Origin of the sequence: Allobosea sp. Leaf344, from assembly GCF_001426225.1 — a bacterium.
Taxonomy (GTDB): domain Bacteria; phylum Pseudomonadota; class Alphaproteobacteria; order Rhizobiales; family Beijerinckiaceae; genus Allobosea.
The window spans coordinates 714,433-770,302 of sequence record NZ_LMRT01000001.1 but is presented as its reverse complement, the minus strand read 5'-3'; the positions used below and the strand labels follow the sequence as shown (position 1 = coordinate 770,302).

Annotated in this window: 55 protein-coding genes and 1 tRNA gene (1 of these 56 cut by a window edge); 22 read left to right on the top strand and 34 right to left on the bottom strand. The window is 68.6% G+C overall.

Features of this window, described 5'->3' with window-relative positions:
* Window positions 1–140: 140 nt before the first annotated feature.
* Window positions 141–650 (bottom strand): DUF2244 domain-containing protein, encoded by a 510-nt coding sequence (locus ASG72_RS03505; protein ID WP_244488676.1) that lies wholly within the window; start codon window positions 648–650, stop codon window positions 141–143.
* A 44-nt stretch (window positions 651–694) separates the two neighbouring features.
* On the opposite strand from ASG72_RS03505, the gene nth reads away from it, so the two are divergent.
* Window positions 695–1,396, top strand: coding sequence for an endonuclease III (gene nth, locus ASG72_RS03500; protein WP_082540044.1), 702 nt, complete (start codon window positions 695–697; stop codon window positions 1,394–1,396).
* Window positions 1,397–1,405: 9 nt separating this feature from the next.
* Here the strand turns inward: nth and ASG72_RS03495 are convergent, their stop codons facing one another.
* The 11 genes from ASG72_RS03495 to ASG72_RS03445 form a co-directional block, all read right to left on the bottom strand.
* Window positions 1,406–2,350, bottom strand: a complete 945-nt coding sequence (locus tag ASG72_RS03495) for a glyoxylate/hydroxypyruvate reductase A (protein WP_056709027.1) — start codon at window positions 2,348–2,350, stop codon at window positions 1,406–1,408.
* On the bottom strand, window positions 2,347–3,675 hold the full coding sequence (gene deoA, locus ASG72_RS03490; protein WP_056709024.1) for a thymidine phosphorylase: 1,329 nt from the start codon (window positions 3,673–3,675) through the stop codon (window positions 2,347–2,349). The genes ASG72_RS03495 and deoA overlap by 4 nt, the downstream gene beginning before the upstream one ends.
* A gap of 1 nt (window position 3,676) precedes the next feature.
* Window positions 3,677–4,438, bottom strand: a complete 762-nt coding sequence (gene deoC, locus ASG72_RS03485) for a deoxyribose-phosphate aldolase (RefSeq protein WP_056709022.1) — start codon at window positions 4,436–4,438, stop codon at window positions 3,677–3,679.
* Complete coding sequence (locus tag ASG72_RS03480; protein WP_056709020.1) at window positions 4,431–5,249, bottom strand: purine-nucleoside phosphorylase; 819 nt, start codon at window positions 5,247–5,249, stop codon at window positions 4,431–4,433. Before ASG72_RS03480 ends, deoC begins: the two co-directional genes overlap by 8 nt.
* Before the next feature lie 59 nt (window positions 5,250–5,308).
* Entirely contained in the window at window positions 5,309–5,710 is a 402-nt protein-coding gene (locus ASG72_RS03475) for a cytidine deaminase (RefSeq protein ID WP_056709017.1), read from the bottom strand.
* Between the two features lie 11 nt (window positions 5,711–5,721).
* Window positions 5,722–6,696 (bottom strand): ABC transporter permease, encoded by a 975-nt coding sequence (locus ASG72_RS03470; protein WP_056709012.1) that lies wholly within the window; start codon window positions 6,694–6,696, stop codon window positions 5,722–5,724.
* Window positions 6,696–7,796: an ABC transporter permease gene (locus tag ASG72_RS03465; RefSeq protein ID WP_056709009.1), complete on the bottom strand. Its 1,101-nt coding sequence runs from the start codon at window positions 7,794–7,796 to the stop codon at window positions 6,696–6,698. Before ASG72_RS03465 ends, ASG72_RS03470 begins: the two co-directional genes overlap by 1 nt.
* Window positions 7,793–9,331: an ABC transporter ATP-binding protein gene (locus ASG72_RS03460; protein WP_056709006.1), complete on the bottom strand. Its 1,539-nt coding sequence runs from the start codon at window positions 9,329–9,331 to the stop codon at window positions 7,793–7,795. The genes ASG72_RS03465 and ASG72_RS03460 overlap by 4 nt, the downstream gene beginning before the upstream one ends.
* Window positions 9,328–10,065, bottom strand: coding sequence for an MBL fold metallo-hydrolase (locus ASG72_RS03455; protein WP_056709004.1), 738 nt, complete (start codon window positions 10,063–10,065; stop codon window positions 9,328–9,330). Before ASG72_RS03455 ends, ASG72_RS03460 begins: the two co-directional genes overlap by 4 nt.
* Window positions 10,066–10,087: 22 nt before the next feature.
* Window positions 10,088–11,089 (bottom strand): BMP family ABC transporter substrate-binding protein, encoded by a 1,002-nt coding sequence (locus ASG72_RS03450; protein WP_056709001.1) that lies wholly within the window; start codon window positions 11,087–11,089, stop codon window positions 10,088–10,090.
* A gap of 112 nt (window positions 11,090–11,201) precedes the next feature.
* A complete protein-coding gene (locus tag ASG72_RS03445) occupies window positions 11,202–11,972 on the bottom strand; it encodes an SDR family oxidoreductase (protein ID WP_056709933.1) in 771 nt (256 codons plus the stop codon).
* A gap of 131 nt (window positions 11,973–12,103) precedes the next feature.
* Here ASG72_RS03445 and ASG72_RS03440 point away from each other — a divergent pair, with 131 nt between their 5' ends.
* Window positions 12,104–12,883, top strand: coding sequence for a HesA/MoeB/ThiF family protein (locus tag ASG72_RS03440; protein WP_056708996.1), 780 nt, complete (start codon window positions 12,104–12,106; stop codon window positions 12,881–12,883).
* A gap of 83 nt (window positions 12,884–12,966) precedes the next feature.
* Here the strand turns inward: ASG72_RS03440 and gshB are convergent, their stop codons facing one another.
* The 3 genes from gshB to rsmI all read right to left on the bottom strand — a co-directional run bounded on the left by gshB (window position 12,967) and on the right by rsmI (window position 15,307).
* A complete protein-coding gene (gene gshB, locus ASG72_RS03435) occupies window positions 12,967–13,905 on the bottom strand; it encodes a glutathione synthase (RefSeq protein WP_056708994.1) in 939 nt (312 codons plus the stop codon).
* A gap of 116 nt (window positions 13,906–14,021) precedes the next feature.
* Window positions 14,022–14,402, bottom strand: coding sequence for a YraN family protein (locus tag ASG72_RS03430; protein ID WP_056708989.1), 381 nt, complete (start codon window positions 14,400–14,402; stop codon window positions 14,022–14,024).
* Window positions 14,399–15,307, bottom strand: a complete 909-nt coding sequence (rsmI, locus tag ASG72_RS03425) for a 16S rRNA (cytidine(1402)-2'-O)-methyltransferase (protein ID WP_056708986.1) — start codon at window positions 15,305–15,307, stop codon at window positions 14,399–14,401. The genes ASG72_RS03430 and rsmI overlap by 4 nt, the downstream gene beginning before the upstream one ends.
* A 263-nt stretch (window positions 15,308–15,570) precedes the next feature.
* Between rsmI and ASG72_RS03420 the strand changes: the two genes are divergently transcribed.
* Complete coding sequence (locus ASG72_RS03420; protein WP_200939881.1) at window positions 15,571–16,773, top strand: penicillin-binding protein activator; 1,203 nt, start codon at window positions 15,571–15,573, stop codon at window positions 16,771–16,773.
* A gap of 12 nt (window positions 16,774–16,785) precedes the next feature.
* On the opposite strand, the gene hemW is transcribed toward ASG72_RS03420, so the two are convergent.
* From hemW to rph, 3 genes are read right to left on the bottom strand one after another with little or no spacing between them, the layout of a single operon-like run.
* The gene (gene hemW / locus ASG72_RS03415; protein WP_056709931.1) at window positions 16,786–17,967 is read right to left on the bottom strand and encodes a radical SAM family heme chaperone HemW; all 1,182 of its coding nucleotides are present in this window, start codon (window positions 17,965–17,967) and stop codon (window positions 16,786–16,788) included.
* A 14-nt stretch (window positions 17,968–17,981) separates the two neighbouring features.
* On the bottom strand, window positions 17,982–18,626 hold the full coding sequence (gene rdgB / locus ASG72_RS03410; protein ID WP_056708979.1) for an RdgB/HAM1 family non-canonical purine NTP pyrophosphatase: 645 nt from the start codon (window positions 18,624–18,626) through the stop codon (window positions 17,982–17,984).
* A 49-nt stretch (window positions 18,627–18,675) separates the two neighbouring features.
* Window positions 18,676–19,392 carry a ribonuclease PH gene (gene rph / locus ASG72_RS03405; RefSeq protein WP_056708974.1) on the bottom strand — a complete coding sequence of 239 codons (717 nt, stop codon included), beginning with the start codon at window positions 19,390–19,392 and terminating at the stop codon, window positions 18,676–18,678.
* Window positions 19,393–19,546: 154 nt separating this feature from the next.
* Between rph and ASG72_RS03400 the strand changes: the two genes are divergently transcribed.
* Window positions 19,547–20,881 carry an 8-oxoguanine deaminase gene (locus tag ASG72_RS03400; RefSeq protein ID WP_056708968.1) on the top strand — a complete coding sequence of 445 codons (1,335 nt, stop codon included), beginning with the start codon at window positions 19,547–19,549 and terminating at the stop codon, window positions 20,879–20,881.
* A 30-nt stretch (window positions 20,882–20,911) separates the two neighbouring features.
* Here the strand turns inward: ASG72_RS03400 and ASG72_RS03395 are convergent, their stop codons facing one another.
* Window positions 20,912–21,406 (bottom strand): MarR family winged helix-turn-helix transcriptional regulator, encoded by a 495-nt coding sequence (locus ASG72_RS03395; RefSeq protein WP_056709929.1) that lies wholly within the window; start codon window positions 21,404–21,406, stop codon window positions 20,912–20,914.
* 161 nt (window positions 21,407–21,567) lie between these two features.
* Between ASG72_RS03395 and hydA the strand changes: the two genes are divergently transcribed.
* Entirely contained in the window at window positions 21,568–23,031 is a 1,464-nt protein-coding gene (hydA, locus tag ASG72_RS03390) for a dihydropyrimidinase (RefSeq protein WP_056708965.1), read from the top strand.
* Window positions 23,032–23,041: 10 nt separating this feature from the next.
* On the opposite strand, the gene ASG72_RS03385 is transcribed toward hydA, so the two are convergent.
* Both ASG72_RS03385 and ASG72_RS03380 read right to left on the bottom strand, forming a co-directional pair.
* A complete protein-coding gene (locus ASG72_RS03385; RefSeq protein ID WP_056708962.1) occupies window positions 23,042–23,326 on the bottom strand; it encodes a hypothetical protein in 285 nt (94 codons plus the stop codon).
* A 120-nt stretch (window positions 23,327–23,446) separates the two neighbouring features.
* Window positions 23,447–24,526, bottom strand: a complete 1,080-nt coding sequence (locus ASG72_RS03380) for a YihY/virulence factor BrkB family protein (RefSeq protein ID WP_244488675.1) — start codon at window positions 24,524–24,526, stop codon at window positions 23,447–23,449.
* A gap of 127 nt (window positions 24,527–24,653) precedes the next feature.
* On the opposite strand from ASG72_RS03380, the gene ASG72_RS03375 reads away from it, so the two are divergent.
* From ASG72_RS03375 to ASG72_RS03355, 5 genes are all read left to right on the top strand, one after another.
* Entirely contained in the window at window positions 24,654–25,760 is a 1,107-nt protein-coding gene (locus ASG72_RS03375; RefSeq protein ID WP_056708959.1) for a PAS domain-containing protein, read from the top strand.
* Between the two features lie 21 nt (window positions 25,761–25,781).
* The gene (locus ASG72_RS03370; protein ID WP_244488673.1) at window positions 25,782–26,216 is read left to right on the top strand and encodes a response regulator; all 435 of its coding nucleotides are present in this window, start codon (window positions 25,782–25,784) and stop codon (window positions 26,214–26,216) included.
* Window positions 26,217–26,341: 125 nt separating this feature from the next.
* Window positions 26,342–27,514 carry a PAS domain-containing sensor histidine kinase gene (locus tag ASG72_RS03365; protein WP_156395767.1) on the top strand — a complete coding sequence of 391 codons (1,173 nt, stop codon included), beginning with the start codon at window positions 26,342–26,344 and terminating at the stop codon, window positions 27,512–27,514.
* Window positions 27,515–27,763: 249 nt separating this feature from the next.
* Window positions 27,764–28,069 carry a hypothetical protein gene (locus ASG72_RS03360; RefSeq protein ID WP_056708952.1) on the top strand — a complete coding sequence of 102 codons (306 nt, stop codon included), beginning with the start codon at window positions 27,764–27,766 and terminating at the stop codon, window positions 28,067–28,069.
* 2 nt (window positions 28,070–28,071) lie between these two features.
* Entirely contained in the window at window positions 28,072–29,706 is a 1,635-nt protein-coding gene (locus ASG72_RS03355) for a methyl-accepting chemotaxis protein (RefSeq protein WP_056708949.1), read from the top strand.
* Between the two features lie 43 nt (window positions 29,707–29,749).
* Here ASG72_RS03355 and ASG72_RS03350 read toward each other — a convergent pair whose 3' ends face one another.
* Genes ASG72_RS03350 through ASG72_RS03340 form a run of 3 tightly spaced genes read right to left on the bottom strand, consistent with a single transcriptional unit; the run spans window position 29,750 to window position 30,660 of the window.
* Window positions 29,750–30,025: a DUF5985 family protein gene (locus ASG72_RS03350; protein WP_056708948.1), complete on the bottom strand. Its 276-nt coding sequence runs from the start codon at window positions 30,023–30,025 to the stop codon at window positions 29,750–29,752.
* A 4-nt stretch (window positions 30,026–30,029) separates the two neighbouring features.
* Window positions 30,030–30,299, bottom strand: coding sequence for a DUF5985 family protein (locus ASG72_RS03345; protein ID WP_056708944.1), 270 nt, complete (start codon window positions 30,297–30,299; stop codon window positions 30,030–30,032).
* A gap of 1 nt (window position 30,300) precedes the next feature.
* The gene (locus tag ASG72_RS03340; RefSeq protein WP_156395766.1) at window positions 30,301–30,660 is read right to left on the bottom strand and encodes a hypothetical protein; all 360 of its coding nucleotides are present in this window, start codon (window positions 30,658–30,660) and stop codon (window positions 30,301–30,303) included.
* Between the two features lie 253 nt (window positions 30,661–30,913).
* On the opposite strand from ASG72_RS03340, the gene ASG72_RS03335 reads away from it, so the two are divergent.
* Together ASG72_RS03335 and ASG72_RS03330 are read left to right on the top strand one after the other, a co-directional pair.
* Entirely contained in the window at window positions 30,914–37,153 is a 6,240-nt protein-coding gene (locus ASG72_RS03335; RefSeq protein ID WP_244488672.1) for a HAMP domain-containing protein, read from the top strand.
* Between the two features lie 14 nt (window positions 37,154–37,167).
* Entirely contained in the window at window positions 37,168–38,841 is a 1,674-nt protein-coding gene (locus ASG72_RS03330; protein ID WP_056708937.1) for a response regulator, read from the top strand.
* 71 nt (window positions 38,842–38,912) lie between these two features.
* On the opposite strand, the gene ASG72_RS03325 is transcribed toward ASG72_RS03330, so the two are convergent.
* The 9 genes from ASG72_RS03325 to ASG72_RS03285 all read right to left on the bottom strand — a co-directional run bounded on the left by ASG72_RS03325 (window position 38,913) and on the right by ASG72_RS03285 (window position 46,704).
* A complete protein-coding gene (locus tag ASG72_RS03325) occupies window positions 38,913–39,335 on the bottom strand; it encodes a hypothetical protein (protein WP_056708933.1) in 423 nt (140 codons plus the stop codon).
* Window positions 39,336–39,384: 49 nt separating this feature from the next.
* Window positions 39,385–39,732, bottom strand: a complete 348-nt coding sequence (locus ASG72_RS03320) for a hypothetical protein (RefSeq protein ID WP_056708930.1) — start codon at window positions 39,730–39,732, stop codon at window positions 39,385–39,387.
* A gap of 54 nt (window positions 39,733–39,786) precedes the next feature.
* Complete coding sequence (locus tag ASG72_RS03315; RefSeq protein WP_056708927.1) at window positions 39,787–40,215, bottom strand: hypothetical protein; 429 nt, start codon at window positions 40,213–40,215, stop codon at window positions 39,787–39,789.
* A gap of 90 nt (window positions 40,216–40,305) precedes the next feature.
* A complete protein-coding gene (locus ASG72_RS03310; RefSeq protein WP_056708925.1) occupies window positions 40,306–41,187 on the bottom strand; it encodes a hypothetical protein in 882 nt (293 codons plus the stop codon).
* Window positions 41,184–42,191, bottom strand: coding sequence for an ABC transporter ATP-binding protein (locus ASG72_RS03305; RefSeq protein WP_056708920.1), 1,008 nt, complete (start codon window positions 42,189–42,191; stop codon window positions 41,184–41,186). The genes ASG72_RS03310 and ASG72_RS03305 overlap by 4 nt, the downstream gene beginning before the upstream one ends.
* The gene (locus tag ASG72_RS03300; protein ID WP_056708915.1) at window positions 42,188–43,174 is read right to left on the bottom strand and encodes an ABC transporter ATP-binding protein; all 987 of its coding nucleotides are present in this window, start codon (window positions 43,172–43,174) and stop codon (window positions 42,188–42,190) included. The genes ASG72_RS03305 and ASG72_RS03300 overlap by 4 nt, the downstream gene beginning before the upstream one ends.
* The gene (locus ASG72_RS20540) at window positions 43,171–44,058 is read right to left on the bottom strand and encodes an ABC transporter permease (RefSeq protein WP_056708911.1); all 888 of its coding nucleotides are present in this window, start codon (window positions 44,056–44,058) and stop codon (window positions 43,171–43,173) included. The genes ASG72_RS03300 and ASG72_RS20540 overlap by 4 nt, the downstream gene beginning before the upstream one ends.
* Window positions 44,055–45,032: an ABC transporter permease gene (locus tag ASG72_RS03290; RefSeq protein ID WP_056708908.1), complete on the bottom strand. Its 978-nt coding sequence runs from the start codon at window positions 45,030–45,032 to the stop codon at window positions 44,055–44,057. The genes ASG72_RS20540 and ASG72_RS03290 overlap by 4 nt, the downstream gene beginning before the upstream one ends.
* Before the next feature lie 61 nt (window positions 45,033–45,093).
* Window positions 45,094–46,704, bottom strand: coding sequence for an ABC transporter substrate-binding protein (locus ASG72_RS03285; protein WP_056708906.1), 1,611 nt, complete (start codon window positions 46,702–46,704; stop codon window positions 45,094–45,096).
* Between the two features lie 101 nt (window positions 46,705–46,805).
* Here ASG72_RS03285 and ASG72_RS03280 point away from each other — a divergent pair, with 101 nt between their 5' ends.
* The 3 genes from ASG72_RS03280 (at window position 46,806) to ASG72_RS21220 (ending at window position 48,499) form a co-directional block, all read left to right on the top strand.
* Window positions 46,806–47,678 carry a MurR/RpiR family transcriptional regulator gene (locus tag ASG72_RS03280; RefSeq protein ID WP_162246186.1) on the top strand — a complete coding sequence of 291 codons (873 nt, stop codon included), beginning with the start codon at window positions 46,806–46,808 and terminating at the stop codon, window positions 47,676–47,678.
* Between the two features lie 237 nt (window positions 47,679–47,915).
* Entirely contained in the window at window positions 47,916–48,170 is a 255-nt protein-coding gene (locus tag ASG72_RS03275; RefSeq protein ID WP_056708901.1) for a type II toxin-antitoxin system HicA family toxin, read from the top strand.
* Window positions 48,167–48,499 (top strand): type II toxin-antitoxin system HicB family antitoxin, encoded by a 333-nt coding sequence (locus tag ASG72_RS21220; protein WP_056708899.1) that lies wholly within the window; start codon window positions 48,167–48,169, stop codon window positions 48,497–48,499. The genes ASG72_RS03275 and ASG72_RS21220 overlap by 4 nt, the downstream gene beginning before the upstream one ends.
* Before the next feature lie 251 nt (window positions 48,500–48,750).
* Here the strand turns inward: ASG72_RS21220 and ASG72_RS03265 are convergent.
* Window positions 48,751–48,840: transfer RNA gene (locus ASG72_RS03265), tRNA-Ser, on the bottom strand.
* 194 nt (window positions 48,841–49,034) lie between these two features.
* Here ASG72_RS03265 and ASG72_RS03260 point away from each other — a divergent pair.
* The 7 genes from ASG72_RS03260 to ASG72_RS03230 all read left to right on the top strand — a co-directional run.
* The gene (locus ASG72_RS03260) at window positions 49,035–49,355 is read left to right on the top strand and encodes a hypothetical protein (protein WP_056709919.1); all 321 of its coding nucleotides are present in this window, start codon (window positions 49,035–49,037) and stop codon (window positions 49,353–49,355) included.
* A gap of 84 nt (window positions 49,356–49,439) precedes the next feature.
* Window positions 49,440–50,096: a peptide-methionine (S)-S-oxide reductase MsrA gene (gene msrA, locus ASG72_RS03255; RefSeq protein ID WP_056708897.1), complete on the top strand. Its 657-nt coding sequence runs from the start codon at window positions 49,440–49,442 to the stop codon at window positions 50,094–50,096.
* 128 nt (window positions 50,097–50,224) lie between these two features.
* Window positions 50,225–50,761, top strand: coding sequence for a TIGR00645 family protein (locus tag ASG72_RS03250; RefSeq protein WP_056708894.1), 537 nt, complete (start codon window positions 50,225–50,227; stop codon window positions 50,759–50,761).
* A gap of 146 nt (window positions 50,762–50,907) precedes the next feature.
* Window positions 50,908–51,885, top strand: coding sequence for a TAXI family TRAP transporter solute-binding subunit (locus ASG72_RS03245; RefSeq protein ID WP_056708890.1), 978 nt, complete (start codon window positions 50,908–50,910; stop codon window positions 51,883–51,885).
* Window positions 51,886–52,045: 160 nt separating this feature from the next.
* The gene (locus ASG72_RS03240) at window positions 52,046–54,211 is read left to right on the top strand and encodes a TRAP transporter permease (RefSeq protein WP_056708887.1); all 2,166 of its coding nucleotides are present in this window, start codon (window positions 52,046–52,048) and stop codon (window positions 54,209–54,211) included.
* A 481-nt stretch (window positions 54,212–54,692) separates the two neighbouring features.
* A complete protein-coding gene (locus tag ASG72_RS03235) occupies window positions 54,693–55,205 on the top strand; it encodes a DMT family transporter (protein WP_162246185.1) in 513 nt (170 codons plus the stop codon).
* 154 nt (window positions 55,206–55,359) lie between these two features.
* A protein-coding gene (locus ASG72_RS03230; protein WP_056708879.1) for a YifB family Mg chelatase-like AAA ATPase crosses the window boundary here: on the top strand, window positions 55,360–55,870 show its start. 1,028 nt of this gene lie beyond the right edge of the window; only the first 511 of its 1,539 coding nucleotides appear in the window; its start codon is at window positions 55,360–55,362; the stop codon falls past the right edge of the window.

The window sequence follows — 55,870 nt, the reverse complement described above, 5'->3', positions numbered from 1 at the left end:
GCCTCGCTGAAAGGGTCATGCGGCGAGACTAGGCCCGCAGCGCCGCCGCCTCCACCCGAAAGCTGGCTCGGCGCAGTGATCGGGCCGAGAAGGAACGTCGCGCGCGTCAGACCAGGGCTGCGGCGAGACTCTCAAACCGCTCAACTGCGGTAATCCACCCCGCGGCGCGCCTGCGCCAGCGCCGCCCCCAGCGCATCGGCGAAGCCGGCGCGTTCCTCCGGGGAGAGCGCATCGGCAACCGGCACGCTGCGCCCACGGGAGACCAGCGACAGCTTCAACAGCCCGTAATCCTCGTCCTGCTCGCGTTCGAGCTTGGTCCAGGCCGGATTGAAGCGCCAGTTCGCCTCCTCGCCGCGATGCGTCACCTTGCGCAGCAGCACCGCGATCGGCGTGACGATGATCTGCTCGAAGGCCCGCGCCGCCCGGAAATTGACGCGGAAGGCGATGAACAGGGCCAGGATATCGAGCCCGAAGAAGCCGGCGACCGGCCAGGCGCCGAGCACCATGAAGGGGATGGAGGAGACGATGCCGGCAAGGCAGACCAGCGTCATCACCAGCCGGAAGCCGTTCTGCGTCAGCGAGCGATGCGGCGTGATGGTCGCGTCGAAGACCGGCCGCTCGGCCTGCGCCGAGACGTCCTCATCCCGCACCCAAACACGCTTGCCGGAGTCCATGGCGGCTATATAAGGCGCCGATGACGCCCGAGAACAGGCCCAAGCGCCGCGCCGCAACGCCGCGCCGGATCACGAAGCTGCGAAGCCGCAGCGCGGCCGAGATCCGTGAGATCTTCGTCCGGTTCCGCCAGGCCAATCCCGAGCCCAAGGGCGAGCTCGAGCACAGCAACCCGTTCACGCTGCTCGTCGCCGTCGTGCTGTCGGCCCAGGCGACCGATGCCGGGGTCAACAAGGCCACGCGGCCGCTCTTCGCCATCGCCGACACGCCCGAGGCGATGCTGGCGCTGGGGGAGGAGCGGCTGCGCGACTTCATCAAGACCATCGGCCTGTTCCGCACCAAGGCCAGGAACGTCATCGCGCTCTGTGAAAAGCTGATCGCGGAGTTCGGCGGCGTGGTGCCGGGCGACCGGGCGGCGCTGGAAACCCTGCCCGGCGTCGGCCGCAAGACCGCCAATGTCGTGCTCAACATGGCGTTCGGGCAGATCACCCATGCGGTCGACACCCATGTCTTCCGGGTCGCCAACCGGCTGCGGATCGCGCCGGGCAAGACCGTGCTGGCGGTCGAGCTCGGGCTGGAAAAGGCGGTGCCGGCGGAATTCGGCCATCACGCCCATCACTGGCTGATCCTGCACGGCCGCTACACCTGCAAGGCGCTGCGGCCGGAATGCGGCCGCTGCCTGCTCAACGACCTCTGCGATTCCCCCGACAAGCGGGTGGCGTGACGGCGCCGCTCAGTAGCGCCGCGCCGGATCCACCAGATGCGCCAGCGGCTCCCCGGCCTGGTGGCGACGGATCTGGGTCGCGATCAGCGTCGCCACCGCGAGCGGCTCCGACATCGCCGAATTATGCGGCGTCACCGTCACCGCCGGGTGCGACCAGAGCGGCGACTCCGCCGGCAGCGGCTCGGTCTCGAAGACATCGAGCGTGGCGCCCTTCAGCGTGCCGGCCTCCAGCGCGGCGAGGATATCGGCCTCGACCTGCAGCCCGCCGCGGCCGGCATTGATCAGATAGGGTCCGCCCAGCCGGCCGTCCTGCGCCAGCCCGGCCAGCAGCGTCGCGTCGATCATCCCGCGCGTATCCTCGGTCAGCGGCAGCAGGCTGACCAGGATGTCGGTGCGCGCCAGGAAATCGGGCAGGCCGTCCTCGCCCGCGAAGCTCTGCAACCCCGCGATCGCGCGCGGCGACCGGCTCCACCCCGCCACGTCGAAGCCCATGACCTGCAGCTTATGCGCCGCATCGCGTCCGAGCTCGCCGAGGCCCATCACGCCGACGCGCACCGAGCGCGCCGCCGGCTGGTCGCGGTCATCGTCCCAGAGCCTGTCGCGCTGCTGGCGATCGTATCGGCGCTGCTGGCGCAGGATCATCAGACAGTGCAGCACGATGTATTCGCTCATCCGCGTCGTCAGATCGGGATCGACGACGCGCGCGATCGGCACCTCCGGCAACCGGTCGTCAGCGAACAGGAAATCGACGCCCGCGCCCAGCGAGAAGATGACGGCGAGGTTGGGCAGCCCGGCCAGGCTGCCGGGCGGATGCTTCCAGCTCGCGACATAATGCACGGCACGCCGGTCGAAGGCTTCGCCCAGCGTCACGACCGGCATGTCGGGCAGCAGCGCCTTGAAGCGGCTGCGCCAATCCTCGACATGCCACCCGGTCATTGCAAGCAGCAGGCTCATGATCGCGTCGTCTCCTCGATGCGCCCGGCGATCAGCGCGCCCCGCGCCACCTCGTCCGGGCTGATGCGATAGGCGCGGCGCAGACGCTCCTGCGCCTGCGCGAAGCCGGCCTCGTCGCGGGCATGGACCAGGCCGAGCGGCCGCTCGGGCGAGATCTCCTCGCCCAGCCCCGCCAGCGCCGTGATCCCGACGGCGGGATCGATGGCATCCTCGGCGCGCATCCGGCCGCCGCCTAGCGCCACCACCGCGAGCCCGACGCCGCGCGTGTCGATCGCCGCGACCCGGCCGGCCGCCTCCGCATGGACCGGCCGCACCAGCGGTGCCCGCGCCAGATGGCGCTCGGGCCGCTCGAGCAGATCGGCGGGCCCGCCCAGCGCCGCCACCATCCGGGCGAAGCGCTCGGCCGCCGCGCCGCTGGCGAAAGCCTGTTCCATGTGCGCGCGGCCTTGATCGAGGCTGCCGGCCAGCCCGCCGAGCCGCAGCATCTCCGCGCCGAGCGCCACCGTCACCGCATGGAAGCGCGGCTCGCGCCGCTTTCCGGTGAGGTGATCGAGCGCATAGGCGACTTCCAGCGCATTGCCGGCGGCGGAGGCCAGCGGCTCGTTCATGTCGGTCAGCAGCGCCGTGGTCGGCAGGCCGGCCCCGTTGGCGACGCCGACCAGCGCCTGCGCCAGCGCCTCGGCCCGGGCGAGATCGCCCATGAAGGCGCCGCTGCCGAATTTCACGTCCATGGCCAGGCCGTGCAGCCCCGCCGCCAGCTTCTTCGACAGGATCGAGGCCGTGATCAGCGGGATCGTCTCCACCGTGGCCGTGACGTCGCGGATCGCATAGAGCCGCTTGTCGGCCGGGGCGAGATCGGCGGTCTGGCCGATGATGGCGCAGCCCTGCTCCCTCACCACCTTGCGGAACAGCGCATTGTCCGGCTGCGTGACATAGCCCGGGATGGCGTCGAGCTTGTCGAGCGTGCCGCCGGTATGGCCGAGGCCGCGGCCCGAGATCATCGGCACATAGCCGCCACAGGCCGCCACCGCCGCCGCCAGCGGCAGGCTGACGGTGTCGCCGACGCCGCCGGTGGAATGCTTGTCCAGAGCCGGGCCGGGCAGGTCGGTCCAGTCCAGCACCGTGCCGGAATCGCGCATCGCCAGCGTCAGCGCCACGCGCTCGTCCCGGCTCATGTCGCGGAAGAACACCGCCATGGCGAAGGCAGCGACCTGGCCCTCGCCGACCGAGCCGTCGGTCAGCCCCTGTATGAACTGGCGGATATCCTCCGGCGGCAGTTCGGCCCCGTCGCGCTTGGCGGCGATGATTTCCTGGGTCAGCTTCATCTCAATAGGGTCCGCTCGCTCTGCCGCCGCCTTCGCCGGCCCAGGCGTCGCAGAGCACCTGGTGCAGCCCGCTCGCGCCGAAGCGGAAGCTCTGCGGCGTCGCCCAATCCGGGCCCATGATCGCATCCGAGAGCCCGAGATAGAGGGCGGCATCCGCCAGGCTGCGAATGCCGCCCGAGGGTTTCAGCCCGACCGGCCGCCCGGCCCCGGCGATCACCTCCAGCATGCAGCGCACCGCCTCCGGCGTGGCCGACCTCGCGGTCTTGCCGGTCGAGGTCTTGATGAAATCCGCCCCCGAGGCGAGGGCGAGTTCGGCGGCGGCGCGCACCTGCGCGAGCTCCGGATATTCGCCGGTCTCGAGGATGACCTTGAGCAGGGCCCTGCCGTCGCAGAGCGCCCGCGCCCGCTCGATCATCGCGCGCGCCGGCTCCGGCTCGCCGGCCAGGAAGGCGCGCCACGGCATCACCAGGTCGATCTCGTCCGCCCGCGCGTGCAAGGCGGCTTCGATCGCCTCCGCGACCTGCGGCAGGGGTTCCTCCCCGGAGGGGAAGTTCACCACCGTCGCCACCCTCACCTCCGTCCCCGCCAGCCGCCGGCGCGCCTGCGCCACGAAGCGCGGCCAGATGCAGATGGCGGCGACCGGGCCGGGCGGCAGCAGCGCCCGTGCGCACAGCGCCTCGAGCCCCGCCTCGTCGGCCTGGTCGGACAGGTCGGTCAGGTCCAGCAGTCGGATCGCGCGGCGTGCGAGTGCGGCGTCAGCCATCGGCGTGCAACTCGCTCAGGAAGCCGCGCAGCACATGGCGCAGCACGCTGGTAGCGAGACCCGCGACATCGCGCGTCTCGGCATGGTGGGGCGCGCCGCCATGCAGGCCGGCGCCCATATTGGTGATCACCGAAAGGGCCGCGACGCGCAGCCCGTAGCGGCGCGCCAGGATCACCTCCGGCACGGTCGACATCCCGACGAGATCGGCGCCCAGGAGCCTGGCCATGCGGATTTCCGCCGGGGTTTCGAAGCTCGGCCCCGAAAACCACATATAGACGCCTTCGCCCATCACCGCGCCGCAGCGTGTCGCCGCCGTCTTCAGCCTGGCGCGCAGGATCGGGTCATAGGCGTCGACCATCGGTACGAACCGGGCATCGCCCTCCTCGCCGACCAGCGGATTGGGCCCGTTCAGGTTGATGTGGTCGCTGATCAGCGCCAGCGTCCCGGGCTTCATCTCGGGGACCAGCGAACCGGCGGCGTTGGTGAGGATCAGCGGCGGCGAGCCCAGCGCCGTGAGCAGCCCGATCGGCACGCGCATGACGCCGGCATCGCCGCCCTCGTAATAATGCGCCCTTCCCTGGAAGATCAGGGTCCTCCGGCCGTGCAGCGTGCCATGGCAGAGCTGGCGGGCATGGCCGGAGACGCCCCCCGGCGGGAAGCCCGGAATCTCGGAATAGGGCACGAAGACCGGGTTCTCGACCTCGTCGGCGATGCGGCCGAGCCCGGTGCCGAGCACGATCGCGCAGTCCAACGGCCCGCTGATGCCGCGATCCTGCAGAGCGGCGGCTGCAAGCGAAAATGCCGTATCCATCGATCCCCTGCCGCGCCTTCAGCCTCGAAGGGCGCCGACGCCCTGCCGCCGCCTGCGCCTCACCCGGGCAAATTGTCTGGTCCGAAGGACGCTGGCAACAGCGCCTCCAGAGAAAACCACGCGCGAATGCCCTCCGGGCCGGCGATCGCCACGGGCGTCTCCGGCGCGGCGAATTCCCGGATGCGCTGGCGGCAGGCGCCGCAGGGCGTCACCAGCGCCTCGCCTTCGCCGAGGACGAGCAGGGCCCGGATGCTGCGCCCGCCACCGGCGATCATCGCCGAGATCGCGCCCGCCTCGGCGCAGCTGCCGACGGGATAGGCGGCGTTCTCGACATTGCATCCGGCATAGATCGCACCGTCATCGGCCATGAGCGCGGCGCCGACCCGGAAGCGCGAATACGGCGCGTAGGCACGCGGCTGCACGCGCGCCGCGGCGGAAAACAGCGCATCGAAATCGGGCAAAGCGGTCACGCTCAGCGCTCCTTCACATAGGGCAGGCCGGAGGCCCTGGGCGGCGTCGCCCTGCCGATGAAGCCGGCGAGCAGGATCACCGTCATCAGATAGGGCAGGGCCTGGATCGCCTGCACCGGCACCAGGCCGATGCCGGGCAGGCTGACGCCCTGCAGCCGGATCGCGACGGCATCGAGCAGGCCGAACAGCAGGCAGGCCAGCAGCACGGGCACGGGCCGCCAATTCGCGAAGATCACCGCCGCCAGCGCGATGAAGCCCTTGCCAGCGGTCATATGCGGCAGGAAACCTGCCGATTGCGAGACGGCGAGATAGCTGCCGCCCAGCCCGCAGAGCACGCCACAGATGATCACCGCGCCGTAGCGCAGCCCCGCCACGGACACGCCAGCCGTGTCGACCGCCGCCGGGTTCTCGCCGACCGCCCGCAGCCGCAGCCCGAAGCGGGTGTGCCGCAAGACTAGCGCGGTGGCCGGAACGGCGGCGAAGGCGAGGTAGACCGGGGCGGCATGGCCGGAGACCATCTCGGCATAGAGCGGGCCCAGCACCGGCACCGTCTCGCGCGCCCAGGCGGCGAAAGGCAAAGCGAGATCGGCGAAGCGCGCCTCGCCCTCCAGCGAGGGGGTGCGCCCGCCCTGGCCGAACCAGGCATTGCCGAGGATGATGGTGAGCCCCGCGGCCAGCATGTTGATGGCGACGCCGGAGACGATCTGGTTGCCGCGCCAGGTGATGGCGGCGAAGCCATGGACCAGGGACAGAGCCACCGCCGCCAGGATGCCGGCGCCGAGCCCGGTCCAGGCCGAACCGCTCTGATGGGCGATCACGGCGGAGGCGAAGGCGGCCATCAGCATCTTGCCCTCCAGCCCGATATCGACGACGCCGGAGCGCTCCGACCACAGCCCCGCCAAAGCCGCGCAGAGCAGCGGCACCGACAGCCGGATCGTCGAATCCAGGATCACGGCCAGGGTCTGCGCCCAATCCATCACGGCGCCCGTCCGATGCCGAGGCCCGCCGCCACCAGCCGGCGGAACAGGCCGTCCAGCGCCCCCGCGAACAGGATGATGACGCCGCCGATGACCACCACCATGTCGCGCGTGATGCTCGGCTTGTCGAAGGCGAGCTCCGCCCCGCCCTGATAGAGGATGCCGAAGAGCAGCGCCGCCAGGGCCACGCCGACCGGATGGCCCCGGCCCATCAGCGCGACCGCGATGCCGACAAAGCCGTAGCCGGCCGTGAAATCGAGCAGCAGCCTGTGCTGCACCCCCATCACCTCGTTGACCGCCAGCCCGCCGGCCAGCGCCCCGGACACCGCCATCGCCACCATGGTCAGGCGCGACACCGACAGCCCGGCATAGGATGCGGCGCGCGGATTGGCGCCGAGCGTGCGGATGGCGAAGCCGAGCCGCGAGCGGAAGATCAGCAGCCAGACTCCACAGAGCGACGCCAGAGCGAGCAGGAAGGCGCTGTTCAGCGGCGTCGCGGGGAGGACGAGGCCGAGCGGGGCGAGCAGCCGGTGCATCGGCGTCAGCACCGCATGGGGCGCGAATTCGCGGGTCTCCGGCTGCATCGAGCCCGGATTCCCGATCAGCTCGACCAGGAGATAGACGATCAGCGTCGCGGCGATGAAGTTGAACATGATGGTGGTGATCACGACATGGCTGCCGCGCGTCGCCTGCAGCCAGCCCGGGATCAGCGCCCAGGCCGCGCCGCCCGCCGCCGCGGCGAGGATCGCGAGCGGCACCAGGAGCAGCCCCGGCAGGGGCGCCAGCCAGAGGCAGGCCAGAGCCGCGCCGATGCCGGCCAGCGTCGCCTGGCCCTCGCCGCCGATATTGAACAGCCCGGCATGATAGGCGACGGCGACGGCGAGCCCGGTGAAGATGAAATTCGTGGCGTAATACAGCGTGAAGCCGATCGCCTCGCCGCTGCCCAGCGCGCCGCGCAGCAGCAGCGCCGTCGCCTCCAGCGGGTTTTCGCCGATGCCGATCACGACTAGCCCGGCCACGAGCAGCGCCGCCGTGACCGAGACCAGCGGAACCAGCCCCGCATCGGCCCAGACCGGCAGCTCGACCGGCGCCGCGCTCACGCCGCCTCGCCCGTCACGCCGGCGATCAGCAGGCCGAGATCGCGCTCGTCGGCCTCGGCCGCGGCCCGCTCCCCGGTGATGCGGCCGCCGCACAGCGCGATGATCCGGTCCGACAGCGCCATCACCTCGTCGAGCTCCACCGACACCAGCAGGATCGCCACCCCGGCCTCGCGCAGGGCGATCAGCCGGCGGTGGATGAACTCGATCGCGCCGATATCGACCCCGCGTGTCGGCTGCCCGACGAGCAGCACCCTCGGCGCCCGCTCGATCTCGCGCGCCAGCACGATCTTCTGCTGGTTGCCGCCGGAAAATTTCGCCGTCTTCAGCTCCGGATCGGGCGGCCGGACATCATAGGCGGCGAAGGCCGCGCGGGCATGGCGCCTGATCCGGCTGGGGGACAGCAGCGGCCCCGGCCCGAAAGCGGCATCGTCGTGATAGCCCAGAATGCAGTTCTCGGCGGCGCTGAAGGCGGTGACCAGCCCGTCCTTCTGGCGGTCCTCGGGGATGTGCATCACCCCCAGCCGCCGCAGCGCCGCCGGATTGCGCTCGGCCGGCCCCAGCACCCGGCCGTCCAGGCTGATCTCGCCCCGGGAGGGCTGCGCCAGCCCGGCCAGCACCGCCAGCAATTCGCTCTGGCCATTGCCGGCGACCCCCGCGACGCCGACGATCTCCCCGGCGCGCAGGACGAGGTCGATCTCGCTGAGGCGCGTCACCCCGCGCGCATCGCGCAGGCCGACGCCCTGCATCGCGAGGACGGGCGGCCCCGGCCGGCGCGGCGGCTTCTCAACCCGCAGCAGCACCCGGCGCCCGACCATCGCCTCCGCCAAAGCGGCGGGCGAGGTCGCGGCGGTGGCGAGATGGGCGATCATCCGGCCGCGGCGCATCACCGAGACATGGTCGGTCACCGCCATGATCTCGCGCAGCTTGTGGGTGATCAGGATGACGGTCTTGCCCTGCGCCGTCAGCGCCCGCAGCAGCGCGAAGAGCTGGTCCGCCTCGGGCGGCGTCAGCACCGCGGTCGGCTCGTCCAGGATCAGGATATCGGCGCCGCGATACAGCGCCTTCAGGATCTCGACCCGCTGCTGCAGCCCCACGGGCAGCTCCCCGACGAGGGCGTCCGGGTCGATCGCCAGCCCATAGGCGCCGGAGAGCCGCGCCAGCTCCGCACGGGCGCGGCGCATGCCGCCGCGCAGCAGCGCGCCGCCTTCGACCCCGAGCATGATGTTGTCGAGCACGCTCAGCGTCTCCACCAGCATGAAATGCTGATGGACCATGCCGATGCCGGCGGCGATCGCCTCGCCCGAGCTGCGGATCTCCACCTCCCGGCCCGCGATCCTGATCGTGCCGGCATCGGCCGCATAGAAGCCGTAGAGGATCGACATCAGCGTCGATTTGCCGGCGCCGTTCTCGCCGACGATGCCGTGCACCGTGCCGGCCGCGACCTGCAGCGAGACGCCGTCATTGGCCTGCACCGGGCCGAAGCGCTTGCTGATCCCGATCAGCTCGATCGCCGGGGCTGCGGCGGCCTCGCTCATAAGGCGAGCACCATGCCGTCGAAGGCGCGCTCCTCCGGCAGCTCCTCCTCATGGGCGAGCATCGTTGCCCCCATATGCGTCAGGATGATGCGCCGGCTGCCTAGCTGCGCGCGCTGCGCCGCCAGCGTCGCGTAATCGAGATGATTGGCGAGGCTGGTGTTCCAGGAATAGCATTCGACCAGCAGCGCGTCGGCGCCTGCCGCCAGCGGCACCAGCGCCGGCGTCCAGGCGGTGTCGCCGGAGAAGGCGAAGATCTTGCCGCCGGCTTCCAGCCGGTAGCCCTGGCACGGGCCGGCGCGTGCGTCATGCACCATCGGGAAGGCCGTGACGCCGCATCCGGCCAGCACGGCCGGCCGCTCCGGCGTCACCTCGAGGAAGCGGATCGGAAAGCGCCAGGCATTGCCGGACGCGCCGGGGAAATCGGTCTCCAGCGCCTGCATCGTCCGCTGCTCGACCCCTTCCGGCCCGGCGATCAGCAGCTCGTCCTTCCGGCGCGAGACGAATTGCGCATCCAGCAGAAAGGCCGGCAGCGCGCCGAAATGATCGCCGTGGAAATGGGTGAAGAGCAGGGTCGAGAGCGTATTGCGCGCGATGCCGGCCCGGTTCAGCGCGACCATGCTGGAGGAGCCGCAATCGAGCAGCAGGCGCCCCTCCGCCGTCTCGACATGGAGACAGGTGTTGAAGCGCCCGCCGGTGCCGAAGGCATCGCCCGAGCCGAGAATCGTGATCTTCACCGCCTATGCCGCCGATCGCGCGTCAGAGCGTGCATTTCTGATCGGACATGTAGTCGTGCACCTTGATGGTGCCGCTGATGATGTCGGCCCGCGCCTTGTCCGCCGCCGCCTTCATCTCGGGCGTGATCAGCGCCTTGTTGTTGTCGTCCTGGGCCCAGCCGACGCCGTCCTCCTTCAGGCCCAGCACCGAGATACCGGGCTTCCAATTGCCGGCCTGGGCGGCCTTGAAGGAGCTGTAGGTCGCGACGTCGACGCGCTTCAGCATCGAGGTCAGCACCTTGCCGGGCTGCAGGGCGTTCTGGTTGGAATCGACGCCGATGCCGAGCTTGCCTGCATCCGCCGCGGCGCGCAGCACGCCGATGCCGGTGCCGCCGGCGGCGTGGTAGATCACGTCGGCCCCGCGGTCGATCTGCGACTTCGCCAGTTCCCCGCCCTTGACCGGGTCGTTCCAGGCGGCCGGCGTCGATCCCGTCATGTTCTGGAAGATCTCGGCGTCGCTCCTCGCCGCCTTCACCCCCTGCACATAGCCGCAGGCGAATTTCCGGATCAAGGGGATGTCCATGCCGCCGACGAAGCCGACCTTGCCGCTCTTCGAGGCGAGGCCCGCCAGCAGCCCGACGAGATAGGAGCCCTCATGCTCCTTGAACAGCACGGACTGCACATTGGGCAGGTCCACCACCATGTCGATCAGCGTGAACTTCAGCGCCGGGAATTCCGCCGCGACCTTCTGCAGCGCCGTCGCCTGGCTGAAGCCGACCGCGATGATCGGGGAATGGCCGTCCCGCGCGAAACGGCGCAGCGCCTGCTCGATCTGCGCATCGTTGTTCGGCTCGAAATCCCGGAACTCGACGCCGGTCTCGGCCTTGAACTTCTCCGCCCCTGCGAACACCCCCTCATTGAAGGATTTGTCGAATTTGCCGCCCTTGTCGTAGACGATGGCGGGCTTCAGTGCAGTTTGCGCCATCGCGGCCATGGCCGAGACTGCGACGCCGGCCAAGGCCAGCGCGAGCGATCCGATACGCATTGACGATCCCCTGTCTGGTCGAGGCTGTTCTCGCGCCCCTCTGCCGAACACGATGACATGGCTTCAGGGCGCGGCCAAGCCGGCTTACGGTCCGGATGCCGCGCCCTTTGCCTCACCCCCGCTGGATCGAGACGCCGCCATCGGCCAGGAAGGCGCTCCCGGTCACGAAGCTCGCCTGGTCGGAGGCCAGGAACAGGGCCGCCCGCGCGATCTCCTCGGGCCGTGCCATCCGCTTCAGGGCATGGATGCTCTCGATGAAGGCCAGGGTCTCCGGCGGCGCATCGGCCGCGTTGGTGAGGCTGGCCGGGGTGTCGGTGCCGCCGGGCAGCAGGGCATTGACCCGGATGCCCTCGCCGCCGAGCTCCGCCGCCAGCGCCTTCACCAGCCCGATCTGCCCCGCCTTGCTCGCGGCATAGGCGCTCATGCCGGCAAGCCCCGCAGTATGGCCGACGAAGCTCGCGGTGAACAGCAGGGACCCGCCGCCCCGCGCCCGCAGCGCCGGGATCTGATGCTTGGCGCCGAGAAACGCGCTGGTCAGATTGGTGTCCAGCAGATCGCGCCAATCGGCGAGGCTGTAATCGGCGCAGGGCGCGAGCGGGCCGACGATGCCGGCATTGTTGAAGCCGATGTCGAGACCGCCGAACCGCGCCAGCGCCGTCGCGACCAGCGCCTGCGCCAGCGCCTCGTCGCGAATGTCGCCGGCCAGGGCCACGGCCTCGCCTCCGGCGCTCTCGATCTCGCCAAGCAGCCGGTCGAGCTCGGTCTGCCGGCGCCCGGTGACGACGAGCCTCGCGCTTTCGCCGGCGAAGAGCAGCGCAGCCGCCCGGCCGATGCCGGAGCTGGCGCCCGTGATGATCGCGACCTTGCCGCTGAGCATATCCATGTCATCCATCCTGTCCTGATTGAGGGAAGCAGGGGATCGCAGGCCGGCATCGGTGCCGACACCCGGTTCCTGAGCGTCCGGGGCAGCCGGCTGTGATTGATCGCGTCCCGGGATGGGCCTACATCTGCGGGATGAGCCTCAACGCCGACGAGATCGAACGCTATGCGCGGCACCTCGTGCTGCCGGAGATCGGCGGGCCCGGCCAGCAGGCGCTGAAGCGGGCCCGCGTTCTGGTCGTCGGCGCGGGCGGGCTCGGCGCGCCGCTGCTGCAATATCTGGCGGCGGCCGGGATAGGCCATATCGGCATCGTCGACGACGATGTCGTCTCGCTCTCCAATCTGCAGCGCCAGACGTTGTACGGCAGCGCCGATATCGGCGCGCGCAAGGCGGTCGCCGCGGCGGGCTTCATCAAGCGGCTCAACCCGCATGTCGCGGTGGAGGAGCATGTCACGCGCATCGATCCGCATAATGCGCGCGCGCTGATCGCCTTCTACGACGTCGTCGCCGAGGGCTCGGATAATTTCGCGACGCGCTACGCCGTCTCCGATGCCTGTTTCCTGGAGCGCAAGCCGCTGGTGACGGCGGCGCTTGGCCGCTTCGACGGGTCGCTGACCACGATCCGCGCCCATGAGACCGGCGCCGATGGCCGGCCGAACCCGACCTATCGCTGCCTCTTCCCCCAGGAGCCCCCGCCCGGCGCCGTGGCGCCCTGCGCGGAAGCCGGCGTGCTCGGCGCGCTCGCCGGGGTTCTCGGCTCGCTGATGGCGCTGGAGGTGATCCGCGCCGTCACCGGCTTCGGAGAACCGCTGGTCCGCAAGCTCCTGCTCGTCGACGCGATGACGATGCGCTTCGAGACGCTGCGTTATGCGTGGGATGCGGGGAATGGGTTGAATGGGGAGGGGAGGCAGTAGGCAGTCGGCAATTAGGCAGTCGGCAGTAGGTGTGGCTCTAACCCGACTGCCTATTGCCTACTGCCGACTGCCTAATCCCAACCCTACCTCTTCCCCTCGATCGCATCCCACAGCTCCGCCGCCAGATCCGGGCCGCCGAGCTTCTTGATCGCGCGCAGGCCGGTCGGGGAGGTCACGTTGATCTCGGTGAGGTTGCCGGCGATCACGTCGATGCCGACGAAGATCAGGCCGCGCTCCTTCAGCGACGGGCCGATCCGCTCGCAGATTTCCAGTTCCCGCTTCGAGAGATCGGTCGGCCGCGCCGCGCCGCCGCGCACCATGTTGGCGCGGATATCGCCGACCGCTGGCACGCGGTTGACGGCTCCGGCGGCTCGGCCATCCACCAGGATGATCCGCTTGTCGCCCTCCGACACCTCCTTCATGAAGCGCTGCACCACCCAGGGCTCCTTGAAGGTGGTGGAGAACAGGTCGAAGAGCGAGCCGAAATTCGGGTCTTCCTTGCCGGTCTTGAACACCGAGGCGCCGCCATTGCCGTAGAGCGGCTTCATCACGATCTCGCCGAACTCGTCGCGGAACGCCTCGATCTCCGCCTTGTCGCGGGTGATCAGCGTCTGCGGCATCAGGTCCGGGAATTCGGTGACGAAGATCTTCTCCGGCGCGTTGCGGACATGGGCCGGGTTGTTGACCACCAGCGTCCGCGGATGGATGCGCTCCAGAAGATGGGTGGTCGTGACATAGCCCATGTCGAAGGGCGGGTCCTGCCGCAGCAGCACCACGTCGATCGTCGCGAGGTCGACGCGCTCCTCCGCGCCGAGGGTGACATGATCGCCTTCGACGTCCCGCACCACCGTCGGCTTCAGCGCCGCGGTCACCCGGCCATCGCGCATCGAGAGCTTGTCGGGGGTGTAGGTGAACAGCGTATGCCCGCGGGCCTGCGCCTCCAGCATCATCGCGAAGCTCGAATCGCCCGCGATGCGGATGCGCTCGATCGGGTCCATCTGGACGGCAACGGTGAGGGACATGGGCGGCGCTCCTGCGACGGGGGCGTCCTTATCCCTTGAGGTCGCCGTCTCGCGCAAGAGTGGCGTGGCGCCTCCCAGGCCTGCGCCGGAAGCGCTTGGCTGCGGTCCACGGGCCCCTATATCGGCAGCGCGAACACGTCCGGCACATGGCGCGGCAGGCGCAGCGGCGCCAGGAACACCGCATCCATCCTGAGGTCATGCTGCATGGCCCAGGGATTGCGCGCCAGCCATTGCCGCACCCGCGCCGCGATGAAGCGCTGCTTGCCGGGGGTGATCGCGGCGAGCGCATCCTCCATCCGGCTGCGGCGTTTGACCTCGACGAAGATGACGAGGCGGCCGCGCCGCATGATCAGGTCGATCTCGCCGCCCTTGCCGCCGAAGCGCCGCTCGAGCAGGCGAAAACCCTTCGCCGACAGCCAGAGCAGCGCCAGCCATTCCGCCTGCAGCCCGGCCGTGCCGGAGCGCCTGGCGCGGCGGCTGCGAGCCCCGGCCGTCATGGTGCGCGCGTCAGCTCCAGCGCGCGCGCATAGATCTTGCGGCGCGGCTGCCCGGTCTCGGCGGCGACCTGGGCCACCGCCTCCTTCAGCGACACCGTCTCCAGAGCGGCGCGCAACCGCGCATCGACGACATCCCCCGCCGGCGCCAGCTCTTCCGCGCCGGGCGGCCCGATGATCACCACGATCTCGCCACGCGGCTCCTCATCCTCGGCATAATGGGCGGCGAGCGTCGCAAGCGGCCCGCGCTGCACGCTCTCGTGAAACTTCGTGAGCTCGCGGGCCACAGCGCCGGGACGGGCGCCGAGTACGGAGGCGGCGTCGGCCAGCATCTCCGCCAGGCGCCGCGGCGATTCGAAGAAGACCAGCGTGCCGGGGATGGCGGCGAGTTCGGTCAGCCGCGCCCGTCTCGCGGCGGGTTTCGGTGGCAAAAACCCTTCGAAGAAGAAGCGATCCGTCGGCAGCCCCGCCAGCACCAGCGCGGCCAGCACGGCCGAGGGGCCGGGTATCCCGGTCACCGGCAGGCCTTCCGCCACCACATCCGCCACCAGCTTGTAGCCGGGGTCGGAGACGAGCGGCGTGCCGGCGTCCGAGATCAGCGCCAGCCTGCCGCCCTCGCGCAGCCTGGACAGGATCTTGGGCCGCATCTGCGCGGCATTATGCTCGTGATAGGGGTAGAGCGGCGTCGAAATGCCGTAATGCGCCAGCAGCGTCTTGGAGGTCCGCGTATCCTCCGCCAGCACGGCGTCGGCGGCGGCCAGCGTCGCCAGCGCCCGGAAGGAGATGTCGCGGAGATTGCCGATCGGCGTCGCCACGATATGCAGCCCCGGCTCCAGCGGCTCGGCCTCGGCCTTGAGCCCGAAGGCGGTGTAGCTCGGCTTGCGCGGCGGAGAGGGCTGGCTCGACATGGCGCGCAAGCTACGCCAGACGCGCGTCGCGCGCCACGGCCCCGGGCCACGAAAGCCGGTTTCGGTGCCCGCCTGTCGACGCCTCCGCGAGGCGGGGGTGGGTGGCGCGCAAGCTTCAACACAGAGTTAACAACTTGAAAATAACATGCGGCACTGGCAGGTAGGCCCGCAGGTCGGGGGGCCTGCCACCCCGGCCAGCCGCCCATGCTGTCCGCCTGACGCTCACCGGCCCGATCCGGCCGGTCGATGACTGGAGACTGCCCGTGCTGCAACGCTCGCATCTCGCCGCGACATCTCGCCTGCGCGCGCCCGGCCTTGCCCTGCTGGCCGGCTTCCTTCTCGCGGGCTGCAGCGGCGGTCCGTCCGGATTGCCGGGCTTCGATCAGGCGGCGGCTCCCGCCACCGCGCCCACGGGGCAGACGCTCGGCACCGGCAAGGTCAAGGTCGGGCTGATCCTGCCGCTGACGGCGGAGGGCCAGGGCGCCGTGGTCGGCAATTCGCTGAAGAACGCCGCCGAAATGGCGCTGGCGGAATTTCCCGGCGCCGATCTGACGCTGCTGGTCAAGGACGACCGCGGCACGCCCGATGGCGCGCAGGCCGCGGCGCAGGAGGCGCTGCGCGAGGGCGCGGAGCTGATCATCGGGCCGCTCTTCGCGCCGTCCGTCCAGGCCGTCGGCCAGGTCGCCCGCGCCGCCAACCGCCCGGTCATGGCCTTCTCCAGCGACAGCAACGTCGCCGCCCGCGGCGTGTATCTCCTGTCCTTCCCGCCGGAGAACGACGTCAACCGCGTGATCGCCCATGCCTCGGCCCAGGGGCGGAAATCCTTCGCCGCGCTCGTCCCCGACACGGCTTACGGCAAGGTCGTCGAGGCCGCCTTCCAGCAGGCCGTCGCCAGCCGCGGCGGCCGCGTGGTGGTGATCGAGCGCTTCACCTCCGACCAGGCCAGCATGCGGGCGGCGGCCACAAGGCTGACGCCGGCGCTGCAGCAGGCCGATGCGCTGTTCGTGCCGGCGGCGGCCGACACCATGCCGGCGCTCGGCCTGGCCTTGCAGCAGGCCGGCTACGACCCCGCCAAGGTCAAGCCGCTCGGCACCGGCGTCTGGAACGACGCCAATGTCGCGCGCGTCCCGGCCATCCAGGGCGGCTGGTTCGCCTCGCCGGACACGGCGGGCTTCAATGCCTTCGCCGGCCGCTACCAGCAGCGTTTCAACAGCGCCCCGACCCGCACCGCTACGCTGGCCTATGACGCGGTCTCCCTCGCCGCGGCGCTGGCCCGGACCCAGGGTTCGCAGCGCTTCTCGGAGCAGGTCCTGACCAACGCCTCCGGATTTGCCGGCGCCGACGGCGTTTTCCGCTTCCGGCCCGATGGGCAGAACGAGCGCGGCCTCGCCGTGCTGGAGCTGCGCAACGGCCAGATCGTGACGGTCAACGCCGCCCCGCGCGACCTCGGGCCGCGGACGCAATAGGCCGCGCTCGCCTCAGGCGGCGAGATCGGCGACCAGGGCGTCCAGAACCAGCGCCCCGTCGGGCGTGCAGGCCAGCAGCCCGCCCGGCCGGCGCGCCAGCAGACCATCCGCGATCAGGCTGTCGACGCGGGCCTGCCGCAGCGAGCGGCCGGACAGGGCGGCGAAGGTCGCCGGCGAAATTCCTTCGACGAGGCGCAGGCCCATCAGCAGATATTCGTCGCCCTGCGCCTCGGCGTTCAGGGCCTCGTCCTCGACCAGCGCATGGCCCTCGCGCTCGACCCGCTCCAGCCAGGCTTCCGGGCTCTTCTCAGTGGAATGCGCCATCCGGCCGGCTGCCGTCACCAGCCGGCCATGGGCGCCGGGGCCGATCCCGGCATATTCGCCATAGCGCCAATAGACCAGGTTGTGGCGGCATTCCGCGCCCGGGCGGGCGTGGTTGGAAATCTCGTAGACCGGCAGCCCGTGGCGCGCGGTCACCTCCTGGGTGATCTCGTAGAGCGCCGCGCCGGCTTCGTGATCGGGGATCGCGAGACGCCCGGCCTTGAACAGCCGCTCGAACATCGTGTCGGGTTCGATGGTGAGCTGGTAGAGCGAGAGATGCTCGGCCGCATGGCTGATCGCGAGCTCGAGCTCCGCCCGCCACAGCGCCGGGGTCTGGTGGACGGAACGGGCATAGATCAGGTCGAAGCTGTAGCGCTCGAAATAGCGCCGTGCGATCGCCACCGCCTCCAGCGCCTCGCTGGCGCTGTGCATCCGCCCGAGCGCCTTCAGATCGGCGTCGTTCAGCGCCTGCACCCCGAGTGAGACCCGGTTCACCCCGGCCGCGCGGAAGTCGCGGAACCGGCCCGCCTCGACGCTGGTCGGGTTGGCCTCCAGCGACACCTCGCAATCGGGCGCGACGGTCCAGTATTCGGCGATGGCGTCGAGGATCGCGCCGACCGTGCGGCCCTCCATCAGAGAGGGCGTGCCGCCGCCGAAGAAGATCGAGGAGACCGTTCGGCCGGGAGTCAACGCCGCACGATGCGCGATCTCGCGCCTGAAGGCGGCGATGTACCGCGCCTGGTCGGGCGGTTGCAGCCGGACATGGCTGTTGAAGTCGCAATAGGGGCATTTCGCCAGGCAGAAGGGCCAATGCACATAGACGGCGAAGCCGGCATCCGCCGTGGGATGCGCGGCGGCCGGCGGACGCTCCAGGCTGGCGGCAGCCGTCACGGCGCCGCCCGCAGACAGGCGCGGGCCAGATCGTGGAAGGCGCGGGCGCGATGCGAGAGGCCGGGCGAGCCATCGGCCGGGATGCCGTGCTTCTCTTCGCTGGTCATCTCGCCGAAGGTCTTGTCGTGCCCATCCGGCCGGAAAATCGGATCATAGCCGAAACCGCCCGTGCCCTGCGGCGCCTGGACGATCTCCCCGAAGACCCGGCCCTCGAACAGCTCCTGATGCCCGTCCGGCCAGGCGATCACCAGCGCCGAGACGAAATGCGCGCGGCGCTTCTCGGGCGCGATCGCGCCGCGCCTCGCCAATTCGCTCTGGACCCGGGCCAGAGCCGGGGCGAAATCCTTGCCCGGCCCGGCCCAATTGGCCGAGAACAGCCCCGGCGCGCCGTCCAGCGCGTCGATGCAGATCCCCGAATCATCCGAAAGCGCCGGCAGCCCCGAGGCTTTCGCCGCCGCCACCGCCTTGATCGCGGCGTTCTCGGCGAACATATGGCCGTCTTCCACCGGCTCGGGCAGGCCGAGTTCGCCGGCGGAAACCAGCGCGATGCCATAGGGCTTCATGAGCTCGCGCATTTCGCGCAGCTTGCCCTGGTTATGCGTCGCGATCACGACCTTTCCGGTCAGCAGACGGTGGCTCATCACGCGTATTGCCTTTCCTGGTCTCCGCTCCGGCCGGGTCGCGCCCTCGTCAGGCCACCGCGGCCTTCTGCAGCGCCACGAGATCGGCGACGCCGCCCTTGGCCAGCCGCAGCAGCGCCATCAGCTCGTCCTCGGAGAAGGGCGCGCCTTCGGCCGTGCCCTGCACCTCGACCAGCCCGCCCGAACCGGTGATCACGAAATTCGCGTCGGTCTGCGCGCCGGAATCCTCGATGTAATCGAGATCGAGCACCGGATTTCCGGCGACAATGCCGCAGGAGATCGCGGCGACATGGTCCTTCAAGGGCTTGGCGCCCTTCAGCATGGAGCGACCCTCCATCCATTTCAGCGCATCGTGCAGCGCCACCCAGGCGCCGGTGATCGAGGCGGTGCGGGTGCCGCCATCGGCCTGGATCACGTCGCAATCCACGACGATCTGCCGCTCGCCGATCGCGGTGAGGTCGACCACGGCGCGCAGCGACCGGCCGACCAGCCGCTGGATCTCCTGGGTGCGGCCGGAGGGCTTGCCGGAGGTGACCTCGCGGCGGGTGCGCTCATGGGTCGCGCGCGGCAGCATCGAATATTCCGCGGTGACCCAGCCCTTGCCGGTGCCGCGCAGCCAGGGCGGACCCTTTTCCTCGACGGTCGCGGCGCACAGCACCCGCGTCTCGCCGAAGGTGACCATGCACGAGCCTTCGGCATAGCGCACCACGCCGCGTTCGAGCGTGACCTTGCGCATCTCATCGGCTGCGCGTTTCGAGGGTCGCATGAGCGTGTCCTGATTGTTCGAAGCAGCCGGGCTTGTAGGCGTTCGCGCCTGCAGCGGCAAGGCGGCAGCCCGGTGCCATGGACGCTGCCGATGCGCGGTGCATTGCGCCGCGGCCGCGAAACCGTAGAACGAGACGACCAACAAGGACGATGCGATGCGCCTCTGGATCAAGCACCCGCTCGGGATCGTCGCGGACGACGCCGCTGCCGGTCTGGTGGTGGAAGACGGCGTGATCGCCGAATGCCTGGCCGCCGGCCGCAGCCCCGCTTCGCCGGTGGACGAGGTCTTCGAGGCGGGCGCCCATGTCGTCCTGCCCGGGCTGATCAACACCCATCATCATTTCTACCAGACGCTGACGCGGGCCCATCCCGCGGCGATCGACCGCGAGCTCTTCCCCTGGCTCACCGCGCTCTACCCGCTCTGGGCCCGGCTGAACCCGGACGATCTCAGGCTCGCGGTCCGCGTCGCGCTCACCGAGCTGCTGCTCTCCGGCTGCACCCTCGCCGCCGACCATCATTATCTCTATCCGCCCGGCCTGGAGCAGGCGGTCGACATCGCGGTGGAGGAGGCGCGCGCGCTCGGCATCCGCGCCGTGATCTCGCGCGGCTCGATGAACCTGTCGCAGAAGGATGGTGGGCTGCCGCCCGACGGCGTCGTCCAGGACGAGGAGACGATCCTGCTCGACAGCGAGCGCGTGCTGACGCTGTTCCACGATCCCGCCCCGGGCAGCATGCTGCAGATCGCGCTCGCGCCCTGTTCGCCGTTTTCGGTCACCCCGGCGCTGATGGCGAAGAGCGCCGATCTCGCCGCCCGGTTCGATGCGCCGCTCCACACCCATCTCGCGGAAACGCGGGATGAGGAGGCCTATTGCCTGGAGGTCTATGGCAAGCGTCCGCTCGACCTGCTCGAGGAGACCGGCTGGATGCGGCCGAAAACCTGGCTGGCCCATGGCATCCACTTCTCCTGCGAGGAGTGCGAGCGGCTCGGCCGGGCCGGCGTCGGCATCTGCCACTGCCCGACCTCGAACGGCGTGCTCGCCTCCGGCTTCTGCCGGACGCGCGAGCTCGAGGCGGCCGGCGCCCCGCTCGGCCTCGGCGTCGACGGCTCCGCTTCGAATGACGGGTCCAATTTGATGGAGGAGCTGCGCCATGCGCTGCTGGTCAACCGGCTGCATTACCGCAGCGCCGGCGCCGTCACCGCCCGCGACGTGATCCGCTGGGCGACGGAGGGCTCCGCGCGCTGCCTCGGGCGTGGTGATGTCGGGCGCATCGCGCCGGGCATGCAGGCCGATCTCGCGCTGTTCCGGCTCGACGAGCTGCGCTTTTCCGGCGCGCATGATCCGGTGGCGGCCCTGGTGCTCTGCGGCGCCAACCGGGCCGACCGGGTGATGGTCGCGGGGCGCTGGCGGGTGATCGACGGCGCGGTGCCGGGGCTCGATTTGGCGGCGCTGCGGCGCGCTCATGGCGCGGCCGCCCGGCGTTATGCCTGAGACGGCGCGCTCCGACTCCCGCGCTCCGGCCTAGGCCTCGAACTCCCGCAGCTCCGGCAGCTTGGCGTGGATGCGGCGCAGGACATGCGTGAACTGCGCGCGTTCCTCGGCCGAGAGATCGGCCAGCAGCACCGCCTCCCGCGCCGTCGCGAGCGCGATCAGCTGGTCGTGCAGCGCGTAACCCGTATCCGTCAGCGCCAGCAATTGCCGGCGGGCGTCGCGCGGGTCCGGCTGCTCGCGGACATGGCCGGCGGCGATCAGCGTCGCCACGCTGCGGCTCACGGCGCCCTTGTCGAGCTCGATCACCTCGCAGATCCGCTGGGCCGGGATCCCCGGCTCGATCGCGAGCTGCGAGATCACCCGCCATTCCGTGACGCCAACGCCGAAGCGCTTGAGATAGAGCCGCGAGGAGCTTCGCGACCAGGTGTTGGAGATCGCCGTCAGGAAATAGGGGACGTAGCCGCCGAGATCGAGCACGTCCCGTGCGGCGCCGGCTTCGGGGGCATGGCGTCTGGTCGAAGGCATCGTCTCTCCTGTCGCGCCGGCCGCCATCTCGCATGGCCGCCGCCGCAGGGGCAAGCGGCCGCCTCTGGCCGCCGCCTTGCATGGCCCCGTCTCGCGGGGATCAGTGGCGCGCCTCGCCGCGATGCGTAAACTGTCCTGACTTGCCGCAGAGGATCCCGCCCATGACCAGCCCCGCATTCGACACCGTCATCCGCGGCGGCACGCTCGCCACGGCCAGCGAGGTGGTCAGGGCCGATCTCGGCATCCGGGACGGGCGCATCGCCGCGATCGGCATCGGTCTCCCCGAGGGGGCGCAGGAGCTCGACGCGACGGGGAGGCTGGTGCTGCCCGGCGGCGTCGATACGCATTGCCATATCGAACAGCTCTCGGGCGGAGGGCTGATGAACGCCGATACGTTCGAGACCGCCACCCGCTCGGCCGCTTTCGGCGGCACCACCAGCGTGATCTCCTTCGCCGCGCAGCATCGCGGCGCCAGCCTCGCCAGAACGGTCGAGGATTATGCGGCGCTGGCGCGAAAGGGCGCGATCATCGACTACGCCTTCCATCTGATGGTCGCCAATCCCGACGCGCAGACGATCGCGACCGATCTGCCGGCCCTGATCCAGGCCGGCCACCGCTCGGTCAAGGTGTTCATGACCTATGACGCCGTGCAGGTCGACGATCAGGCGCTGCTCGACGTGATGCTCTCGGCGCGGGAAGCCGGCGCGCTGGTCTGCGTCCATGCCGAGAATCACGGCCTGCTGAAATGGATGGGCGAGCGGCTGGCCAAGCGCGGCTATACCGCGCCGAAATACCATGCCGTCAGCCATCCCCGCGCCGCCGAGGTCGAGGCCTTCCACCGGCTGATCGCGTTCTCGGAGCTGCTCGATACGCCGATCTGCATCTTCCACGTCTCGACGGCGGAAGGCGCGGCGGTGATCCGCGAGGCGCGCGGGCGCGGCGTCAAGATCTATGCCGAGACCTGCCCGCATTATCTGCTGATGACCGCGGCCGAACTCGACCGGCCGGGCATCGAGGGCGCGAAATGGATCTGCTCCCCGCCGCAGCGCGAAACCGCGGATCAGGAGGCTCTGTGGCGCGCGCTCGCTCTGGGCGACCTGCAGATCCTCTCCTCCGACCATGCGCCCTACCGCTTCGACGCCAGCGGCAAGCTGAGCGCCGGGGCGAACCCGCCCTTCAAGCAGATCGCCAACGGCATGCCGGGGCTGGAGATGCGCATGCCGATGCTGTTCGACGCGATGGTCTCGCGGGGCCGGCTGGGGCTGAGCAAATTCGTGGAGCTGACCGCGACGGCCCCGGCCCGGATCTATGATCTGCCGGGCAAGGGCGCGCTCGCCATCGGCTTCGACGCCGACATCGTCCTCTGGGATCCGCAGAAGACGGTCACGCTCACCGACGCGCTGCATTGCAATACCGGCTACAACCCCTTCGCGGGGCGCAGCATCACGGGCTGGCCGGAGACGGTGCTCCGCCGCGGCGAGATCATCGTGGCCGACGGGGCGCTGCGGGCGGAAGCGGGCTCGGGCCGGCTGCTGCTGCGCGAGGCCGGCGAGGCGACACGCCCGACCGGGCGGCTGGCGCCGGAATTCGACCCGGCCCGCAATTTCGGCGCCGAGCTCTATTGAGCCGGACGGCTCAATCCCACCAGGCGTCGACCTTGCAGCGGTAGCCGATCAGGCAGGCATCGGTGTCGCGGCTCGGCACATAGGCCGGCTCCAGGAATTCGCCATGCGCACAGAAGCGGCGGTCGCGCACGAAACGGTCATAGGTCGGTCCGCCCGTGCCCAGCACGATCGCCCCATTGGCCAGCACGCTCTGGCGGTTGGCCGCGCAGCTGCGGTTGACCGTCGACATGCGGGCCTGCGCGAAGGCGGCGTCTGAGATCGTCACCAGCACCAGGCTTAAGGCCAGCCATTTCATCGATGCCTCCTCCTGTCGGGGCCGCCGCACCACTATGCGCCGGTACGCCCATGATAACCATGCCCGGCACCTGCCGTTCCTTCACTGCGCCGCTTCGCCGCGCATTGCGGGCGGCCGCCTTCACTCCTTGCGGTCGGCGGCATCCGCGCCGCGCATGCCCACCGGGCGCGGCGGGCCTTTCGTGGTGTCGCGCCAGGTCTGCCGCTCGCTCTCGGAATTGAGCTCGGCGCCGATCAGGATGACGATCGCCGAGAGCCACATCCAGGTCATCAGGCCGATCACGGCGCCGACGGCGCCATAGGTCGCATCGTAATCGGCGAAATTCGTGACATACCAGGAGAAGGCGATCGAACCGCCGAGCCAGCCGATCGCGGCGACGACGGCGCCGGGGCTGACCCAGCGCCATTGCGGCTCGTCGCGGCTCGGGCCGAAGCGGTAGAGCGCCGCGAGCCCGAGCATCACGACCAGCACGATCAGCGGCCAGCGGCCGAGCGAGAGCAGCGCCGTCAGCGTCTCTCCGAGCGGCAGGTATTCGATCACCACCGGCACGGCGACCAGCGCGGCGATGGCGAGCACGCCGAACAGCAGCGCGCCCGCCGTGAAGGCGAGCGACACCAGGTTCAGCCGGAAGAAGCCGCGCTTCTCATCCTCGCCATAAGCGACGTTCAGCGCGTCGAAGATCGCCTTCATCCCGGCATTGGCGCTCCAGAGCGAGAGGGCGACGCTGATGATCAGCGCGAGGCCCAGCTCGTCGCCGCCATTGCTGATCAGCCTGAGCGCCTGCTCCCTCAGCAGCTCGAAGGCGGCCATCGGCATCACCCCTTGCAGCACGTTCAGATGCTCGATCACCTCATGCGGATCGGCGACCAGCCCGTAGATGCTGATGAACGCCGTCAGCGCCGGGAAGATCGCGAGCAGCCCGTAGAAGGTGACGCCGGCCGCTACGGCCAGCACCCGGTCGCTGCCGATCTGCGCGAAGGTCCGCTTAGCGATCGCCCACCAGCCGCGGGCGGGGATCTCCTCGGGGGATGCGGCCGCGGCGCCCTGGCCGCTATCGCCTTCGCTGCGTTTCTCCTGCTCGCCGCGCTCCCGGTTCGAGACCTGTCCGGAGCCCGAGGGCATCAGCCAGAGCGCCAGCGCCGCTCCCAGCCCCACCATCCCCAGATCGCCCGCAATCGCCTTCGCCCTGCTTCTCATCATCGCCTCCGTCCGCCTGGGGCAACGCCTGACCCGCGCCGGAGTTCGCGGGCCGGCCGGCGGCGGCGTTTCCGGAACCATTCCGGAACCCGGACGGTTGTGGGGGGCACAGCAACGCAGGTTGCGCAGCATGGAGCCCGGTGTGCAGGAAAAAGACGATTGGCATCTGACCGAAGCGCTTCATCATGAGCACGGTCGGGGAGACCCATTCGCCGCCGCCGTCCGCGCCACCCGCATGGCCATGGTCATCACCAACCCGGCCCTTCCCGACAATCCGATCGTCTTCTGCAATGAGGCGTTCCAGCGGCTGACCGGCTTCAACCGCGACGAGATCCTGGGGCAGAATTGCCGCTTCCTGCAGGGACCCGACAGCGACCGCGAGGCCATCGCCCGCATTCGCGAGGCGATCCACAAGGGCGTCAGCATCGATATCGACCTGCTCAACTACCGCAAGGACGGCTCGACCTTCTGGAACGCGCTCTATCTCAGCCCGGTGCGCGGCGATGACGGCACGGTGAAGTTTTTCTTCGCCTCGCAGCTCGATGTGAGCGAGCGCGTCGCCGCGCATCAGGAGATCGCGGCGCAGAAGGCGCTGGTCGATCACGAAGTGCAGCGCCGCACCGCGGAGCTGGAAGCGGCGCTGGAGGCCAAGACGCTGCTGCTCCACGAGGTCGACCATCGCGTCAAGAACAACCTGACCATGGTCGGGGCGCTGCTGCGCCTGCAGGCGCGGACCCTCGACGATGCCGACATGACCGCCAAGCTCGAGAGCATGATGGAGCGGATCGACGCGCTGGCGACGGTGCATCGCCGGCTCTATCAGTCGAGCGACGTCACCCGCTTCGACCTCACGGCCTTCGCGGTCAATCTCGCCGCCGACGTCATCGGCGCCAGCGGCCGCACCAACATCGCCTTCCAATCCGATGCGCCCGAAATCGCGGTGAAGGCCGATCACGCCTCGTCGCTGGGGCTGATCCTGAACGAGATCCTGACCAACGCGATCAAGCACGGGCTGAGCGATGGCCGCCCCGGCTTCATCCGCATGACCGGCGAGAAGACCGGCAAGGTCGCGAAGCTGGCGATCGAGGATGACGGCCACGGCATCGTGCTCGACAAGGTCGGCGCCGGGCTCGGCCGCACGCTGATCACCCGGCTGTCGCGGCAGGCGGGGGCCAATGTCGACTGGGTTCGCCTCGAGCGAGGCACGCGCGTCACGCTCACCCTTTCCGAGCCCTGAGCGATGGGGCAGTACCGCGCGTTGCGTGTCCTGATCGTCGAAGACGAGCCGCTGCTCGTGATGGATATCGAGATGATGGTCGAGGATGCCGGCCATCGGGTCGTGGCGGAAGCCGCCTCGCTTCACGACGTCGAGGCGATGGACCCGCGGCTTTCGCCCGATCTCGCCTTCGTCGACATGCATCTGGCGCGCGGGACGACCGGTCTGTCGGTGTCGGCGCTGATCCAGGAGCGCTGGGCGGAGACGCTGATCATCTTCGTCACGGCCAATCCCGCGATGATCCCGGCCGGCTTCGCCGGGGCCCATGGCGTGCTGGCCAAGCCGTTCTCGCGCAACAGCTTCGTCTCGACCCTGGCCTATCTCCATCAGGGCATCTGCGCGCCGCCGCCGGCCCTGGCGAAGCCGGCCGATTTCGTCCCTGCACAAGCGCTGCTCGACGGCTGGAACAGCCGATGAGCGGCGGCATCGTTTGGTCGGCCCCGCAGGATGCGATAGGCTGCGGCACGGCGCAGTCCGAGGCCGTGCTCCATCAGCCTGCGCCGTATCGACCGCTCCCTTCCGCATGTCTCCGAGATCTCCCGATGGTGTCTGAAGCCTGGACCGGCGCTCCGGCCGCCGTCGCGACGCAAGCAGACCGGTTCCCGGGTGGCGGCGCGATGGCGGAAGCGATCTGCCGCAGGGATTGGAGCGGGTCCTCGCTCGGCCCGATCGAGAGCTGGCCGCGCTCGCTGCTGGCGATCACCCAGATGATGCTGTCCTCGCGGCAGGCGATGTGCCTGTTCTGGGGGCCGGATCTGCTGATGCTCTACAACGACGCCTACCGGCCCATGCTCGGCCGGCGCGAGGCGACGGCTCTGGGGCAGCCCTTCGAGATCGCCTGGGCCGATGTCTGGGAGGATGTGCTGCCGATCACCCGCTCGGCCCTGTCCGGCGTCAGCCAGCGGCTCGAGGGCCTGCCGCTGCTGATGACGCGCAACGGCTTCGCCGAGGAGACCTACTGGACCTTCACCTATTCTCCGCTGCGCGACGATGAAGGCCGCGTCGCCGGGCTGATCAACGTGACGACGGAGGTGACGGAGCAGGTGCGGGACCGGCAGGCGTTGGTCGAGGCGGCGGCGGAAACGGCGCGGATGCTCGACGAGCAGCGCGAAAACAACCGCCAGCGCATGATCCTGCAGCGCGAACTCTCGCACCGGATGAAGAACACGCTGTCGATCGTCCAGGCGATCGTCTCGCAGAGCATGCGGCACTCGCCCGATATGGCGACGGCGAACGACCGGATCTCCGGCCGCCTGCTGGCCCTCTCGGCCGCCCAGGACATTCTCACAGAAAGCAGCTGGGTGGCGGCGGATGTCTCGCATGTCATCGCGCGCGGGCTGGCCCCCTATCGCGACGCGCCCCAGCGCATCCTCACCGACGGGCCGCCCGCCCGCATCTCGGCGGACCAGGCGCTCGGCCTTTCGCTGGCGATCCATGAACTCGCCACCAACGCCCTGAAATACGGTGCGCTGGCGGCGGCCGAGGGCAGCGTGACGATCCGCTGGCGGGTCGAGCCGGACCAGCGCTTCAGCTTCGAATGGCGCGAGGCGGACGGCCCGCTCGTCGTCGCGACGGCGCGCAGGGGCTTCGGCTCGCGGCTGATCGAGCGCATCGTGCCGAGCTATTTCAAGGGCCGGGCCGGCACCGACTTCGCCCCCGGCGGCATCTGCTACCGGCTCGACGGCATTCTGGAAGTCGACGAGGGCGAGGATTGAGCCGAGGGGAGGTGGGTTCGGTCTCTGGCCGGCCCGGACCCCCCGCTTCGATCTGGACACTCACCCCGAACCGTCGCGGCCGCCGGCACGCGATGGTTGCCGGGTCCCGGTCGGCAGTATCTCTCGGACAGAATTAGCAACCGCTGCGTGTATTGATGGCGAAATGTCGCAAGTCATCATGGTTACTTCATTTGGAAATATTTAATCCGGGCTAGGCCAAGGTGGCAGTATTGCTCCCTGGAACTCTCGATGAAGCTCCTCCGCGCCTGGGCACCGGCTGCATCGCTGTTCGCGCTCTCACTGCTGGTCCTGCCCGCGCTGTCCCAGGCGGCTCCCGATCCGCGGGTTGTCGCCGGGGTCTACCCGCCCTGGTGGGGCGGCGCCGAGATCCTGAAGGCGGCCGGCGAGGCCGGCGCGATCATCCGCCTCGGCGGCCTGCCCTTCATCGTGGTGGTGAGATCCGAAGCCGGCGATGCCGCCGCCCGGCTCTCGGCATCGGGCTCCCTCTTCACGCTCAATCCGCTCGGCCTCGCCGGCTGTCTCGCAAGGTTATGATCATGACGACCACGATCGATTCGCTCCGCGGTCTCGGAGCCCGCCTCACCGTCGCCGCCATCTGGATGATCGGGCTCGTGGTCCTCGCCACGGTCGCGCTGGGCGAGACCGCCCGCCCGGCCGGGCTCGGCCTCGCGGCGCTCGCGCTGGCGGCGGCCGTGACGGCCAGCTGGTGGTTCAGCGAGGAAGGCATCCCCTCGCGCGTCACCCAGGCGATGGGGCTGATGATCGCGGTCTCGCTGCTGGTCGCCGCCCTGGCGGGCGATGCCTGGCAGATCGACATGCACATGGCCTATTTCGCGGCGCTGGCGATGCTGATCGTCTTCTGCGACTGGCGCGTCATCGCCGCTGCGACCGCGGTCGTCGCGACCCATCATCTCCTCCTGTCCCTGCTGATCCCGGCAGCCGTCTTCCCGGGCAGCGCCGATCTCGGGCGCGTCGTGCTGCATGCCGCCATCCTGCTGGTGGAGGCGGTGACGCTGGCCTGGGCCGCCCGGACGATCGAGCGCACGCTCGCGGCTTCAGCCGCCTCGCTGGCCAAGGCGCAGGCGGCGCTGGCCGAGGCGGCGACCGCGCAGCGTGCCGCCGAGACCGCACTGGCGAGCGCCGACCAGGCACGCGCTTCCGAGGCGCGGGCGGCGCGGGACAACGACGCGCTGCAGCAGGCGGTCGAGGCCGAACGTGCAGCGGTCGTCGCCGGGCTGGCGGAGGGGCTGGAGCAGCTCGCTCTCGGCAATCTCACCCATCGCATCACCACGCGATTCCCGGCCGATTACGAAAACCTCCGCGGCGATTTCAACCGCTCGGTCTCGCAGCTGGAGGAGGCCATGTCGGGGATCGCGACGGCCGCCCAGTCGATCCGCACCGCCGGGGTGGAGATCAACAGCGGCTCGCTCGACCTCGCCGGCCGCACCGAGACCCAGGCGGTCTCGCTGCAGGAGACGGCGGCCACCACCGAGCAGCTCGCCGCCTCCGTCAAGCTCGCCACCGACGGCTCGCGCCATGCCGCGACCCTGGCGCGCCGGGCCGCGGAGATCGCCAATGAGGGCGGCGTCATCGTCGGCTCCGCCGTCGCCGCGATGAAGCAGATCGAGGATTCCTCGCGCAAGATCTCCGAGATCACCGACATCATCGAGGACATCGCCTTCCAGACCAATCTGCTCGCGCTGAACGCGGCGGTGGAGGCGGCGCGCGCCGGTGATGCCGGCAAGGGTTTCGCCGTGGTCGCGGCGGAAGTCCGCGTCCTGGCCCAGCGCTCCAGCGAGGCGGCCAAGGATATCGGGCAGCTGATCTCGAGCTCGAACCAGCAGATCGTCGACGGGGTCAAGCTGGTCCACGCGTCCGGCGAGACGCTCGGCCAGATCGTGACCGCCTCGGGCGCCGTCACCACCACGGTGGTGGACGTCTCCTCCGCCTCCGTCGAGCAGTCGCGCGGCATCGAGGAGATGAGCCGCACCGTCGCGCGGCTCGACGAGATGACCCAGCAGAATGCGGCGCTGGCGGAGCAGAGCTCGGCCTCCTGCCTCGCTTTGACGAGCCAGATCGAGGCGCTGAACGGGCTCGTCCGGGCCTTCCGAACCTCCTCCTCGGCCCGCCAGGATGGCGCTGCGGCGCGGCCGCTGCGCAGCGCGGCCTGAGCCGGCGCCCGGGCGCGGGCGCGGGCCGGTCGCGCCGCGCCGATCAGCGCGATCTGTCGCGCGGGCCGAAGGTCGCGTTCTTGTGGACCACGGCGGCGATGATGATCAGGAAGGCGACGAGCCGCAGCAGATAGAGATAGCTGCGCTCGTCCCTGGCGACGTCGATCAGGATGGTGAGCGCCTGGTTCAGCGCCAGCAGGCTGAACGACACCGCGAAGGCCAGGAACAGCAGGTCGCCCGTTCGCCTCCAGAATTTGAGGAAGAACAGGGTGATGACCAGGAAGCCCATGGTGATCAGGCCGGCGCTGAAATGCAGCATGGGTTCACTCGACATCCAGGATGAAGGCACCGAGCAGGACCGTCACGCCCGCCAGCGCGGCCGCGTGCCGGTAGGGTAGCAGGTCCACGCTCGGCAGCAGCACCAGATCGCACAGCACCAGCAGGTTGTTGAGCGACAGCAGGGCGAAGCAGATCGCGCTGAACAGCAGCAGCCTGACCCGGGTGGTCAGATAGCTCTTGAGCAGCAGGGCCGCGCAGAGGAGCGAGGTCAGGAGACAGAGAAGATAGACCGTGGTCTGCCAGAAGACGGACATGCTAGTCCTTTTTCAGCTTGAACGCGTCGGCGAAGCTCTGCACGGCATCCTGCCGCCTGAACATCACTTCCAGTACCGCCACCGGGCGTTCCCGGTTCAACAGGTCGAGACGCTCGAACAAGGCCTGGTTCCGGGGCGAGGGATCGAAACGATAGGCATCCGCTTCGCGCCGGATCAGCCCCTCGACCAGCAGCCGGTCGAGGCCTTCGTTGATCGCACCCTCGCTGGCCCGGAGTTCCGAGACGAGCTCCCGCTGTCGCCAGGCGCGCTCTCCGCTCCGCCACAGCAGCAAGGCCAGTTCCAGGGTCCAGACAGATCGGATTGTTGTGCGCAGCAACAAAAGCACGTCGCTATCGATCAATGCGAAACGACTCCATGAAGATCGATTTTAGGGACTGTAGAAGGGGGTTCGAAACTCCACAAGCCAGACTCAGAAATTCAGTCTACGCGTTGTCTTATGATGTCGTCGGCGCGCAGAATAGTTGCTAGATTGATTCTAAATTCCAAGAAGCGCTTACGGGGGCGACATGGCAAACACCGAGGTGACGGCCGGCAGATCCGGCCGCGGCAAGGCTGCGCGCGACGGAATCCCTTCCTCTCCCCCCACCGATGCGATGGCCGGGGATGAGACGCCTCTCGACGTGAACGAGCTGCTCGACGCGCTGCAGGCGATGCGGCGCGGCGATTTCGACGTGCGGCTGCGGGGCGACCAGACGGGGCTGGCCGGCAAGATCGCCGATACCTTCAACGACATCGTCTCGGCCAACCAGCGCATGGCCCAGCAGCTGGAGCAGGTCGGGCAGGTCGTCGGCCGCGACGGCAAGACCCGTAACCGCGTCCGCTTCGGCCTCTCCGACGGCTCCTGGGCGGATATGGAGCAATCGGTCAACGGGCTGATCGACGATCTGCTCTGGCCGACCAGCGCCGTCACCAGCACGATCGCCGCCGTGGCGAAGGGCGATCTGCTGCAGACCGTGCCGCTGGATGTCGACGGCAGGCCGCTGAAGGGCGAGTTCCTGCGCTCCGCCACCATCGTCAACGCCATGATCCGGCAGCTCAACGTCTTCACCTCGGAGGTGACGCGCGTCGCCCGCGAGGTCGGCACCGACGGCAAGCTCGGCGGCCAGGCCAAGGTCAGCGAGGTCACCGGCGTCTGGAAGGAATTGACCGAGAGCGTCAATTCCATGGCCTCGAACCTGACCGCGCAGGTCCGCAATATCGCCGAGGTGACGATCGCCGTCGCCAATGGCGACCTCTCGAAGAAGATCACCGTCGACGTGCGCGGCGAGATCCTGCAGCTGAAGGAGGCCATCAACACGATGGTCGATCAGCTGCGCTCCTTCGCCTCGGAGGTGACGCGCGTCGCGCGCGAGGTCGGCACCGAAGGCAAGCTCGGCGGCCAGGCGCTGGTGCCCGGCGTCGCCGGCACCTGGAAGGACCTCACCGATTCGGTCAACGCCATGTGCGGCAATCTGACGGCGCAGGTCCGCAACATCGCCCAGGTCACCACCGCCGTGGCGCGCGGCGACCTCTCCCGCAAGATCACCGTCGACGTCTCCGGCGAAATCCTGGAGCTGAAGGAAACCATCAACACGATGGTCGATCAGCTCAACGGTTTTGCCGGCGAAGTCACCCGCGTGGCCCGCGAGGTCGGCACCGAAGGCCGCCTCGGCGGCCAGGCGCAGGTGCCCGGCGTCGCCGGCACCTGGAAGGACCTCACCGACAACGTCAATTCGATGGCCTCGAACCTGACCGCGCAGGTGCGCAACATCGCCGAGGTCTCGACCGCCATCGCCAATGGCGACCTGTCGAAGAAGATCACGGTCACGGTCTCGGGCGAGATCCTGGAGCTGAAGGAGACCATCAACACGATGGTCGACCAGCTCAACGCCTTCGCCTCGGAGGTGACGCGCGTGGCGCGCGAGGTCGGCACCGAGGGCCGCCTCGGCGGCCAGGCCAATGTCCGCGGCGTCGCCGGCACCTGGAAGGACCTGACCGAGAACGTCAATTCGATGGCGGGCAATCTCACGGCGCAGGTCCGCAACATCGCGGAAGTCTCCACCGCCATCGCCAATGGCGACCTGTCGAAGAAGATCACCGTCGACGTGAAGGGCGAGATCCTCCAGCTCAAGGAGACGATCAACACCACGGTCGACCAGCTCAACGCCTTCGCCTCGGAGGTGACGCGCGTCGCCCGCGAAGTCGGTACCGAAGGCAAGCTCGGCGGTCAGGCGCAGCTCAAGGGCGTCGCCGGCACCTGGAAGGACCTGACGGATTCGGTCAATTCCATGGCCTCGAACCTCACCGGCCAGGTCCGCAACATCGCCGAGGTCGCGACGGCGGTGGCGCAGGGCGACCTGTCGAAGAAGATCACCGTGACGGTCTCGGGCGAAATCCTCGAGCTGAAGGAGACCATCAACACGATGGTCGACCAGCTCAACGGCTTCGCCGGCGAAGTGACCCGCGTGGCCCGCGAGGTCGGCACCGAGGGCCGGCTCGGCGGCCAGGCCAACGTGCTCGGCGTCGCCGGCACCTGGAAGGATCTGACCGACAGCGTCAACTCGATGGCCGGCAATCTCACGGCGCAGGTCCGCAACATCGCCGAGGTGTCGACCGCGATCGCCAATGGCGACCTGTCGCGCAAGATCACCGTCGACGTGAAAGGCGAGATCCTTCAGCTGAAGGAAACGCTGAACACGATGGTGGACCAGCTCAACCGCTTCGCCTCCGAGGTGACGCGCGTGGCGCGCGAGGTCGGCACCGAAGGCAAGCTCGGCGGACAGGCGCAGGTGCCCGGCGTCGCCGGCACCTGGAAGGACCTGACCGAGAACGTCAACTCGATGGCGTCGAACCTGACGGGCCAGGTCCGCAACATCGCCGAGGTGACGACGGCTGTGGCTCGCGGCGACCTCTCGCGCAAGATCACCGTGGACGTGAAGGGCGAAATCCTCGAGCTGAAGAACACGATCAACACCATGGTCGATCAGCTCAACGCCTTCGCCGGCGAAGTGACGCGCGTCGCCCGCGAGGTCGGCACGGAAGGCAAGCTCGGCGGCCAGGCGCAGGTGCCCGGCGTCGCCGGGACCTGGAAGGACCTCACCGACAGCGTGAACTCGATGGCGGGCAACCTCACCGCGCAGGTCCGCAACATCGCCGAGGTGGCGACGGCGATCGCCAATGGCGACCTTTCGCGCAAGATCACCGTGGACGTGCGCGGCGAGATCCTGCTGCTCAAGGACACGCTGAACACCATGGTGGACCAGCTGCGGTCCTTCGCCGGCGAAGTGACGCGCGTGGCCCGCGAGGTCGGAACCGATGGCCGGCTCGGCGGCCAGGCCGTGGTGCCCGGCGTCGCCGGCACCTGGAAGGACCTGACCGACAACGTCAACCTGCTCGCCGCGAACCTCACCACCCAGGTCCGCAACATCGCCGAAGTGACGACGGCGGTGGCCCGCGGCGACCTCTCGCGCAAGATCACCGTGGACGTGAAGGGCGAGATTCTCGAGCTGAAGAACACCATCAACACCATGGTGGACCAGCTCAACGCCTTCGCCGGCGAGGTGACGCGCGTGGCGCGCGAGGTCGGCACCGAAGGCAAGCTCGGCGGCCAGGCGCAGGTGCCGGGCGTCGCCGGCACCTGGAAGGACCTGACCGACACCGTCAACGTGATGGCGGCGAACCTGACCGAACAGGTGCGCGGCATCGTCAAGGTCGTCACGGCGGTGGCCAATGGCGATCTCAAGCAGAACCTGACCGTGGCGTCCAAGGGCGAGGTGGCGGCCCTGGCCGAGACCATCAACAACATGACGAACACGCTCGCCACCTTCGCCGATCAGGTCACCAGCGTGGCCCGCGAGGTCGGCGTCGAGGGCCGGCTCGGCGGCCAGGCCAATGTGCCGGGCACGGCCGGCACCTGGAAGGACCTGACCGGCAACGTCAACCTGCTGGCCGCCAACCTCACCACCCAGGTCCGCGCCATCGCCGAGGTCGCTACCGCGGTGACCAAGGGCGATCTGACCCGCTCGATCCAGGTCGAGGCGCGCGGCGAGGTGGCCGAGCTGAAGGACAACATCAACACGATGATCGGCAATCTGCGCCTGACCACCGAGCGCAACACCGATCAGGACTGGCTGAAGACCAATCTCGCGCGCTTCACCAACATGCTGCAGGGCCAGCGCGACCTGACGACGGTCGCGCGCATGCTGCTCTCGGAGCTCGCCCCGCTCGTCGATGCTCAGCACGGCGTGATCTACCAGGTCGATGGCGAGACCGCGACGCTGCAGCTGCTCTCCTCCTATGCCCATCACCCGACCCGCGGCCATCCGGAGCGGCTGCGCATCGGCGAGGGGCTGATCGGCGAATGCGCCAGGGATGCCCGCCGCATCCTGCTCACCGACATCCCGAAGAACGTGACGCCGATCACCTCCGGCGTATTCAAGGCGCGGCCGCTGAGCGCGATCGTGCTGCCGGTGCTCTCCGAGGGCCAGGTCAAGGCGGTCATCGAGCTCGATTCGCTGCGCAACTTCACCGATCTGCAGCTGGCCTTCCTCGACCAGCTGACCACCTCGATCGGCATCGTGCTGAACTCGATCGAAGCGACGATGCAGACGGAAGGCCTGCTCAAACAATCCCAGCAGCTCGCCGGGGAGCTGCAGACGCAGCAGCGCGAATTGCAGCAGACCAACGAGCAGCTCGAGCAGAAGGCGCAACAGCTCGCCGAGCGCAATGTCGAGGTGGAAGCCAAGAACCAGGAGATCGAGCAGGCCCGCCGCGCGCTCGAGGAGAAGGCGACCGAGCTCGCGCTCACGTCCAAGTACAAATCCGAATTCCTGGCCAATATGTCCCACGAGCTGCGGACGCCGCTGAACTCGATCCTGATCCTCGGCCAGCAGCTCGGCGAGAACCCCGAGGGCAATCTGACGGCCAGGCAGGTCGAATTCGCGCGGACCATCCACGGCGCCGGCACCGATCTGCTCAATCTGATCAGCGACATCCTCGACCTGTCGAAGATCGAATCGGGCACGGTCTCGGTCGATGCGGAGGAGATCTTCTTCGCCAATCTGATGGATGTGATGGCGCGGCCGTTCCGGCACGAGGCGGAAAACCGCAAGCTCGCCTTCTCGGTGGAGGTCTCGCCCGATCTCGAGCGCAGCATCATCACCGATTCCAAGCGCCTGCAGCAGGTCCTCAAGAACCTTTTGTCCAACGCCTTCAAATTCACGCAGCAGGGCGGCGTGACGCTGAAGGTCGCACCGGTGAAATCGGGCTGGAGCAGCGATCACCCCTCGCTGCGCAACGCGCCCTCCGTGGTCGCCTTCGAGGTCACCGATACCGGCATCGGCATCCCGCCCGAGAAGCAGCGCATCATCTTCGAGGCGTTCCAGCAGGCCGACGCCTCGACCAGCCGCAAATATGGCGGCACCGGCCTCGGCCTCGCGATCAGCCGCGAATTGGCGAGCCTGCTCGGCGGCGAAATCCAGCTGCGCAGCACCCCCGGCGTCGGCAGCACCTTCACCCTCTATCTGCCGCTGACCTTCGTCGGCTCGATGCCGGGGTCGATGCCGCAGCTGGAACACAAGGCGGAGACCGGGGCCAACGTCGCCAAGGGCACCGGCCACGCGCGCTCCAGCGACCGCGTGACCGAGACGGTGCCGGATGACCGGCAGTCGATCACCCCCGACGACACCAGCCTGCTGATCGTCGAGGACGACCCGCATTACGCCAATGTGCTGGTCGATCTGGCGCGGGCGAACGGCTTCAAGGTGCTGGTCGCCGGGCGCGGCGCCGATGCGCTGACGCTGGCGCGCGAATTCCGCCCGACCGCCGTCTCGCTCGACATCTTCCTGCCCGACATGCTCGGCTGGACCGTGCTCAGCCAGCTCAAGCAGGACCCGGCGACGCGCCATATCCCGGTGCAGATCGTCACGCTGGACGAGGACCGCCAGCACGGGCTGGCGCGCGGCGCCTTCTCCTTCCTGAACAAGCCGACCACGGCGGACGGGCTGACGCGCGCCTTCAACCGGCTCAAGGGCTTCGCCGAGCCGCGGCGCAAGCGCCTGCTGCTGGTCGAGGACAATGAGGGCGAGCAGCTCGGCGTCACCGAGCTGCTGGGCCATGACGACATCGACATCATCCCGGTCGGCAGCGGCACCGAGGCGCTGTCCGTGCTGCGCTCCGAGCCGATCGACTGCGTCGTCCTCGATCTCAGGCTGCCGGATATGAGCGGCTTCGAGGTGCTGGAACAGGTGCGCGACGACGCCAGCCTCAGCGAGGTGCCGATCGTCGTCTTCACCGGCCGCGAACTCTCGCCCGAGGAGGATATGCGGCTGCACAGCATGGCCCGCAGCGTCGTGGTCAAGGGCGTGGAATCGCCGGAGCGGCTGCTCGACGAGACCGCCCTGTTCCTGCACCGCGTCGTCGCCGATCTGCCGGCGCACAAGCAGGCGATGCTGGAGCGGCTGCGCAGTTCCGACGAGGATCTGGTCGGCGAGATCGTGCTCCTGGTCGATGACGACGCGCGCAACATCTTCGCGCTCAGCAGCGTTCTCGAAAGACGGGGCATGAAAGTGCTCACGGCGACCACCGGGAGCGAGGCGATCGCGGTGATCAACGCGCAGCCCGATATCGCGATCGTGCTGATGGACATCATGATGCCCGGCATGGACGGCTACGAGACGATGCAGGTCATCCGCTCCAACCCCGCCCTGCGGCGGCTTCCGATCGTCGCGCTGACCGCCAAGGCGATGAAGGGCGACCGCGAGAAATGCCTGCAGGCGGGGGCCTCGGATTATCTGGCCAAGCCGGTGAACACCGAACAGCTGCTGACGTCGCTGCGGATGTGGCTCCATCGCTGAAAAGGACGAGAGCGATGGAACCGATCAACATCCTCCTGGTGGACGACCAGCCCGCCAAGCTGCTGAGCTATGAGGTGATCCTGCGGGAGCTGAACGAGAACCTGATCAAGGCCCATTCCGGCCGGGAGGCTCTCGAACATCTCCTGAAGACCGAGGTGGCCGTCATCCTGGTCGATGTCTGCATGCCCGATCAGGACGGCTTCGAGCTCGTCTCGATGATCCGCGAGCATCCGCGCTACCAGCGCACGGCGGTGATCTTCGTCTCGGCGGTGATGATGGACGAGCCGCATCGGCTGCGCGGCTACGAGGCCGGGGCGGTCGATTACGTCTCGGTGCCGGTAGTGCCGGAGGTGCTGCGCGCCAAGGTCAAGGTCTTCGCCGAGCTGTTCCGCAAGACGCGGGATCTCGAGCGCCTCAACGCCCAGCTGGAGCAGCGCGTGGCGGAACGGACCGCCGCGCTGGAAGCCTCGGCCGCCGCGCTGAAATCGCTCAACGAGCAGCTGGAGCAGCGGATCGAGGAGCGCACGCGCGAGCGCGAGGAGGCGCTGGCCCAGCTCTTCGAAGCCCAGAAGATGGACACGATCGGGCAGCTGACCGGCGGTGTCGCGCATGATTTCAACAATCTGCTGATGGCGGCGCTGGGCAGCCTCAACCTGGTCCGCAAGACCGTCGCCGACGAGCGCTCGGTCCGGCTGCTGGACAACGCCATCCAGGCCGCCGAGCGCGGCGCGGCCCTGACCCAGCGCCTCCTGGCCTTCGCCCGGCGCCAGGAGCTGAAGCCGCAGCCGACGGATCTGGTCCGGCTGGTGCAGAGTATGGAGAGCCTGCTCAGGCGCTCCATCGGGCCCGGTGTGGCGATCGACAACCGCCTGCCGGCCATCCTGCCTTCGGTGCTGGTCGACGCCAACCAGTTCGAGCTGGCGCTGCTCAACCTGTTCATCAATGCCCGCGACGCGATGCCGGAGGGTGGCGTCATCACGCTCACCGCCGTGGCGGAAACGCTGTCCGCCCCGCGGCAGGGGCTGAAACCGGGCAATTACGTCGCGATCAGCGTCGCAGATACCGGTTGCGGCATGGACGAGGCCACAGTCGCGAAAGCGACGCAGCCTTTCTACACCACGAAGGGCCCCGGCAAGGGCACGGGCCTCGGCCTCTCCATGGTCTATGGCCTGACCGCGCAATCGAACGGGACCCTGCTGATCGAGAGCCGGCTCGGCGAAGGGACCTGCATAAGCATGTGGATCCCGGTCGCCGAAGCCCTGGAGCAGGTGGCCGCTGCGCCGCAGCCCGCAGCAGGCGCCCCCGCCCCGCAGCTCGAGGAGAGCCGCACCATCCTCGTCGTCGACGACGATGCTCTGGTGATGATGGGAACGGCGGCGATGATCGAGGATCTCGGCCATCATCCGGTCGAGGCGATGTCGGGACGCGAGGCGCTGGAGATTCTGGCCGGGAATTCCGCGATCGAGCTGGTGGTGACCGATCATGCGATGCCGGGCATGACCGGCGCCGAGCTGACCCGCCTTATCCGCGAGCGCTGGCCGGATCTGCCGGTCGTGCTGGCCTCGGGCTATGCCGAACCGCCCGATCTGCTCGGGCTCGAGAACCTGCCGCGTCTCGGCAAGCCCTTTACCCAGCGCGATCTGGAGATCGCCATCGCATCCGCCTTCGCGGAGGGCGTCGCGGGCTGAGCCGGAAAAACTCTGCGGGCGAGACCGGACGGAGGCCGCTGCCCCGTCTGGTCCGCCTGCAGCGCTGGTGATTACTGCGTCGAGATCTCGGTCCGCGACTTCACCGGCTTAGAACCGGGAACATGCGACATCGTCTTGGTCCGCGACGTCACCTCTTCGCCGGCCTTCACCTGCGTCTTCGTCTGGGATTTCGAGAAGGTCCCGCCATCCTGGGCCTGGGCCTTGCTGTTCGAGTTCAGCACCGGGCCGTTGCCCTGGTTGATGTTCGTCCGGCTCTGCGCCTTGCCATCCACCGTGGCGGCACTACCGCCGGAACCGATCGACGAGCCGGTGCCGGAGGGACCGACCGAGGTGCCGCCGGTGCCGAGCGTGGAGGCGGAGGTTCCGCCGGCCGCGGCGGATCCGGCCGTGCCGCCGGTGATGCTGGTCTGGGCCCAGGCGGGCATGGCGATGAGAAGCGATCCCGAGATCGCGGCAGCGAGCAGATGACGCATCTTGATGCTCCAGAGTATCTGACGACCCGGACCTCCAGGGGAGGCGGGTTCAGTTGACGCTGACGGTGCAGCCATTGACGGAGAGGGTGCCGGCCGAGGCTCCGCCGGTGCCGCTGACCGAGGTCGAGCTCGACACCGAGCCGTTCCCGGCCTGGACCTGGACGGAACTGCCCCCGGCCGAGGAGCTGGAAGCGACGCTGCTGCCGGCGGAACCGGCCGAGGCGGTCGCGCCGCTCCCCGAAAGGGCGGTCACGCGGCCGTCGGCATGGCGTTCCACCTTGACCGTGCAGGACGAGCCATCGGCCCTGCGGCCGACCTTGTCGACCGACTCGGCGGAAGCCGCGACGGACATGGCGCCGAGCATCGCCAGGACGGGAATCGCCAAGGAAAAGCGCATGTTCACCTCCCTCGAAGCGCGGAGGCGGCCGCAGCGGGCCGCCTCCGGACTGGATCAGTTCTTCTTCAGCTGGCCCGGGGCCAAGGCCTTGCCGGGCGCTTCGCCGCTGCGACCGGGGGAGCCGGCCGCGGAGGCGCCGGTGCCGACCGAGGACGAGCTCTGGCCGCCGCCGGCCGAGGAGCCGCCGGTTCCGAGCGTCGAGGCCGAGCCGGAGCCGGTGCCGGCCGCCGAACCGGCGGTGCCGACCGTGGACGAGCTCTGGCCGCCGCCGGCCGAGGAGCCGCCCGTGCCGAGGGTGGAGGCCGAGCCGGAGCCGGTGCCGGCCGAGGAGCCGCCGGTGCCGACGGTCGAGGAGCTGGTGCCGCCGCCGGCGGACGAGCCGCCGGTGCCGACGGTGGAGCTGGTCTGCGAGAGGGCGAGGCTGGCGCCACCGATGATCATGGTGGTGGCGAGGGCCGCGCGAGCGAGTGAAGTAAGCGACATCTGGGGTTCTCCCTGGTTGCTTCGTGCAAGAAGGTAAGAACCGGGCCGGCGAGAGGTTCCGCGATTATCGACCGGGCACCCGACGCCGCTTCACCAGCGCGTCGTATCCTGCGCGCCGGGCCGCAACACGTCCGGACCGGGCAGCCGGCCCTCGAACCACAGCCCCGCCGTGGCGCGCGACATGGCGGCGCCGTCATGGCCGACCCCAGGCACGACGATGCGTTGCCAGTTGCAGGGCACCCCCAGCCTCGCCGCTTCGGCCATGGCGAAATCGAGCATGTAGCGCGAGCGCGCGAAGCGATGCGGCCCCTGCGCGAGCGCTTCTGGATTGGCCGGCAGATTGGGGTCGCTCTCCGCGATATCCTGGTCGCCGGCGAGGATGGTCATGGGAAAGGCGAGCCAGCGCGCCAGCGCCTCCTCGCCGAGGCCGAGCCCGCCGAGCCCTTCCGGGAAAGGGCGGGCCAAGGTCGGCAGCGTGTACCAGCCGGGATTGCCGGCCGTCGCCGCCTCGAAAGGATGCTCGGCCTGGGTCGCGAGCAGCCGGTGCAGGAACTGCCCGCCGGCGGAATGGCCGTAGATCTTCACCCGCTCGCGGCGAGTCGTGCCACCGGCGCGCAGCGCCGCGACGATGCGCGCCGGGATCGCGTAGAGCCAGTCCTGCTGCGGCGCCACCACGCCCTCGCGCGACAGAACGAGCCCATTATTATAGCCCTCCGCCCCGCGGAAATGGGTGGTGCCGAAGGTCGGCGCCACGATCAGCAGATTATGCTTGTCGGCCGCGTCGATCCAGAAATCCCGGTAGTCGTCGCCATTGCGCATCATGCCGTGCTGGACGAAGACCACCTCGTCATCGGGGCCGTGACGGGCCGGCCGGTAATAATTGATCTCCAGCGGCGTCGCGGGATGGCGGGCGTCGATGAAGGGCAGGCTGCCGCGGCCCTGCGGCAGGGAGAGGCTGTCGGTCGTGGTCATGGGGTGCCCTGGGAGCTGTGCAGATGGCAGGCGGCGCTGCGGCCGGGCGCGATCTCGACGAGCGCGGGGCGGACCTCGCGGCAGATCGCCATCGCCTGGGGGCAGCGCGGGTGGAACGGACAGCCGGGCGGCGGCGCCAGGGGCGACGGGATCTCGCCGCTGACCGGCTCGAACACGCGCTTGCGCCCTTTCGCGGAGGGGATCGCCTTGACCAGTGCCGCGCTGTAGGGATGCGCGGGCGCGGCGAAGACCGCTTTGGCCGGGCCGATCTCGACGATGCGGCCGAGATACATGATCGCGACGCGGTCGCTGATGTGGCGCACCAGGCCGAGATCATGGCTCACGAACAGATAGGTCAGGCCGTGGCGCGCCCGGATGTCCATGAACAGGTTGATGACCTGGGCCTGGATGGAGACGTCGAGCGCCGAGACCGGCTCGTCGCAGACCAGGAAATCCGGCTTCACGGCGAGCGCGCGGGCGATGCCGATGCGCTGGCGCTGCCCGCCCGAGAATTGGTGCGGATAACGGTCGCGATAGGCGAGGTCGAGGCCGACTTCGCTCAGCGCCCGGTCGACCTCCGCATCGATCGCGGCTTTGGGCACCAGCCCATGCACCGACAGCGCCTCGCCGACGATCCGCGCGACCTTCATCCGCGGATTGAGCGAGGCATGCGGGTCCTGGAAGATCATCTGCACCTTCAGCAGGTAATCCAGCCGCTCCTTGCCCTTCAGCCCGGCGACGCTGCGCCCGTCATAGATCGCCTCGCCCGCGCTGGGCGGGATGATCCCGGTCGCGATCCGCGCCAGGGTCGACTTGCCGCAGCCGGATTCGCCGACGAGGCCCAGCACCTCGCCCTTCATCACGGCGAGATCGACGCCGTCGACCGCCTTCAAAGTTTTGGGGGGCTCGCCCCTGCCGATGGCGGCGAGCAGCGTCTGCGCCAGAGTGCTCTTGCCGCGGAAATATTTGCGGACCCCGCGCAGTTCGAAGAGGGGCGCGGTCATGGCGCCGCCTCCGCCTGCGGAACCGGATTATGGCAGCGATACTGGCGCGGCCCCTCGGGGGTGGGCGGCGGGTCGATCTCAGCACAGAGCGGCAAGGCCCTGTCGCAGCGCGGCCGGAACGGGCAGCCGCTGGGACGGCTGTCGATGCGCGGCGCCATGCCGTCGATCTGGCGCAGGCGCCCGCCCGGCTCGACCATCGCGGCCGAGGAGCCGAGCAGCCCGCTGGTATAGGGGTGGCGCGGCGCATCCAGCACGAGGTCGACCGGGCCGGTCTCGACGACGCGGCCGGCATACATCACCGCGATGCGGTCGGCGAGTTCGGCGACAACGGCGAGGTCGTGGGTGATCCAGATCACCGCGGTGCCGGTGTCGCGGGCGAGCTTCTGCATCTCGTAGAGGATCTGGCTCTGGATCGTCACGTCGAGCGCCGTGGTCGGCTCGTCGGCGATGATCAGGTCGGGCTCGTTGAGCAGCGCGGTCGCGATCGCGACTCGCTGGCGCATGCCGCCGGAAAATTCGTGCGGATATTGCCGCAGCCGCGTCTCCGGCTCGGAGATGCCGACCCGGCCGAGCGCCCGCGCCGCCAGCGCCAGAGCCTCGGCGCGCGGCATGGCACGATGCTCGAGCACCGCCTCCGCCATCTGCTCGCCGATGCTGAGCACCGGATTGAGCGTCATCAGCGGGTCCTGGAAGATCATCGCGATACGATCGCCCCGCAGCGCCCGCAGCCGCTCCGCCGTCGCGCCCCGCAGATCCTCGCCCTTGAAGACGATGCTGCCGGCGACGATTTCGCCGGGCGGGTCGATCAGCTGGATCAGCGAGAAGCCGGTGACGGATTTGCCGGAGCCGGATTCGCCCACCAGCCCCAGCACCTCGCCGCTGCCGACGCTGAGATCGACCCCGTCGACCGCGGCCCAGGCCCCGTCCGCCGCATGGAACACGGTGCGCAGGCCGCGCACCTCGAGCAGCGTCGGCCCGCTCACGAGCGCACGTTCAGGCTGCGGCGCAGCCTGTCTCCGACGAGGTTGAGCGACATGATCAGCAGCACCAGCGCGATGCCCGGGAACACCGCGATCCAATATTCGCCGGAGAGCAGGAACTCGAAGCCGTTGGCGATGAGCAGGCCCAGCGAAGGCTGCGTGATCGGCACGCCGACGCCGAGGAAGGACAGCGTCGCCTCCAGCGTGATCGCGCCGGCGATGCTGACCGAGGCCACCACCAGCACGGAGCCGATCGCGTTCGGCAGGAGATGCGTCAGCATGATGTGGCGGGTCGGCAGGCCGAAATTGACCGCGGCCTCGATATACTCCTTGCGGCGCTCGACCATCGCCGCCGCGCGCATCAGCCTGGCATATTGCGCCCATTGCACCAGCACGATCGCCAGCACCACCTTGTCGACGCCGCGCCCGATCGCCGAGAGCAGCACCAGCGCCACGAGGATCGAGGGAAAGCCGAGCATGAAATCGACGATGCGCATGATCGCCGCGTCGATCGCCCCACCGAACTGCGCCGCCACGAGTCCAGCGGCGACCCCGATGACCAGGGCGCCCAGCGTCGCCGACAGCCCGACCATCAGGCTGGTGCGCAGCCCGTAGAGGATGGCGCTCAGCATGTCCCGGCCCTGCGCGTCGGTGCCGAGCCAATAGGTCGTCCCGGTCAGGCTCGCGGCGCCGGGCGGCAGGCGGTTGTCCATCACGTTGAGCGCGGCGAGGTCATGCGGGTTCTGGGGGGCGATCACCGGCGCCAGCAAGGCCAGCGCGACGAGGATGGCGAGGAGAATGCCGGCGCCGCGCAGCGTCGGGCGGTTGCGCAGGCGCTTCAGCACCCCGGCGCGGACCGGGGTCATCGTCTCGGGCGACAGGCTCATGCGCGGGTCCCCGCCAGTTTCACGCGGGGATCGAGCGCGGCGTAGAGGATGTCGACCAGCAGGTTGACGGTGACGAACAGCAGGGTGGCGAGCATGACATAGGCGACGACCACGGGGCGATCGAGCTGGTAGATCGAATCGATCAGCAGCTTGCCCATGCCGGGCCAGGCGAAGACCGTCTCGGTGATCGTCGAGAAGGCGACCAGGCTGCCGAATTCGATGCCGATCACGGTGACCACCGGGATCAGGATGTTGCGCAGCACATGGCGGCCGACGATGCGGCGCGGCCGCACGCCCTTGGCCCGCGCATATTTCACGTAATCCTGCGCCATCGCCTCGGTGGCGCCCGCCGCCACGACGCGGATCAGCAGCGCCATGTTGGGGATGGCGAGGTTGAGCGCCGGCAAGGCGAGATGTTTCAGCCCATTGGCCGTGAACAGGCTGGTCTGAATGCCGAAGAGGCTGATCGTCTCGCCGCGTCCCGCCGTCGGCAGCACGCCGAGCAGCACCGAGAACAGCAGGATCAGCATCATCCCCTTCCAGAAGCTCGGCAGCGAGAAGCCGAGCACGGTCCCGGCCATGATCACCCGGGAGGTCCGGCTGTCGGGCGCGAGCCCGGCATAGAGGCCGAGCGGCACGCCGATGACGATCGCCAGCGCCATCGACAGCAGGACGAGCTCCACCGTCGCCGGCAGCCGGGCCAGGATCAGCTCGATCGCCGAGACGCCATGGACGAAGGAGCGCCCGAGATCGCCGCGCAGCGCATTGCCCATAAAGGTGAGATATTGCTGCCAGACCGGGAGATCGAGCCCCAGCCGGCGGATCAGCGCCTGGCGCTCGGCGTCGCTGACCTGCGGCGGCACGAGCAGCTCGATCGGGTCGCCGATCCCGTAGACAGCGAAGAACACCACGATCGACACGGCCAGAAGCACGAAGATGCTCTGGATCAGGCGCTGCAGGATGAAGGCGGTCATGATGTCCTGGGGAACGTGTCACCCGCCGCGGCCGGGTCGGCAGGCCGCGGCGGGGAGCGCGTCACGGGTTCGGCTGCATCGACATGGCGAGGGTGAACTGGTCGGCGCGGCCGGTGACCTTGATCGCCGCCTTGGAGGCCCAGATCGTGCTCTCGAAATGCAGCGGGATGAACGCCGCGCCCTCCAGGGCCCGGGCGCCGGCCTTGCGCAGCAGCTCCTCGCGCTTGGCATCGTCCAGCGTCTGGATCGCCTCGCGGATCAGTGTGTCAAATTCCGCATCCTGCCAGCCGCCGTAATTGGAGCCGCCGATGGTCTTGGCCGCGTCGGGGGTGGCGGGCCATTGCCGCAGGAAGGAGGCCGCCTCGCCGGTGCCCGAGCCCCAGCCGCCGAGCGCGACCGAGAACTCCTTCTTCGCCCGGCGCGGGAAATAGATCGCCCGCGTCATCGCGTCGACATCGGCTTTGATGCCGATCTGCGCGAGATACTGCGCCACCGCCTGCGTGATCTGCCCGTCATTGATGTAACGGTCATTGGTCGCCGAGAGGGTGATCTGGAAGCCGTTGGGATAGCCGGCCTCGGCCAGCAGCTTCTTGGCGGCGGCGGGGTCGTATTTGATCACCGGCGGGTTCGGCAGCGTGCCGAACATCCCGGTCGGCAGGAACTGGTAGGCCGGCTGCGCCGCGCCGTCCATCAGCCGCTTGACGATGGCGTCGCGGTCGATCGCCATCGACATGGCGCGCCGCACGCGCACATCCTTCAGCGGGTTCTTGTCGCCTTCCGCCTTGACGAAGGGGCTGGGCTCCCGCGCGACGTCGAGCTGGAAATAGATGACGCGGGTGGACGGGGTGATCACGGTCGCGAAGCGCTTGTCATTGTTGATGCGGCCGAGATCGCGCGCGGCCGGGTTCTCGATGACGTCGTAATCCCCGGCGATCAGCCCGGCGAGACGCGGCCCGGCATTGGTGACCGGCACGAAGCGGACGCTCGCCCAGGGCTGCTTGCCGGCCCAATGTGTGTCGTTGCGCTCGAGCTCGATGGCCGAGCCGCGGACATAGCTCTTCAGCTTGTAGGGGCCGGTGCCGATGGCGGCGCTGCCGTCGTTGAAGCTGGTCAGCGTCGGCCATTCCCCGGTGACGCCGCAATTGCCGGCGAGGTCGAAGCTGATCTGGTCGTGCTTGGCGAGCCCGGCGCTGATGATGCCGACGGTGCCGATCAGCGTCGGCAGCAGCGGCTCCGGCTGCTTGGTCTCGACCACCAGCGTATGCGGATCCGGCGCCTTCACCGAGGCGAAATTGCCGGTGACGTCGGCGAAGGAGCCGGTGATCTTGGTCTCGTTCTTCAGCGTCCGGCAGAAGGTGAAGATGGCGTCCTCGGCGGTGAAGGGCTTGCCGTTCGAAAATGTGACGCCCTGGCGCAGCTTGAAGGTCCAGGTGTTCTTGCCGTCATTGCTCCAGGAGGTGGCCAGAGCTGGCTTGACCTTCTGCTGCTCGTCCTGCGTCGTCAGCCCGTCGAAAATATGCTGGGCCAGCGCGTTGTTCGGGGTGAGATCGTGATAATGCGGATCGACCGCCGTCGGCTCGGAGGCGAGCGCGACCTTCAGGGTCTGCGCCAGGGCCGGGGTGGCGACGAAGCAGGCGCTGGCCAGCAGCGCGGCGAGGAGGCGGCTACGCATGAAAGTTCTCCGGTCCGGGCCCTGAGGCGTTTTTGACAGGTTTGATTTCGTCGAATAGACATCATGAAAATATTTGCCCGTCAATGGACGCCGTGAGCAGCATGGCCCACGCCCTCAAACCCTCCACCGATCTCGCCAACCGGATCGCACGGGCCTACCCACTCCTCAGCAACGGCCATAAGCGGATCGCCGATTTCGTGCTGGCGCACCCGCTGGAGACGGCGACCGCCTCGATCGACGGCCTCGCCGACCGGAGCCAGGCTTCGAACGCGACGGTGACGCGCTTCGTGCGGGTGCTGGGCTTCGCCTCCTATGGCGAGTTCCGGGCCGCGCTCTCCGCGGCGCTGCAACTGGCGATGCGGCCGGTCGACGAATTCGCCGATGCGCGGGCGATGGCGGATACGCCGGCGGCGACCTTCATCGCCGCGCTGAAGATGCAGCGCGCCAATCTCGACGAGGCGATCGCCGGGCTCGATCCGGCCTCGGTCGCCGCGGTGGTCGACACGGTGCTGGCGGCGCGCCGGATCTTCATCGTCGCATCGGGCGCCAGCCATCCGATCGCGAGCTTCATCGAGGATGGGTTGGCGCTGTATTGCGAGGCCGATGTCGTCTTCGCGACGGCACGCGGCGGGCCGGAGCGCGCCTATCGCCATCTCAATTCGGCCGCTTCCGGGGATGTCGTGATCGCGATCTCGGTGCCCCGCTATTCGCGCACCACGGTGCAGCTCGCCACCCACAGCCAGGCCAAGGGCGCGCGGCTGATCTGCCTAACCGATGCGCCGACCTCGCCCCTGGCGCCGCTCGCGGACCATGTCCTCTTCGCCCCGGCGCGCAATCCGCTGCTGCCGAATTCGCCGACCGCGATCTTCGCGCTCGCCGATGCGCTGATCACCGCCGTCGCGCGCGAGCGGCCCGATGCGGTCCAGGCGCTGAAGGACCTCAGCCGCAGCCTGCTCTGGACTTTTCAGCATTGAGCGAGGCTTGGCGAACTGCTCGGCTATCGCGTGCAGATCGGGCGCCCGCCGAAATGCGATCTCTCGACATGGACAGGCACGCCCCCTGTTCCCGTCACCGGGGTCGATACCGCCGTGTTCGAGCAATGGATCGGCGACATCTTCGATAAGGTGCTCCGCCCACCCCGACGCCTGAGCATCCCATGAGGCCCGGATCCAGGCTTGTGGGTGGTACTAATAAATGATACTGAATGCCGGGTGAAAAAGCGTCATAGGGCCACGCTGGAGTTGATTTTCGCTCGCCCGGTCAACGGTTCGATCCGCTGGGCCGATATCGAGTCGCTCTTTGCGGCACTCGGGGCGGACATCAGCGAACGGGAGGGGTCGCGCATAGGCGTCTTCCTGTTTGGTGAGGTGCGCGTCTTCCATCGTCCGCATCCTTCACCGGATACGGACAAGGGCGCGGTTGCCAGCATCCGGAAATGGCTGGACGAGCACGGAGTGAGGCCATGAACAACGTTATCGAAATCAATGGGGAAAAGGCGGTCATCGCTTTCGATCCCGAGATCCAGATGCTGCGCGGCGAGTTTGTCGGCCTCAATGGCGGGGCTGACTTCTATGCCGAAAGCGTCCGCGATCTGGTCGAGGAAGGGCACAAATCGCTGGCCGTTTATCTCGACATGTGCCGGGAAAAGGGGATCGAGCCGCGCCGGAAGTTTTCCGGCAAGTTCAATGTCCGTCTTGATCCCGACGATCATGCCGCAGCGGTCATCGCCGCCGCAGCGGCGGGCAAGAGCCTGAATGAGTGGATCGTCGGCACGATTCGGCAAGCGGCGAAATAGCGAGATACGGCACGAGCCTGCGGATGAGGCCGAACCGCTTGTTCCGACCCGTGTCCCGATCCCTGCGTATCTCGACGGTGCGGCAGGCCGAGCATGATCGCTCCAGCCCCGGCGATCTCCCGACCATCTGCGCGCGCTGGCGCAGCGTGTCGAGGTCGCGGAAAGCGGGGTCAGGGCGGGGTCGAAATCCGGCTGCGACAGGCGCTGACCGGGAAAGCAGCGTAACTTCAGGACCAACTATGCGTCTGAAATGGCGGACAGGGCGGGATTCGAACCCGCGATACGGTTTCCCGTATACACACTTTCCAGGCGTGCGCCTTCAACCACTCGGCCACCTGTCCGGCGCGCTGCTTATGACCGCCATGGCCGCGTCTTTCAAGGGCTGATTGTCGGGGCGCGCAAAGTTGGCGGGGCCTGGGCCCGCAGCGCCGCCGCCGCGGGCCGATCCGAGGTTGCCAACCGGCCAGGCGATGGGCCAATCCTGTCTGGTTGAGGGCGTCGGCACCGGGCCGCTCCCGTGAGAAGGGTGTTTTTCGTGCGGTTTCTGCTGCGCCTCGTCGGCTATCTCCTGCTGGCCGGCGGCTTCGTCTCCCTGGTCGTCGACGGCGCGCGCTCGATCGCCAACTCCGCCCTGCTGCTGACGCCGCTGGGCGAGACGCTGCTCGCCTTGCTGGGGCCGCGCTATCTCCAGCTCAAGCCTCTGGTCGAGCGCGGGATCCACCCGCTGCTGTGGGACCCGGTGCTGCTGAACCTGACCCTGGTGCCGACCGCGCTCGTCGCGCTGCTGCTCGGCTTCCTGATGGTGCGTCTGGGAACGCCGCGCGAGGAACAGATCGGCATCGTCACGCGACGGTGATGCCGCCCGCGGCTGCCGCGCCCTGTGCATCGGCCGCCCCGATGCCTATCTCTGGCCTTCAGCCATCATCCGAAGGGAGCGATCATGTTCTTCCTGCGCAAGAAGACGCAGCTGCCAGAGGCCGGCGAGGCCTTGCCGGGCCGCGACCAGCCGATACCGACGGCGGAGCGCCATGCGCTGAGCAAGCGCGCGCTGCAGGGTCCCTATCCCGAGGGCATGCAGATGGCGCTGTTCGGCATCGGCTGCTTCTGGGGCGCCGAGCGCAAATTCTGGCAGATCGACCGCGGCGTCTGGGTCACCGCCGTGGGCTATGCCGGCGGGCATACGCCCAACCCGACCTATGAGGAGGTCTGCTCCGGGATGACCGGGCATAACGAGGTCGTGCTCGTGGTCTATGATCCCGCCGTGCTGCCCTATGAGGCGCTGCTGAAAGTGTTCTGGGAGAATCACGACCCGACGCAGGGCATGCGCCAGGGCAATGATGTCGGCACGCAGTATCGCTCCGGCATCTATGTCTTCGACGCCGCGCAGCGCGAGGCGGCCGAAGCCTCCCGCGACGCCTATCAGCAGGCCCTGTCGCAGCGCGGCTATGGCGCGATCACCACCGAGATCCGCGACGCGCCGCGCTTCTATTTCGCCGAGGATTACCACCAGCAATATCTCGCCAAGAACCCGAACGGCTATTGCGGGCTCGGCGGCACCGGCGTCGCCTGCCAGATCGGCGTCGGCGTCGAGGCCTGACGCCCGGCGGCGGGCTTGTCCCGCCGCAGCTTTCGCGGCATTGGCAAGGCGGGCCCGCGCGACGGGCCGGCGCGGCGAGGCTGGGGGCAGGGATGAAGGACGGCGACGGCTCGGAGGCGGCACCGGCTATGCCCGAGGCCTCGCGCGGCGAGCGCGCGATCGAGGGTTTCCTCTCGGCCAGCCGCTGGCTGCTGGCACCCTTCTACGTGCTGCTGGTGTTCGCGCTGGGCGGGCTCCTGGTCAAGGCGCTGCAGGAAGCCTGGCATTTCCTCAGCCACATCGTCGCCGCCAGCGAGGCCGAGGTCATCCTCGGCGTCCTCTCCCTGATCGACCTGACCTTCACCGGCTCGCTGATCGTGATCGTGATCTTCTCGGGCTATGAGAATTTCGTCTCGAAGATCGATTCCAGCGCCCATCGCAACTGGCCGGCATGGATGTCGCAGATCGACTTCTCCGGCCTCAAGCTCAAGCTGATCTCGTCGATCGTCGCGATCTCGGCGATCCAGCTGCTCAAGGCCTTCATGAACGTCAAGGGCGCCAGCGACCGCGACCTGATGTGGTATGTCGTCATCCACGTCGTCTTCGTGGTGTCGGGCCTGCTGATGGCGCTGACCGACCGGGTATCCGGCGAAGCGCATGGCAAGGGCGGCTCGACCGGGCATTGATTGCCACACAAGGCCCGCGGCGCCGCAGATTTTGTCGAAATGCGGCGAATCCGTGATTATCCCAGCCGCTCCGGCTTGAAATCTCCTGGCATTGCGGTCCAGTTTGGGCGCCTGTCGCGGCCCGCCCGGGCCAAAGGGAGATGACCATGACACTCAAGACAACGCGTCGCTGCGCGCTCGCGCTCGCCGGTCTCGGCAGCGTGGCGCTCGCCACCTTCGCCTTCGCCCAGGCTCCGGCCTTCTTCCGCATCGGCACCGGCGGCACGGCCGGCACCTATTATCCGATCGGCGGGCTGATCGCGAACGCCATCTCCACCCCGCCGCAGCTCGTCGCCACCGCCGTGGCCAGCAACGGCTCGGTCGCCAATGTCAACGCGATCGTCGGCGGCGCCGCCGAATCCGGCTTCGTCCAGGCCGATGTCGCCTATTGGGCCTATTCCGGCACCGGCGTCTTCGAAGGCAAGCCGAAGGTCGCCGATCTCCGCTCGATCGCCAATCTCTACCCGGAAAGCGTGCATCTCGTGGTGCGCAAGGCTGCCAATGTGAAGGGCGTCGCCGATCTCAAGGGCAAGAAGGTCTCGATCGACGAGCCCGGCTCCGGCACGCTGCTCAACGCCAAGGCGATCCTCGCCGCCTATGGCATCGGCGAGAAGGACATCACGCCGGAATATCTCAAGCCGAACCAGGCCGCGGAGAAGATGAAGGACGGCTCCGTCGACGCCTTCTTCTTCACCGGCGGCTTCCCGGCGGCGGCGATCTCCGAACTCGCCTCGACCGGCTCCGGCATCGACATCCTGCCGATCGCCGGCCCGGAAGCCGAGAAGCTCGCCAAGGAGCTGCCCTTCTTCGCGGCGGACGAGATCCCGGCCAACACCTATAAGGGCGTCGGCGCGGTCAAGACCGTCGCCGTCGGCGCGCATTGGGTGACCTCGGCAAAAGTCTCCGACGACACCGTCTATGCCGTGACCAAGGCGCTGTGGAGCGACAAGACCCGCGCTGCGCTCGATTCCGGCCATGCCAAGGGCAAGGCGATCCAGAAGACGACCGCGCTGACCGGCCTGCTCGGCGTGCCGCTGCATCCCGGCGCCGAGAAGTTCTACAAGGAAGCCGGCCTGCTGAAGTAAGCCGCAGCGGTTTTTTTCGCGGTCGTCCGTCTCCCCGTCGGGAGGGGGGGCGGCCACCGACCGGACGATGAGGGCCGCGCCGCCGTCGCGGCCCTTTCCCGCTTCATTCTTCCCTCACCCCGCCCGTCCGGCCAGGACGCAAGGCCGGGCGGAGCCTGCCATGACCCTCACCCCCAGCGCCGCCGAACTCGCCCAGCTCGAGGAAGAGCTCGATCCGGAAATGCAGTTCCGCAAGGTGCCGCACGGCACCTCGCTGATCGTCGGGGCGCTGCTGCTGGCGCTCTCCGCCTTCCATTACTACACCGCCGGCTTCGGGCTGATGCGGGAGACGACGCATCGCGGCATCCACCTCGCCTTCGTGCTCGGGCTGATCTTCCTGGTCTTCTCCTACAGCAAGGGCGACGGGCGCCGGCTGCACCCGTCGACGGCCCTGCGGCCGGGCGGCATTCCGCTGATCGACTGGTTCTTCGCCGTGGCGGTCGCGATCTCCAGCCTCTATGTGCCGTGGATCTTCGAGGACATGGTCTTCCGGATCGGCAATCCCTCGACGCTCGACGTGGTGATGGGCTCGATCACCATCATCCTGATGATCGAGGCGACGCGCCGCGCCATCGGCTGGGGCCTGCCGCTGATCGCGCTCTTCGCCATGGTCTATGCGATCTTCGGCAACTGGTTTCCCGGCATCTTCCTGCATCCCGGGGCGAGCTGGTCGAACCTCGTCAACCATCTCTATCTCACCAGCCAGGGCGTCTATGGCGTCGCGCTCGGCGTCGTCGCCACCTATGTCTTCCATTTCGTGCTGTTCGGCGTGCTTGCCACCCGCATCGGCCTCGGCCGGCTCTTCCTCGGCCTGGCGGCGGCGGTGGCCGGGCGCTTCGCAGGCGGACCTGCCAAAGTCTCGATCTTCGGCTCGGCCCTGTTCGGCATGATCTCGGGCTCGTCGGTCGCCAACACCGTGACCGTCGGCTCGCTGACCATCCCGATGATGATCCGCCTCGGCTACCAGCGCCATTTCGCGGCGGCGGTCGAATCGACCGCGGCCACGGGCGGGCAGATCACCCCGCCGATCATGGGCGCCGCCGCCTTCCTGATGGTCGAGTTCCTCAATCTTCCCTACGCCACCATCGTCATCGCCGCGGTGATCCCGGCCTTCATGCATTTCTTCGGCGTGCTGATGCAGGTGCATTTCGAGGCGAAGCGCACCGGCATGCAGGGCATGACCGATGCCGACGCGCCGAAGCTGAGCGAGGTCTTCGCCCGGGATTGGCCGACCATCGCGCCGCTCTTCGCGCTGATCATGGTGCTGTTCACCGGCTACACCCCCTATCTCGCCGCCTTCTGGGGCATCACCGGCTGCATGCTCGTCGGGCTGGCGCAGCACCGCGCCGCCTCGGCGCTGGTCTTCGCTTTGGCCATCGGCATCGCCGCGCCGACCGAATTCCTGCGCGTGCCCGGCGTCAATCTCGCCTTCACCCTCGCCGCCTTCGCGGTGATGGCGCATGGCGTGCTGATGCGCACGCAGGAGGGCCGCGAGCGCGCGCGCGACATGGTCGACGCCTTCATCCTCGGCGCGAAATACGCCATCGGCGTCGGCGCCGCGGCGGCCACGGTCGGCATCATCGTCGGCGTGGTCACGCTGACCGGGGTCGGCTTCAAGATCTCCTGGATCGTCACCTCGCTCGCCGATCAATGGGCGCGCGGCGTCTCCGACCTGATCCCCTTCTTCCCCTTCGACGTGAAGGCGGCGACGCTGTTCTTCACGCTCGTGCTGACCGGCGCCGTCTGCATCCTGCTCGGCTGCGGCGTGCCGACCACGGCGAACTACATCATCATGGTCACGGTCGCGGCCCCGGCGCTGGGCATGCTCGGCGTCAACCCGCTCGTCGCGCATTTCTTCGTCTTCTATTACGGCGTGCTGGCGGACATCACGCCGCCCGTCGCCATCGCCGCCTATGCCGGGGCGAGCATGGCGGGGGCGGATCCGTTCCGCACCGGCAATACCGCCTTCCGCCTGGCGCTCGGCAAGGTGCTGGTGCCCTTCGTCTTCGTCTTCTCGCCCTCGATGCTGATCATGGCGCCGGGTTTCACCTGGACGGAGCTGATCGGCTCGACCATCGCCTGCCTGACCAGCATCACCTTCCTCTCGGCCGCCTTCGCCGGCTGGCTTCTCGCGCCTCTGGCGATGTGGGAGCGCCTGCTCATCGCGCTGGCGGCGCTGCCGATGATCGTGGCGACGCCCACCGGCGCGCTGATCAGCGCGGTGCTCGCGGCGCCGGTGCTGCTGCGGCAGGTGCTGGCCCGCGGTCGCGCCCTCAAGGCCGCCTGACTTCCAACCCCAGACGAGGCCCGCACTCCGCTAATCTACGCCGCAATCTGCGCATTGGACTACGTCAATGACAGAAAATGGTTTTGCTCGCGGGCCTTTGCTTATTATAGTGGCAGGAATTCTTTGGGGTTTTTCCGCGTTTACAAAGAAGGTTTTCTTAGGATACATAAGCCCGACGTTTCTTAACGTAGTCAATTCGATGTGCGTTTGCCTGACTCTATTCGTGGTTTGGAGCAGGCCCGTTGCGCTGTTCGACACTTTTAAGCGTGCACCATGGATGTATTTAGGGTTGGGGTTTTTCGGAACCACAGTCGGCACTACGATGCTCTACGCTGCTATCGACCAATTGAGTCTTTCGGTGGCCAGCATCGTCGGGAAATTGCAACCCGTCTTCGTGCTGATTATGGCCTAAATCTTCTTAAAGGAGCGACTGACGAGAGCCGAGATTATCTTATCTATTCTTGCGATTTTGGGAGCGTGTTTGGTCGCCATACCTAACCCTCTCGCCATTTTTGAAACCGCTCACGCAACAGTTTTTGGTTTGCTTGCAGCGCTCGCCAGCTCGCTGGGTTGGGCAATCAGTGGGGTGTTTGGCAAACGCCTATCGATGATGGCGAATCCACCTTCCGCCTCCCAGCTGACTTTCTTCCGGTACTTCATCGGATCGACCCTCGTCATGCCCGTCGTCGATTTTGCAGAGTATTCGACGACTGTGAGCGAATGGCCCTATGCGGCGCCGTTCCTTCCGACTGTTTTGGTCCTCGCATTTCTGACTGTCACGGTTCCGACCTGGGCATTCTACAAAGGCCTCAAACATGTGTCGGTGAGCTATGCATCAATACTTGAACTCTCGACCCCTGTTACGGGTGTGGTGCTCGGTTTTGTTTTCCTCGGTGACCGCCTCAACCTGACGCAGATCGTCGGTGTAGCTTTCGTGCTCCTGCCAGTCATCATTCTCGAAAGATTGAGATTGAAGGCAAAAACGCAGGCTTGATCGTTCTTCGGCTTGCCCGGTCACGACCTTGCTCTCGATAGATCAATCCCTTGCCTGCCTCCCGATATGGGAGCGCGTGACGTTGCGAGTTCGCCATCCGTTCTTGCGGCTGGCGCCCGGCCTGCTATCCTGACCTTGGGTCAGGAGTGGGTACATGGTCACGCGGGTCGCGACGGTCGCTTTCGAGGGCATCGAGGCCCGGGCGGTCGATGTGCAGGTGCAGGTCACGCCCGGCAATGTGAACTTCGTCCTGGTCGGCCTGCCGGACAAGGCGGTGGCGGAAAGCCGTGAGCGGGTCAGGGCGGCGCTGATCGCCTCCGGGCTGGCGCTCCCGGCCAAGCGGATCACCGTCAATCTCGCCCCGGCCGACCTGCCCAAGGAAGGCAGCCATTACGACCTCCCGATCGCGCTCGGGGTGATGGCCGCGATCGGCGCGATCCCGGCCGATGCGCTCGCCGGCTATACGGTGCTGGGCGAGCTGGCGCTGGACGGGTCGATCACCGCCGTCGCCGGCGTGCTGCCCGCCGCCATCGCCGCCTATGCGCGGGGGCAGGGGCTGATCTGCCCGGCCGCAACCGGGCCGGAAGCGGCCTGGGCCGCGGCCGATATCGACATCCTGGCGCCCCGCTCGCTGATCCAGCTCGCCAATCATATCAAGGGCACGC

Coding starts and splice junctions, on each gene's coding strand:
- ASG72_RS03375 (WP_056708959.1), top strand. CDS start 24,654: ATGGAGCCCGGTGTGCAGGAAAAAGACGATTGGCATCTGACCGAAGCG.
- rph (WP_056708974.1), bottom strand. CDS start 19,392: ATGCGACCCTCGAAACGCGCAGCCGATGAGATGCGCAAGGTCACGCTC.
- ASG72_RS21220 (WP_056708899.1), top strand. CDS start 48,167: ATGAACAACGTTATCGAAATCAATGGGGAAAAGGCGGTCATCGCTTTC.
- ASG72_RS03250 (WP_056708894.1), top strand. CDS start 50,225: ATGCCCGAGGCCTCGCGCGGCGAGCGCGCGATCGAGGGTTTCCTCTCG.
- ASG72_RS03310 (WP_056708925.1), bottom strand. CDS start 41,187: ATGACCACGACCGACAGCCTCTCCCTGCCGCAGGGCCGCGGCAGCCTG.
- ASG72_RS03470 (WP_056709012.1), bottom strand. CDS start 6,696: ATGGATTGGGCGCAGACCCTGGCCGTGATCCTGGATTCGACGATCCGG.
- ASG72_RS03365 (WP_156395767.1), top strand. CDS start 26,342: ATGGTGTCTGAAGCCTGGACCGGCGCTCCGGCCGCCGTCGCGACGCAA.
- ASG72_RS03355 (WP_056708949.1), top strand. CDS start 28,072: ATGACGACCACGATCGATTCGCTCCGCGGTCTCGGAGCCCGCCTCACC.
- ASG72_RS03280 (WP_162246186.1), top strand. CDS start 46,806: ATGGCCCACGCCCTCAAACCCTCCACCGATCTCGCCAACCGGATCGCA.
- ASG72_RS20540 (WP_056708911.1), bottom strand. CDS start 44,058: ATGAGCCTGTCGCCCGAGACGATGACCCCGGTCCGCGCCGGGGTGCTG.
- ASG72_RS03395 (WP_056709929.1), bottom strand. CDS start 21,406: ATGCCTTCGACCAGACGCCATGCCCCCGAAGCCGGCGCCGCACGGGAC.
- rdgB (WP_056708979.1), bottom strand. CDS start 18,626: ATGAGCCACCGTCTGCTGACCGGAAAGGTCGTGATCGCGACGCATAAC.
- ASG72_RS03385 (WP_056708962.1), bottom strand. CDS start 23,326: ATGAAATGGCTGGCCTTAAGCCTGGTGCTGGTGACGATCTCAGACGCC.
- deoC (WP_056709022.1), bottom strand. CDS start 4,438: ATGGCTGACGCCGCACTCGCACGCCGCGCGATCCGACTGCTGGACCTG.
- ASG72_RS03360 (WP_056708952.1), top strand. CDS start 27,764: ATGAAGCTCCTCCGCGCCTGGGCACCGGCTGCATCGCTGTTCGCGCTC.
- deoA (WP_056709024.1), bottom strand. CDS start 3,675: ATGAAGCTGACCCAGGAAATCATCGCCGCCAAGCGCGACGGGGCCGAA.
- ASG72_RS03350 (WP_056708948.1), bottom strand. CDS start 30,025: ATGCTGCATTTCAGCGCCGGCCTGATCACCATGGGCTTCCTGGTCATC.
- ASG72_RS03245 (WP_056708890.1), top strand. CDS start 50,908: ATGACACTCAAGACAACGCGTCGCTGCGCGCTCGCGCTCGCCGGTCTC.
- ASG72_RS03315 (WP_056708927.1), bottom strand. CDS start 40,215: ATGTCGCTTACTTCACTCGCTCGCGCGGCCCTCGCCACCACCATGATC.
- ASG72_RS03380 (WP_244488675.1), bottom strand. CDS start 24,526: ATGATGAGAAGCAGGGCGAAGGCGATTGCGGGCGATCTGGGGATGGTG.
- ASG72_RS03240 (WP_056708887.1), top strand. CDS start 52,046: ATGACCCTCACCCCCAGCGCCGCCGAACTCGCCCAGCTCGAGGAAGAG.
- ASG72_RS03305 (WP_056708920.1), bottom strand. CDS start 42,191: ATGACCGCGCCCCTCTTCGAACTGCGCGGGGTCCGCAAATATTTCCGC.
- ASG72_RS03320 (WP_056708930.1), bottom strand. CDS start 39,732: ATGCGCTTTTCCTTGGCGATTCCCGTCCTGGCGATGCTCGGCGCCATG.
- ASG72_RS03495 (WP_056709027.1), bottom strand. CDS start 2,350: ATGAGCCTGCTGCTTGCAATGACCGGGTGGCATGTCGAGGATTGGCGC.
- rsmI (WP_056708986.1), bottom strand. CDS start 15,307: ATGTCGAGCCAGCCCTCTCCGCCGCGCAAGCCGAGCTACACCGCCTTC.
- ASG72_RS03285 (WP_056708906.1), bottom strand. CDS start 46,704: ATGCGTAGCCGCCTCCTCGCCGCGCTGCTGGCCAGCGCCTGCTTCGTC.
- ASG72_RS03290 (WP_056708908.1), bottom strand. CDS start 45,032: ATGACCGCCTTCATCCTGCAGCGCCTGATCCAGAGCATCTTCGTGCTT.
- hydA (WP_056708965.1), top strand. CDS start 21,568: ATGACCAGCCCCGCATTCGACACCGTCATCCGCGGCGGCACGCTCGCC.
- ASG72_RS03450 (WP_056709001.1), bottom strand. CDS start 11,089: ATGCGTATCGGATCGCTCGCGCTGGCCTTGGCCGGCGTCGCAGTCTCG.
- ASG72_RS03480 (WP_056709020.1), bottom strand. CDS start 5,249: ATGGATACGGCATTTTCGCTTGCAGCCGCCGCTCTGCAGGATCGCGGC.
- ASG72_RS03400 (WP_056708968.1), top strand. CDS start 19,547: ATGCGCCTCTGGATCAAGCACCCGCTCGGGATCGTCGCGGACGACGCC.
- ASG72_RS03430 (WP_056708989.1), bottom strand. CDS start 14,402: ATGACGGCCGGGGCTCGCAGCCGCCGCGCCAGGCGCTCCGGCACGGCC.
- ASG72_RS03335 (WP_244488672.1), top strand. CDS start 30,914: ATGGCCGGGGATGAGACGCCTCTCGACGTGAACGAGCTGCTCGACGCG.
- nth (WP_082540044.1), top strand. CDS start 695: ATGACGCCCGAGAACAGGCCCAAGCGCCGCGCCGCAACGCCGCGCCGG.
- ASG72_RS03445 (WP_056709933.1), bottom strand. CDS start 11,972: ATGGATATGCTCAGCGGCAAGGTCGCGATCATCACGGGCGCCAGCTCC.
- ASG72_RS03330 (WP_056708937.1), top strand. CDS start 37,168: ATGGAACCGATCAACATCCTCCTGGTGGACGACCAGCCCGCCAAGCTG.
- ASG72_RS03440 (WP_056708996.1), top strand. CDS start 12,104: ATGAGCCTCAACGCCGACGAGATCGAACGCTATGCGCGGCACCTCGTG.
- gshB (WP_056708994.1), bottom strand. CDS start 13,905: ATGTCCCTCACCGTTGCCGTCCAGATGGACCCGATCGAGCGCATCCGC.
- ASG72_RS03325 (WP_056708933.1), bottom strand. CDS start 39,335: ATGCGTCATCTGCTCGCTGCCGCGATCTCGGGATCGCTTCTCATCGCC.
- ASG72_RS03345 (WP_056708944.1), bottom strand. CDS start 30,299: ATGTCCGTCTTCTGGCAGACCACGGTCTATCTTCTCTGTCTCCTGACC.
- msrA (WP_056708897.1), top strand. CDS start 49,440: ATGTTCTTCCTGCGCAAGAAGACGCAGCTGCCAGAGGCCGGCGAGGCC.
- ASG72_RS03460 (WP_056709006.1), bottom strand. CDS start 9,331: ATGAGCGAGGCCGCCGCAGCCCCGGCGATCGAGCTGATCGGGATCAGC.